The organism is Mycolicibacterium sp. CBM1 (genome assembly GCF_054073305.1).
This window is the reverse complement of record NZ_JBSXPP010000023.1, coordinates 1-57671: the sequence shown is the minus strand read 5'-3', so window position 1 is coordinate 57671 and position 57671 is coordinate 1. Positions and strand designations below refer to the sequence as shown.

The 57671-nt window shown below is 64.6% G+C and carries 52 protein-coding genes, 1 tRNA gene and 3 pseudogenes (1 of these 56 running past the window's edge); 30 read left to right on the top strand and 26 right to left on the bottom strand.

Features of this window, described 5'->3' with window-relative positions:
* Positions 1–75, bottom strand: partial view of a TetR/AcrR family transcriptional regulator gene (locus ACXDF8_RS24185; protein ID WP_457225804.1) — the 5' portion only. 546 nt of this gene lie to the left of the window's left edge; only the first 75 of its 621 coding nucleotides appear in the window; the start codon lies at positions 73–75; its stop codon lies beyond the left edge, outside the window.
* Positions 76–159: 84 nt separating this feature from the next.
* On the opposite strand from ACXDF8_RS24185, the gene ACXDF8_RS24180 reads away from it, so the two are divergent.
* A complete protein-coding gene (locus ACXDF8_RS24180; RefSeq protein ID WP_457225803.1) occupies positions 160–1062 on the top strand; it encodes an oxygenase MpaB family protein in 903 nt (300 codons plus the stop codon).
* A gap of 33 nt (positions 1063–1095) precedes the next feature.
* Positions 1096–1995 carry a class I SAM-dependent methyltransferase gene (locus tag ACXDF8_RS24175; RefSeq protein WP_457225802.1) on the top strand — a complete coding sequence of 300 codons (900 nt, stop codon included), beginning with the start codon at positions 1096–1098 and terminating at the stop codon, positions 1993–1995.
* A 9-nt stretch (positions 1996–2004) separates the two neighbouring features.
* Here the strand turns inward: ACXDF8_RS24175 and ACXDF8_RS24170 are convergent, their stop codons facing one another.
* On the bottom strand, positions 2005–3834 hold the full coding sequence (locus tag ACXDF8_RS24170; protein WP_457225801.1) for an ArnT family glycosyltransferase: 1830 nt from the start codon (positions 3832–3834) through the stop codon (positions 2005–2007).
* 121 nt (positions 3835–3955) lie between these two features.
* On the opposite strand from ACXDF8_RS24170, the gene ACXDF8_RS24165 reads away from it, so the two are divergent.
* Positions 3956–4726 carry a trans-aconitate 2-methyltransferase gene (locus ACXDF8_RS24165; protein ID WP_457225800.1) on the top strand — a complete coding sequence of 257 codons (771 nt, stop codon included), beginning with the start codon at positions 3956–3958 and terminating at the stop codon, positions 4724–4726.
* Here the strand turns inward: ACXDF8_RS24165 and stf0 are convergent.
* The 3 genes from stf0 to ACXDF8_RS24150 form a co-directional block, all read right to left on the bottom strand.
* On the bottom strand, positions 4708–5511 hold the full coding sequence (stf0, locus tag ACXDF8_RS24160) for a trehalose 2-sulfotransferase (protein ID WP_457225799.1): 804 nt from the start codon (positions 5509–5511) through the stop codon (positions 4708–4710). The two genes, ACXDF8_RS24165 and stf0, sit on opposite strands and share 19 nt — an antisense overlap.
* 67 nt (positions 5512–5578) lie before the next feature.
* Positions 5579–7075: a sulfatase family protein gene (locus tag ACXDF8_RS24155; protein ID WP_457225798.1), complete on the bottom strand. Its 1497-nt coding sequence runs from the start codon at positions 7073–7075 to the stop codon at positions 5579–5581.
* 102 nt (positions 7076–7177) lie between these two features.
* A complete protein-coding gene (locus ACXDF8_RS24150) occupies positions 7178–7660 on the bottom strand; it encodes a hypothetical protein (protein ID WP_457225797.1) in 483 nt (160 codons plus the stop codon).
* A 40-nt stretch (positions 7661–7700) separates the two neighbouring features.
* On the opposite strand from ACXDF8_RS24150, the gene ACXDF8_RS24145 reads away from it, so the two are divergent.
* On the top strand, positions 7701–8369 hold the full coding sequence (locus ACXDF8_RS24145; RefSeq protein ID WP_457225796.1) for a phosphatase PAP2 family protein: 669 nt from the start codon (positions 7701–7703) through the stop codon (positions 8367–8369).
* Here ACXDF8_RS24145 and ACXDF8_RS24140 read toward each other — a convergent pair.
* The 4 genes from ACXDF8_RS24140 to ACXDF8_RS24125 form a co-directional block, all read right to left on the bottom strand.
* A complete protein-coding gene (locus tag ACXDF8_RS24140) occupies positions 8323–9813 on the bottom strand; it encodes a bifunctional phosphatase PAP2/diacylglycerol kinase family protein (RefSeq protein ID WP_457225795.1) in 1491 nt (496 codons plus the stop codon). The genes ACXDF8_RS24145 and ACXDF8_RS24140 overlap by 47 nt on opposite strands.
* A 136-nt stretch (positions 9814–9949) precedes the next feature.
* Complete coding sequence (locus ACXDF8_RS24135; protein WP_457225794.1) at positions 9950–10906, bottom strand: hypothetical protein; 957 nt, start codon at positions 10904–10906, stop codon at positions 9950–9952.
* Entirely contained in the window at positions 10903–12204 is a 1302-nt protein-coding gene (locus ACXDF8_RS24130; protein WP_457225793.1) for a DUF5631 domain-containing protein, read from the bottom strand. Before ACXDF8_RS24130 ends, ACXDF8_RS24135 begins: the two co-directional genes overlap by 4 nt.
* Positions 12205–13136: 932 nt before the next feature.
* Positions 13137–13595, bottom strand: coding sequence for a hypothetical protein (locus tag ACXDF8_RS24125; protein WP_457225792.1), 459 nt, complete (start codon positions 13593–13595; stop codon positions 13137–13139).
* A gap of 299 nt (positions 13596–13894) precedes the next feature.
* On the opposite strand from ACXDF8_RS24125, the gene ACXDF8_RS24120 reads away from it, so the two are divergent.
* A complete protein-coding gene (locus tag ACXDF8_RS24120) occupies positions 13895–14557 on the top strand; it encodes a L,D-transpeptidase family protein (RefSeq protein ID WP_457225791.1) in 663 nt (220 codons plus the stop codon).
* A 6-nt stretch (positions 14558–14563) separates the two neighbouring features.
* On the opposite strand, the gene ACXDF8_RS24115 is transcribed toward ACXDF8_RS24120, so the two are convergent.
* The 3 genes from ACXDF8_RS24115 to ACXDF8_RS24105 all read right to left on the bottom strand — a co-directional run bounded on the left by ACXDF8_RS24115 (position 14564) and on the right by ACXDF8_RS24105 (position 16104).
* The gene (locus ACXDF8_RS24115) at positions 14564–15043 is read right to left on the bottom strand and encodes a nuclear transport factor 2 family protein (RefSeq protein WP_457225790.1); all 480 of its coding nucleotides are present in this window, start codon (positions 15041–15043) and stop codon (positions 14564–14566) included.
* 91 nt (positions 15044–15134) lie between these two features.
* Positions 15135–15278 (bottom strand): hypothetical protein, encoded by a 144-nt coding sequence (locus ACXDF8_RS24110; protein WP_457225789.1) that lies wholly within the window; start codon positions 15276–15278, stop codon positions 15135–15137.
* Between the two features lie 232 nt (positions 15279–15510).
* Positions 15511–16104 carry a TetR/AcrR family transcriptional regulator gene (locus tag ACXDF8_RS24105; protein WP_457225788.1) on the bottom strand — a complete coding sequence of 198 codons (594 nt, stop codon included), beginning with the start codon at positions 16102–16104 and terminating at the stop codon, positions 15511–15513.
* Between the two features lie 40 nt (positions 16105–16144).
* Here ACXDF8_RS24105 and ACXDF8_RS24100 point away from each other — a divergent pair, with 40 nt between their 5' ends.
* Positions 16145–17398, top strand: coding sequence for a hypothetical protein (locus tag ACXDF8_RS24100; RefSeq protein ID WP_457225787.1), 1254 nt, complete (start codon positions 16145–16147; stop codon positions 17396–17398).
* Positions 17399–17480: 82 nt separating this feature from the next.
* The gene (locus ACXDF8_RS24095; protein ID WP_457225786.1) at positions 17481–17894 is read left to right on the top strand and encodes an Rv0313 family protein; all 414 of its coding nucleotides are present in this window, start codon (positions 17481–17483) and stop codon (positions 17892–17894) included.
* On the opposite strand, the pseudogene ACXDF8_RS24090 reads toward ACXDF8_RS24095, so the two are convergent.
* Positions 17895–18840, bottom strand: a pseudogene (locus ACXDF8_RS24090) (alcohol dehydrogenase catalytic domain-containing protein).
* A gap of 124 nt (positions 18841–18964) precedes the next feature.
* Between ACXDF8_RS24090 and adhE the strand changes: the two are divergent.
* Positions 18965–21577 carry a bifunctional acetaldehyde-CoA/alcohol dehydrogenase gene (gene adhE / locus ACXDF8_RS24085; protein ID WP_457225785.1) on the top strand — a complete coding sequence of 871 codons (2613 nt, stop codon included), beginning with the start codon at positions 18965–18967 and terminating at the stop codon, positions 21575–21577.
* Here adhE and ACXDF8_RS24080 read toward each other — a convergent pair.
* From ACXDF8_RS24080 to ACXDF8_RS24065, 4 genes and pseudogenes are all read right to left on the bottom strand, one after another.
* A complete protein-coding gene (locus ACXDF8_RS24080; RefSeq protein WP_457225784.1) occupies positions 21574–21795 on the bottom strand; it encodes a hypothetical protein in 222 nt (73 codons plus the stop codon). The two genes, adhE and ACXDF8_RS24080, sit on opposite strands and share 4 nt — an antisense overlap.
* Before the next feature lie 132 nt (positions 21796–21927).
* Positions 21928–22536 (bottom strand): annotated as a pseudogene (locus ACXDF8_RS24075) (thiamine pyrophosphate-binding protein); the annotation flags it as partial.
* A gap of 27 nt (positions 22537–22563) precedes the next feature.
* Positions 22564–22818 (bottom strand): hypothetical protein, encoded by a 255-nt coding sequence (locus tag ACXDF8_RS24070; protein WP_457225783.1) that lies wholly within the window; start codon positions 22816–22818, stop codon positions 22564–22566.
* 483 nt (positions 22819–23301) lie between these two features.
* Positions 23302–24798, bottom strand: a complete 1497-nt coding sequence (locus ACXDF8_RS24065; protein ID WP_457225782.1) for a hypothetical protein — start codon at positions 24796–24798, stop codon at positions 23302–23304.
* A 540-nt stretch (positions 24799–25338) separates the two neighbouring features.
* Between ACXDF8_RS24065 and ACXDF8_RS24060 the strand changes: the two genes are divergently transcribed.
* Positions 25339–26163 carry a glycoside hydrolase family 16 protein gene (locus ACXDF8_RS24060; RefSeq protein ID WP_457225820.1) on the top strand — a complete coding sequence of 275 codons (825 nt, stop codon included), beginning with the start codon at positions 25339–25341 and terminating at the stop codon, positions 26161–26163.
* An 8-nt stretch (positions 26164–26171) separates the two neighbouring features.
* Here the strand turns inward: ACXDF8_RS24060 and ACXDF8_RS24055 are convergent, their stop codons facing one another.
* Positions 26172–27272 carry a ferritin-like domain-containing protein gene (locus ACXDF8_RS24055; RefSeq protein ID WP_457225781.1) on the bottom strand — a complete coding sequence of 367 codons (1101 nt, stop codon included), beginning with the start codon at positions 27270–27272 and terminating at the stop codon, positions 26172–26174.
* 171 nt (positions 27273–27443) lie between these two features.
* Here ACXDF8_RS24055 and ACXDF8_RS24050 point away from each other — a divergent pair, with 171 nt between their 5' ends.
* Entirely contained in the window at positions 27444–29657 is a 2214-nt protein-coding gene (locus ACXDF8_RS24050; protein WP_457225780.1) for a molybdopterin-dependent oxidoreductase, read from the top strand.
* A gap of 49 nt (positions 29658–29706) precedes the next feature.
* Here ACXDF8_RS24050 and ACXDF8_RS24045 read toward each other — a convergent pair whose 3' ends face one another.
* On the bottom strand, positions 29707–31233 hold the full coding sequence (locus tag ACXDF8_RS24045; protein WP_457225779.1) for an MFS transporter: 1527 nt from the start codon (positions 31231–31233) through the stop codon (positions 29707–29709).
* A 90-nt stretch (positions 31234–31323) separates the two neighbouring features.
* A complete protein-coding gene (locus tag ACXDF8_RS24040) occupies positions 31324–32319 on the bottom strand; it encodes a bile salt hydrolase (RefSeq protein ID WP_457225778.1) in 996 nt (331 codons plus the stop codon).
* 786 nt (positions 32320–33105) lie between these two features.
* On the opposite strand from ACXDF8_RS24040, the gene ACXDF8_RS24035 reads away from it, so the two are divergent.
* Positions 33106–34287 carry a hypothetical protein gene (locus ACXDF8_RS24035; RefSeq protein WP_457225777.1) on the top strand — a complete coding sequence of 394 codons (1182 nt, stop codon included), beginning with the start codon at positions 33106–33108 and terminating at the stop codon, positions 34285–34287.
* Positions 34288–34962: 675 nt separating this feature from the next.
* Here the strand turns inward: ACXDF8_RS24035 and ACXDF8_RS24030 are convergent.
* On the bottom strand, positions 34963–35181 hold the full coding sequence (locus ACXDF8_RS24030) for a hypothetical protein (RefSeq protein ID WP_457225776.1): 219 nt from the start codon (positions 35179–35181) through the stop codon (positions 34963–34965).
* A 447-nt stretch (positions 35182–35628) separates the two neighbouring features.
* On the opposite strand from ACXDF8_RS24030, the gene ACXDF8_RS24025 reads away from it, so the two are divergent.
* The 10 genes from ACXDF8_RS24025 (at position 35629) to ACXDF8_RS23980 (ending at position 44608) form a co-directional block, all read left to right on the top strand.
* On the top strand, positions 35629–35907 hold the full coding sequence (locus tag ACXDF8_RS24025) for a hypothetical protein (protein ID WP_457225775.1): 279 nt from the start codon (positions 35629–35631) through the stop codon (positions 35905–35907).
* The gene (locus ACXDF8_RS24020) at positions 35908–36396 is read left to right on the top strand and encodes a hypothetical protein (protein WP_457225774.1); all 489 of its coding nucleotides are present in this window, start codon (positions 35908–35910) and stop codon (positions 36394–36396) included. It begins immediately after the preceding gene.
* On the top strand, positions 36393–37097 hold the full coding sequence (locus tag ACXDF8_RS24015) for a hypothetical protein (RefSeq protein ID WP_457225773.1): 705 nt from the start codon (positions 36393–36395) through the stop codon (positions 37095–37097). Before ACXDF8_RS24020 ends, ACXDF8_RS24015 begins: the two co-directional genes overlap by 4 nt.
* Before the next feature lie 290 nt (positions 37098–37387).
* The gene (locus tag ACXDF8_RS24010; protein WP_457225772.1) at positions 37388–39391 is read left to right on the top strand and encodes an AAA family ATPase; all 2004 of its coding nucleotides are present in this window, start codon (positions 37388–37390) and stop codon (positions 39389–39391) included.
* 409 nt (positions 39392–39800) lie between these two features.
* On the top strand, positions 39801–40265 hold the full coding sequence (locus ACXDF8_RS24005) for a hypothetical protein (protein ID WP_457225771.1): 465 nt from the start codon (positions 39801–39803) through the stop codon (positions 40263–40265).
* On the top strand, positions 40262–41005 hold the full coding sequence (locus ACXDF8_RS24000; RefSeq protein WP_457225770.1) for a putative phage terminase small subunit: 744 nt from the start codon (positions 40262–40264) through the stop codon (positions 41003–41005). The genes ACXDF8_RS24005 and ACXDF8_RS24000 overlap by 4 nt, the downstream gene beginning before the upstream one ends.
* Before the next feature lie 142 nt (positions 41006–41147).
* Entirely contained in the window at positions 41148–41750 is a 603-nt protein-coding gene (locus ACXDF8_RS23995) for a recombinase family protein (RefSeq protein WP_457225769.1), read from the top strand.
* Positions 41750–42238 carry a hypothetical protein gene (locus ACXDF8_RS23990; protein WP_457225768.1) on the top strand — a complete coding sequence of 163 codons (489 nt, stop codon included), beginning with the start codon at positions 41750–41752 and terminating at the stop codon, positions 42236–42238. Before ACXDF8_RS23995 ends, ACXDF8_RS23990 begins: the two co-directional genes overlap by 1 nt.
* Positions 42239–42291: 53 nt before the next feature.
* Positions 42292–43671, top strand: coding sequence for a tyrosine-type recombinase/integrase (locus ACXDF8_RS23985; RefSeq protein WP_457225767.1), 1380 nt, complete (start codon positions 42292–42294; stop codon positions 43669–43671).
* Between the two features lie 58 nt (positions 43672–43729).
* Positions 43730–44608: a DUF6602 domain-containing protein gene (locus ACXDF8_RS23980; RefSeq protein ID WP_457225766.1), complete on the top strand. Its 879-nt coding sequence runs from the start codon at positions 43730–43732 to the stop codon at positions 44606–44608.
* Here the strand turns inward: ACXDF8_RS23980 and ACXDF8_RS23975 are convergent.
* The 3 genes from ACXDF8_RS23975 to ACXDF8_RS23965 all read right to left on the bottom strand — a co-directional run bounded on the left by ACXDF8_RS23975 (position 44597) and on the right by ACXDF8_RS23965 (position 46560).
* Positions 44597–45058 carry a hypothetical protein gene (locus ACXDF8_RS23975; RefSeq protein WP_457225765.1) on the bottom strand — a complete coding sequence of 154 codons (462 nt, stop codon included), beginning with the start codon at positions 45056–45058 and terminating at the stop codon, positions 44597–44599. The genes ACXDF8_RS23980 and ACXDF8_RS23975 overlap by 12 nt on opposite strands.
* 44 nt (positions 45059–45102) lie before the next feature.
* On the bottom strand, positions 45103–46254 hold the full coding sequence (locus ACXDF8_RS23970; RefSeq protein WP_457225764.1) for an ImmA/IrrE family metallo-endopeptidase: 1152 nt from the start codon (positions 46252–46254) through the stop codon (positions 45103–45105).
* A 232-nt stretch (positions 46255–46486) separates the two neighbouring features.
* Positions 46487–46560 (bottom strand) — tRNA-Gly (locus tag ACXDF8_RS23965).
* Between the two features lie 270 nt (positions 46561–46830).
* On the opposite strand from ACXDF8_RS23965, the gene ACXDF8_RS23960 reads away from it, so the two are divergent.
* The 7 genes and pseudogenes from ACXDF8_RS23960 to ACXDF8_RS23930 form a co-directional block, all read left to right on the top strand.
* On the top strand, positions 46831–48690 hold the full coding sequence (locus tag ACXDF8_RS23960) for a glycoside hydrolase family 64 protein (protein WP_457225763.1): 1860 nt from the start codon (positions 46831–46833) through the stop codon (positions 48688–48690).
* 20 nt (positions 48691–48710) lie between these two features.
* The gene (dcd, locus tag ACXDF8_RS23955; protein WP_457225762.1) at positions 48711–49292 is read left to right on the top strand and encodes a dCTP deaminase; all 582 of its coding nucleotides are present in this window, start codon (positions 48711–48713) and stop codon (positions 49290–49292) included.
* Positions 49293–49448: 156 nt separating this feature from the next.
* Positions 49449–51272 (top strand): DUF7159 family protein, encoded by a 1824-nt coding sequence (locus tag ACXDF8_RS23950; protein ID WP_457225761.1) that lies wholly within the window; start codon positions 49449–49451, stop codon positions 51270–51272.
* 80 nt (positions 51273–51352) lie between these two features.
* Positions 51353–52681 carry a UDP-glucose dehydrogenase family protein gene (locus ACXDF8_RS23945; protein WP_457225760.1) on the top strand — a complete coding sequence of 443 codons (1329 nt, stop codon included), beginning with the start codon at positions 51353–51355 and terminating at the stop codon, positions 52679–52681.
* Between the two features lie 10 nt (positions 52682–52691).
* On the top strand, positions 52692–53456 hold the full coding sequence (locus ACXDF8_RS23940; protein WP_457225759.1) for a maleylpyruvate isomerase N-terminal domain-containing protein: 765 nt from the start codon (positions 52692–52694) through the stop codon (positions 53454–53456).
* 20 nt (positions 53457–53476) lie between these two features.
* A complete protein-coding gene (locus ACXDF8_RS23935; RefSeq protein ID WP_457225758.1) occupies positions 53477–53851 on the top strand; it encodes a nuclear transport factor 2 family protein in 375 nt (124 codons plus the stop codon).
* Positions 53852–53866: 15 nt separating this feature from the next.
* Positions 53867–53977: pseudogene (locus tag ACXDF8_RS23930) on the top strand (glucose-1-phosphate thymidylyltransferase); the annotation flags it as partial.
* Here the strand turns inward: ACXDF8_RS23930 and ACXDF8_RS23925 are convergent.
* Both ACXDF8_RS23925 and ACXDF8_RS23920 read right to left on the bottom strand, forming a co-directional pair.
* A complete protein-coding gene (locus tag ACXDF8_RS23925; protein ID WP_457225757.1) occupies positions 53925–55181 on the bottom strand; it encodes a YibE/F family protein in 1257 nt (418 codons plus the stop codon). The pseudogene ACXDF8_RS23930 and the gene ACXDF8_RS23925 sit on opposite strands and share 53 nt — an antisense overlap.
* 31 nt (positions 55182–55212) lie before the next feature.
* Complete coding sequence (locus tag ACXDF8_RS23920; RefSeq protein WP_457225756.1) at positions 55213–56478, bottom strand: pyridoxal phosphate-dependent aminotransferase; 1266 nt, start codon at positions 56476–56478, stop codon at positions 55213–55215.
* Between the two features lie 134 nt (positions 56479–56612).
* On the opposite strand from ACXDF8_RS23920, the gene ACXDF8_RS23915 reads away from it, so the two are divergent.
* Entirely contained in the window at positions 56613–57050 is a 438-nt protein-coding gene (locus ACXDF8_RS23915) for a hypothetical protein (RefSeq protein ID WP_457225755.1), read from the top strand.
* Between the two features lie 74 nt (positions 57051–57124).
* Positions 57125–57671 (top strand): DUF222 domain-containing protein (locus tag ACXDF8_RS23910; protein ID WP_457225754.1); only part of this gene is annotated, 547 nt, incomplete at its 3' end.

Genomic DNA, 57671 nt, shown 5'->3' with positions numbered 1-57671 from the left:
CTCCAGCAACCGGGACCGCCGCCGCTCCAGCCGGTCCGCGGCGTCCACGCCGCCGTAGGGTCTGGCCTGCGTCATCGACCCATCTTGACATTGCCGGGGCGGCGGCGGATATTAGGAAACCATCGTTGTCAGATTGTCCGAGGCGACAGGTGGCCCGTCGTGTCGATCAGTGAACCCGTCAGCCATGTCGAACGTGGAGTGAGCTCGGCACCCGCCGAGGGGAACGCCGTGCCGGGGCGGCGCCGGGGCGCCGGCATCGACGACGGACTCATGGGTGTGGCGTTGCTGGCCGGACCGGCCAACGTGATCATGCAACTGGCCCTGCCGGGAGTCGGCTACGGCGTGATGGAAAGCCGCGTGGAAAGCGGCCGGGTCGATCGCCACCCGATCAAGCGGGCCCGAACGACATTCACCTACCTCGCGGTGGCCACCAGGGGTAGCGACGAGCAGAAGAAGGCCTTCCGTCGCGCGGTGAACACCTCGCACGCGCAGGTGTACTCGACGGACGACAGCCCGGTGGAGTACACGGCCTTCGACAAGCAGCTCCAGCTGTGGGTCGCTGCCTGCCTCTACAAGGGTGCCGTCGACGTCTACCGGATCTTCGTGGGGGAGATGGACGAGCAGACGGCGGACCAGCACTACCGCGACGGTGCGGCGCTGGGCACCACACTGCAGGTGCCGGCGCAGATGTGGCCGCCCGACCGGACCGCGTTCGACCGCTACTGGCAGGAATCGCTGGACAAGGTGCACATCGATGACGCCGTCCGCGAGTACCTCTACCCGATCGCGGTGTCGCGGCTGCGCGGGCTGCGCCTGCCCGGACCCGTGCAGCGGGCCTACGAAGAGCTGGCGCTGCTGATCACCACCGGGTTCCTGCCGCAACGGTTCCGCGACGAGATGCGCTTCGAATGGGATACCGCCAAACAGCGCCGCTTCGACCGGCTGATGGCGGGGCTGCGGTTCGCCAACAACCTCGCCCCCCGGTTCGTCCGGGCGTTTCCGTTCAATGTGCTTCTCTACGACCTAGATTGGCGCGTTCATACCGGCCGGCCGCTGGTCTGATCCCCGTCAGGATCCGGGCGTACGCTCGCCGATGTGCGTACTGACAACGACAGCTGGGACATCACCACGAGTGTCGGTTCGACGGCTTTGTTCGTCGCCGCCGCCCGAGCGCTGGAGGCGCAAAAGCCCGATCCGCTCGCGGTCGACCCGTATGCGGAGGTGTTCTGCCGCGCGGTGGGCGGTCCGTGGGCCGAGCTGCTGGACGGCGGGGTGCCTGACCATCCACTGAAGTCCGAAGAGTTCGGTGAGCAGTTCGTGACGTTCCAGGCCGCGCGGACCCGATACTTCGACGCCTACTTCCGGCGGGCTGCGCAGGCCGGAGTGCGCCAGGTCGTGCTGTTGGCCGCGGGGCTGGACTCGCGGGCCTACCGCCTGGAGTGGGCCGCGGGCACCACGGTCTTCGAACTCGACCAGCCGCAGGTGCTCGAGTTCAAGCGCGACGCGATGGCCGCCCACGGCGCCGAACCCAGGGCCCAGCGCCGGGAGATTGCCGTGGACCTTCGTGACGATTGGCCCAAGGCGCTGCTGGACAGCGGTTTTCATGCCGACGAGCCGTCGGCCTGGATTGCCGAGGGGCTGCTGATCTACCTGCCCGCGACCGCGCAGGAGCAGCTCTTCACGGGCATCGACGCACTGACCTGCCCGGGTAGCCACCTTGCCGTCGAGGAGGGCAGGCCGATGGACCGCGACGCCTTCCACGCCAAGGTCGCCGAGGCCAAATCCGTCGACGACGAACGCGGCCAGTGGTGGCAGCTGGTGTACAACGAGCAGCATGCGCCGGCGGCGCAGTGGCTCGCCGAGCGTGGCTGGGACGCCGAAGCCACCACGCTGCTCGACTACCTGCAGACCGTCGGCCGGTCGGTCGACTCCGCGGACGCCGAGGCGGCCAACATGCTGGCCAGCGTCACCCTGGTGAGCGCCGTCAAGAAGTAGTGCCGAACCTCAGATGAGGTGGTACACGGTCGCAGCGCCCACCTTCATCGGCGGGTAATGGTGGGCGACCCAGTCGGCGATCTGCTCACTGGTGCGGTCGTGGGCCCGCATCCGTCCGCTCTCCACGTAGTAGGCGATCCGACCGGCGTGCACGGCGTCGACGAACTGCTGCAGCGTGGGGACGGGGTCGTTGCTCCACCCGCCGATTGCCATCACGGCGGTGCCGGAGGCGATCTCCAGCGCGGCTGCGGCCTGCGAACCGGGGGTGGCCGCTGACCAGGTGGTCTTGGTGGCGCACAGCAGTTCCGCCAGGTGCGGGTCGACGTGATTGGAACCGGCGCCCAGCATCATTGTCTTGGCGAAGCGGCCGCCGACGGTCGGCCAGACGTCGGCGGTGTGCGCCGCGTTGGGGATCGACCCGTTGTGCGGCGTCGCCGCCGTCGCCACCGCGAACGTGGCGGTGCCACCCAGGCCGGCCAAAGTGCACAGCAGCGCCGCGACCGGCGTCAGCCGATGCCAGCGGGCCGCGGCCACCAGCAAGGCCAGTCCGGCCGCTGCGCCGAGCCCGATCGTCCACTGCAGCGACGAGGGCCCCAGCCCCGCGCGGTGCAGCAGCCCGATGCCCCACCCGGCGGCGAGCACGACCATCACGACCGCCGCGGCCCTGCTGCGCACCGCGACCAGACCGATCAGCGCGCCGACCGCCGGCGCGAGCGCGACGGTGTAGTAGGGATGGACCATTCCGCTCATGTAACTGAACACACCCGCACTGACGACGAACCAGGCGGTCCACATGGTGACGCCGGCCGATTCGAGCCGGCTGATGCGCCGGCGTAGCACCAGGTACGCACCGGCGACGATCGCGACCACCACGCTGGGAAGCAGCCACGAAATCTCGTAGCCCATCTCGCCGGCCAGCATTCTGAACGCCCCGGCGTGGATGCCCCAGCTGCCGAGATGCCCGTGCGACACGTCGTTGCCACCGCCTGCGATTCGGTCGACACCGTTGTAACCCAGAGCGAGATTGAGCACGCTGTTGTCGGTCGAACCGCCGATGTAGGGACGTGACGCCGCCGGCCATAGGTCGACGACGGCGACCCACCATCCGCTCGACACAATCAGAGCGGCCGCGGCGCCCAACAGATGCACCAGGCGTCTGCGCCACGTGGTCGGCGCGAACAGCAGATACGCCAGAGCGAACGCCGGGAGTACCAGCAACCCGGCCAGCATCTTCGTCAAGAACGCGAAACCCAATGTGACGCCGACGAATACAAGCCAGGACCACGACGCGGTCGCCGTAGCGCGGATCAGGCCGTAGGCGGCGGCGACGATGAGCAGCACCATGAGTGCGTCGGGATTGTTGTACCGGAACATCAGGGTCGCCGCGGGGGTCAGGGCCATGACGGCGGCGGCGATCAGGGCCGCGACCGCGCCCCGGCGCGGATCGGCGACGGTGCGGCGCATCGTGGCGTAGAGCAGCGCGACGGCCAGCACACCCATCACCGCCTGTGGCACCAGAATGGCCCAGCTGGTCATCCCGAAGAATCGCACCGATAGCCCGGTCACCCACAGTGACGCCGGCGGCTTGTCGACGGTGATGAAGTTGTTGGGGTCCAGAGAACCGAAGAACCACGCCTTCCAGTTCTTGGCACCCGACTGTGCTGCCGCCGCGTAGAACGCGTTGCCGTCGCCGTTGATCGGCAGGTTGAACAAGTAGAGCGCCGCGGTCGCGCCCAGCAAAGCGATCAGAGCCGGCGAAGACCAGCGCGGCGCGGGCGGGACCTCGGCGTCGGCTGCCGCTGGGGCGGCGAGGTCCAGGCGGTCGGCGATCGCGGTCACGGCCACTACGGTGCACGACGGCGCTGGGCCGCGGCGGTCGTGCCGGCTGGGAACTGGCTGTGTATTTCATGATCGGCGGCGCTGTGGTGAAGGTCGGCGGCGCTGTGGTGAAGTGGGCAGGATGTGGAATCCGCAGAACTATCTGGCGTTCGCCGATCAACGCGGCCGCCCCTTCTTCGACCTGTTGGCGCGCGTCGGCGCCGAGTCGCCGCGCCGGGTGGCAGACCTCGGTTGCGGACCCGGAAACCTCACCGAGCAGCTGATCCGCCGCTGGCCGTCGGCCACCGTCGAGGCGGTGGACAGCTCTCCGGAGATGGTCGCCGCGGCTCGCGAGCGCGGCCTAGCCGCTCAACTCGGCGACATCAGCGCCTGGGCGCCGCAATCTGGAACCGATGTGGTCCTGAGCAATGCTGCGCTGCACTGGATTCCCGGACATGCCAAATTGATGCTGCGGTGGGCGCAGCTGCTGGAACCAGGTGCGTGGATCGCGGTTCAGGTGCCCGGCAACTTCGATGCGCCGTCGCATGCCGCGGTGCGCCGGCTGGCTGCCCAGAACCCGTGGTCGGAAATATTGGGCGACTTCGGCTTTCGCACCGCAAGGGTGGTGCAGACCCCGTCGGAGTATGCCGGGCTGCTGACCGACGCCGGCTGCAGCGTCGACGCCTGGGAGACCACCTACATCCACGAGCTCACCGGCGAGCACGCGGTGCTCAACTGGATCACCGGCACGGCGCTGACGCCAATCCGCGATCAGTTGGACGACGAGCAGTGGGAACGGTTCCGCGGCGAATTGATTCCCATGCTCGACGAGGCCTACCCACCCCGCCCGGACGGGCGCATACACTTCCCGTTCCGCCGGATTTTCGTCGTCGCTCAGGTCGGCAGGCCCTGACGTTCGGCGTCGGCGCGGTAGCGGTCCACCCATTCGTCTGAGCGTTGATCGGCCTGGCGCTCGAGCACGGGGGCCGGGGCGAGGCGTGGATCCTGGCCGACGGCTTCGAGAACCTGGGCCACCACGTCGGTGAGATTGCGCCACAACACCGGGTAGGGCACATCTATCGGGTGGACGTCCTCTTCGGCGAACCAGGTTCGCCACCCCTCCTCCTGGGCCCGCAGCATGGCGACGACGTGGGCGATCGCCCCGGCGTGGTATTCGGCTCGGGCGTCGCGCACCGGGTCCGGGCGGCCGCGCCACACCCGGGTCTGCACGGCCCGCCAGAACGACACCGCCTGCGAGATGACGTCGGGCCGATACACGTGGATCAGTACCGGGTCGCTGCCGACGACGTCCCGGATCGCCGACAGCAGACCCGTTCCCGAGCGCTCGGGCAGGTCCTTGGCGCGGCTGAGCAACATCGAGGTCTGGTTCCACATCAGCTTGCCGCCCCAGATGCCGTTGGGTGTGCGCCCGACGGTACGAATGTAGTCCCGCCAGATCTCGGCCGGGGCGAGGTCGGGCTTGCCCTCGATCAAGGGATCGAGCAGTCGCAGGATCGACTGGTCGTCGGTGTCGGCGAACCACTCCCGTGGTTGCGGCGACATGCTGGTGTTGGGCAAGTACTGGAAGAACTCCTGCGGCTCACCCGCGACGCCCGTGGCGCGCAACGACTCGACCAAAAGGGTGCTGCCGCTGCGCTGCGAGGCGAGCACGAGATAGGCCGTCGGGTGATCGGGCATGGGCAGAGCCTAACGGCAGATCCCTCGGGTGGTGGGATCGGCGAAATTTAACTTCGCGTGACGAAAACTATTGCTGCGAACCAACTTCGTCCTCGATACCACGTTCGGTGGCGGTGGCGGTGGCGGTGGCGGTGGCGGTGGCGGTGGCGGTGGCGGCGCGGCTGGTCAGTGTCAAGCCGTGGATCTCGAAGTAGGTCTCGGTGTAGCGCGCCGCGATGCGGGTGCCCACGAACTCCGAAGGGATGACGTCGCCGGTTTCTTCGCGCCATTGGTTGAGGCGCACCGCCAGTTCTTCGGCGACGGCCAGCGACTCGTCGGTGGCCTCGCCGTCGAGAAGGTTCCTCGACTCGTCGGGGTCGGCGTCGAGGTCGTACAACTCCTGCGGTGGGCGCGGTGCGTGGATGAAGGGATCCACCGCCTGCCCCGACGGGCTCTCCTCGATGTCCAGCGGAAGGTCCAACAGGGGCCGCTGCGCGTAGTTCTCGATGTAGCTGTAGTTCTTGGTGCGGATCGCACGAATCGGGTCGTAGGAGTCGTGGTAGGTCTTCTCGGTGTAGACGTGGTCGCGGATCTGCGCCGGAGAGCCTTGTGCGGTGAGCAGATTGCCTGCGTGCGAGAGGCCTTCGACGTCGTCGCCGGGGGTGATGCCGACCAGTTCCAGCAGGGTGGGCAGCAGGTCGACGCCGCTGAACAACTCGTCGTAGACCTGCGGAGTGACCGCGAGCCGGCGGGGCGGGCGGATGATCATGGCGATACCGGTGCCGGCGTCGTACAGGGTGGATTTGGCGCGCGGAAAAGCCGGGCCGTGGTCGGTGAGAAACACCACCCAGGTGTCGGCGTCCAGGCCGGTTTCCTGCAGGGTGTCCAGCAGCCGGCCGACGGCGGCGTCGGCGACCGCGATCGAGCCGTAGAACTCTGCGAGGTCTCCGCGCACCTCGGGGGTGTCGGGCAGGAAGTCGGGAACTTCGACGGCGGCGGCGTCGGCGGGTTCGTACCGATCGCGTGGATACGGGCGGTGCGTTTCGAAGAAGCCGGCGGTCAGCAGGAACGGCGTGCCCTGTTCGATCGGAGCGCTTTCGGTGAGCCACTCCTGGGCACGTCCCACGACGTAGTCACAGTAGGAGTTGGACACGTCGAACTCGTCGTAACCCAGCCGCGTCGGGAATGACGTCTCGTGCTGCATCCCGAAAAGTGCTGAGTACCAACCATGCTCGTGCAGGATGTGGGGCAGGGTTCGCACTCCGGGGCGATATTCGAAGCCGTGATGTGCCAGGCCGACAAGGCCGTTGCTGTGTGGGTAGCGGCCGGTGAACAGCGACCCCCGCGACGGTGAGCACAGCGGGGCGGTGGCGTGAGCGCGGGTGAGCAGAATGCCCTCGGCGGCCAGCCGGTCCAGCCGTGGACTGGGCACCCCGGGGTGCCCGTAGACGCCCAAGCAGCGGCCTAGGTCGTGCCAGTGGACGATCAGCAGGTTGTCGCGTTGGCGCTGGCTCACGCGGGATGCCTCCGTTCGGTTCGGTAGGTCTAGCTTGCCCCGCCGAGTGACGGTGCCCGCATCCGGCATGCGGTGCAAGGTTAGTGCCGGGTCGGATTCTTGGCGCCCGCGCCACATTCGCCGCATCGGCCCGAGAGGTATCGGTCTGGAAGTGATTGACCTCGGAAGCGGTCAGGGGTTGTGCGGTACGCCGACCGCGCGGAACACGTACTCGGGCGGCACGTCGAACGCCAGATGCGTGGTGGGCAGCCGCACCAGTACGTCGTCGGGGATCTCGGTCTTGTACTTCAGGGACAGGCTGCCGCTGAACCGCGGGTCGACCGCGTCGACGTCGACGTCCAGAGTGATTCCGCTGCTGGATATTTCGGCGGCGACAGCGCCACCGGCGGTGGCATCCCACCGGACATCGAGGGTGCGTCCGGCCACCTTGGGCACGCTCGACAGGGTGGCGACGGCGCGCTGGGAGGTCAAGACGACCGAGCCCACGTAACTGGCGACGCTTCCGCTGGCGCGTAGACCCGGGATCCTGCCAGTGAAACGACGCGTCACCGGCACGTACTCGGCCAGATAGACGATGCCTTCGCTGTCGAACTGCGCACGCATCTCGGGCGGTAGCTTGCCGATACCGAACAAGCGGCGCAGGAAGACGGCCACATCCACGATCGTGCCAGAACGTCGTGGTAGGGAAGAAGAGATGGGATCACGGAAAGCCTGGCTGATCGGCTCCGCCCTGGCCGCCGCGATGGTCTACGCGGCCATGTGGGTGGGATTCGTGCAGCACTGGGGATGGCTGGCCGCCGTCGACACCGTATTGCTGCGCGAGTTCCGTGACATCGGCGCCGCGCGCCCGGGCTGGGTGAAGTTCTGGGTGGTGTTCTGCTTCGTGTTCGGCCCGATCGGCTTTCGGGTGATCGCGCTGGTGATGATCATTGCGGCGCTGACGCGCAGACACCTTCAGACGGCACTCTTTCTGGTGATCAGCGTCGAATTGATGGGACTGGTGACCGAGGCTGCCAAGCTCCTGGCCAATCGGCAGCGCCCCGATACGGCGCTGTCCCATGCCACGTCCACGTCGTTCCCCTCCGGTCATGCCCTGGGCGTGATGGTGGGGGTGCTCGCCGTGCTCACCGTGATCTGGCCACGGCTGGCTCGGGCGGCGCGACTTCCGCTGGCGGTGCTGGGAGCGGCGCTCATCGTTGTGGTCGGCTCGGCGCGCGTGGTGCTCAACGTTCACCACCCGTCCGACGTGGTGGCGGGATGGGCCCTCGGCTACCTGTACTACCTGTTGTGTATGCGGCTGCTGCCACCGCGGCAGGTCACCGCAGCGGCCGGAAAACCGGCAGAACTCGATAGCGTGCACTGAAACTGGCCCGGTCGTAGGTGTCGCCGACTTCGCCGTCGCGGGCCAGAGGAGTCGGCCCGTCCACCGCCTCGAAGGAGAACTCCGGCGCCTGGATCTCGTGGTAGAGCGGGCTGCGCTCCAGCCGGCCGAGAGCCAAGGCGGTCAGGATGCGCAGGCGGCTCAGCCGGCGGCCGGTCTCGAGGATCCGGACGTCGATGAGCCCGTCGTCCATCCGGGTGCGCCGGGCGGGGGCGAAGCCCGACGGCAGGTACACCGAGTTGCCGAGGAAGAACAGTGACGTCTGCAGGGTCTTGTTGTCGTAGCGGATGCGCACCGGCTGCTCCCGGCGCAGCGTGTGGAGCATGGCGTACATGCCGGCCAGCGGCTTGCCGATCTTGTGCTCGAGCTTCTCGCGGGTCCGGACGAACTGCGGGTAGGCCCCGATGCTGGCGGTGTTGATCACCGTCTGGTCTTCGTTGAGGCAGACCAGGTCGACGCACGACACGCTGCCCGCCTTGATGGCCGCGACGGTGCGTTCGACGGTGTCGCAACCGATGTCCTTGGCGAAGTGGTTGAAGGTGCCCGCGGGGAACACCGCGAGCGGCAGCCCGGCCGCTAGCGCCACCCCGGCTGCGCACGCAACGGTGCCGTCACCGCCCCCTACACCGAGTACCTCGGCGCGTTCGGCTGCTTCGCGCAGCGCGGTCGCGGCGTCGTCGCCCGCCGCGAGTTGGACGATCTCGGCCTTGGGCAGCTTCTGGCGGACCTCGTCGATGACCCGTGCCCCATTGCCGCTACCGGAGGCGGGATTGACCACGAGGACGACGCCCTCGCCGTCGGGCCGTGCCGGTGCCTCGATGATCAGCGGCTCGTTCGAGGGCAGCTTGGCGGGCACGATCGGCGGGATGAGCCGGCCGCCGAGCACAGCGATCGCGGCGCCGATACCGAAGCCGGCGAACACGTCACCCGGGTAGTGCGCGCCCGTGGCGACTCGGGACAGGCCGACGAGGCCGGCGAGCAAGGCCAGCCCGAGACCGAGCGGCGGGCTCTCCAGGCCGACGCCGACGGCGAATGCCGCCGCGCTCGCGGAATGACCTGATGGCAGCGAGTTCGACGTGGGCATCCGACGAGCGCGCCGCACCAGCGGCACCAGGCTCCCGTTGGGCCGTTGGCGCTTCCAGGCGCGTTTGGCGAGCTGATTGGTGACCATGCTGGTGACCGCCAAGGTGGCCACCCCGCGGCCCGCGCCGCGGCGCGCCGCCGGTGAACCCGTTGCGGTGAGCACCGCGGCGATTGCGAACCACAGCTTGGAATGGTCGGCGGCGCGGGTCAGCACCGGCATCGCCTTGTCCAGCAGCACGCTCGGCGATTCGGCGACCGCCTCGAACACTTCGCGGTCCAACGTTCCCAGCCCGCTCGTGATCTGACGGATGCCCTGACCTTCAAGCAAGATTCGCGGTGTCATCAACCCAACGTAGCCGGGGGTTAAGTCGACGGTGTCGTCAATTCCGCGTCCGGCTCATCCAGAGCCGTCGGGAGCGCGGAGCCGGCTGGCGCCGAGGGCTACAGACCCGCATTGCGGCGCACGTCCTTGACTTGGCTCAGGACTTCGGCTCTGGTGCTTCGTCGGCGGGTTTGGTGTTGGGCAGGATGATTCGCTTGGTGGCCACCGGCTTGCCGTCGACCTTCTTAGTGACCTGCGGCTCCGGTGGGGGGGTGGCGATGCGGCCCTGAACGGGCGCACCGTTCTTGACGGTCGGGACCGACACGCGTTTGGTGTCAGCCTTGGTGTCCTTCTCCGAGCCGCCTCCACCGTGCATGGCACCGGGCGGCATCATCGGCATGCCGCCCATGCCGGCGGTCGGAGTGGTGCCAGGCGCGGCCATCTTCGCCGGTGGCGTGGTCATGGCCGGCGCCGATGACGGCGAGGTGCCGGCGGCGGGAACCGGTGGCGGACCCAGCATGGACATCGGGGTGGTTCCGCCGAGGCCGCCGCCGCCAGCTCCACCGCCGCCACCGCCTGCCCCCAATTCGCCTGCGGTTTCGCCGAGTTCGTCGAGCGGAGCGTCAGTGAGGCCGGCTTTGTCCAGGGTTGCTCCGCCCGCCTGCTGCATCATGCCCATACCGGCCTGCATGGCCTGCTGTGCGCCCTGGGCGAGCTGCTGGGGCATTTGGGTAAGAGGTTGCAGCATTCCGCCCATCGCCCCGGCGAGCGCACCTGCGATACCCGAGGCCATCTGTGGAAGCTGTTGGGCCATCTGGGAGGCGTCACCCTGCCCGGCGACGCCCTTCATCTCGGCGGCTGCCTGTTCGTCCTGGGCCGGGAACTTGGCCGCTGCATCGGCGGTCTTGGCATCGCGCTTGGCGTGTTCTTCGGCGCTCTCCGCGTTGTCCTTCGGGTCGCCGAGGTTAGCGGCGAGACCGAGAATGCGAAGAAGCTGCTCGATGGGCACCGCACCGGCAACGAGCGGGTCGGAAGCGATGGGCGGCGGCGGCACGTTCATGCCATTGGCGGCCAGGTACTGGCCGGCGCTTGCGCTGATCTGACCGGAGGTCATCGGCGTTCCTCCCCCTTCAATGCCAGGCTGAGCGCCTGGAACCACGCGAAGTGGTAGTTGGCGGCGGTCTTCTCGTCGTTGATGAGTGCATCGATGGTCGCCAGCAGCTGCCAGTTGCCGATGTCGGCGGGGTTGCTATCTGGGTAGCCGGCGATGACCTGCTTGGCGACAGCGCTGAGGTTTTCGTGCAGCAGTTCGATTTCGGAGTCCAGGTAGCCGGTCCCCGTCGTGGCGGCTTTGGCCAGGGTGTGGGCCAGACGTGGTAGGCCGTCGCGCCATTTGGTGGCTTGGGAGAGTTCCCAGCCGAGGTCGTCGACGTCGTCGGTGCTGCGGGGGCGGATCGACATCGAGACGGGTTCGGTGTCGGCGGCGGGCGGGATGTACTGGCCTGGGGTGTAGGCGGCGGTGAGGGTGGTCTCGCCGAGTAGTGCTTCGAGGGTCCTGTTTCGGCGCCCGGGCGCGAGCAGCTTGATGCCGGTGGGGATTTCGATGTGTGGCGGAATCCAGCCGCTGGCGAGGTCTGTGGCCAGGACGGTGGTGCCGTCTTCGCGGTCGCCGATGGCCCAGCGCAACTTGGGCTCCTGCCGGGCGACGGCGTCGAGGAGGCGTTGTAGCCGCTGCTGGGCCTGGGTCTGTGCGGCGCTGGCGCCGGCCGCTGCACCGGTAGCCGTTGCGGCGACGGCATTTTCGGTGAGTCCGCTGACTGGTGGGACTGTGGGCGCAGGGGAGGGTTGTTGTCGTACGACAGCGGGCTGGCCCAGCGGGCTGGCGTTCGACGGGTGGACGGGTGCGGATCCCGGGTTGGCGGCCAAGGGAGCCGGTGGTGGGCTGGCCGGCGGGGTGATCGTCGGTGGGCGTAGGTCTGCGCCGTAGGCGGGCAGTGGTCCGGCGGGGGCGGCTGGGGCGGCGGCCGACGGCATGGCGGGTGCGGCCGATGCGGTGGGTGCGGCGACGAAGGTCTGGGGCGTCTCGGCTGGTGTGGTGGTGGGTGCGGGGGTTTCGTAAGTTGGTGCCGCGTGGGCATTTTCGAAGAGTGGTGCTCCGGCTGATGGCATGGTCGATGTCATCGGGGCGCTCATACTCTTGGGGTGGAGCGGGGTCTGCGGTTGCATCGCGTGTGCGGCGCTGTTGGACAGGGACTCGGTGCCGGCCGACATCGGGCTGCCGGTCTGCGCTCCGGCGTTGAAGTTCTGGGCGAAGCCTTCGGGGGAGAGGGCGGAGGTGGGGGTGGAGGGGGTGCCGCTACCCAAGGATGGGGGCGGGGCGAATGGCGAGCCGGGCGGTGTGACGGCTCCCATTGTCCCAGTAGCGGGCCGACCCCCGGCAGCCGTTGAACCTGGTAATGGCGATCCCTGAAAACTTCCGACGAGTGGTCCCGTTTGACCGCTCGCAAGCACCGGACCGAGCTCAGTCGGATTGTCAGGAGATGGCGTAGCCGCAGTTCCACCAACAGATTTCCCGTTGTTCGTTGCAAATGAGAAAGCCGTTGCGCTCGGTCCAGGCGCTTCGACTGGCACTTGATTTTGCGACTCGCCCGCGGACGAGGCGGATGAAAATGAATCCGAAACCGGTGAGTTTTGACTTTCGGCGGATTGGTTGGGCTGGCTTGGCGAATTCTTCAAGAATGATCGAACCTGGTCGCGAAGGGCCTCGGCTGACATTGGTCGGTTCTGACTTGAAGGGTCGAACCCGCGCTGCTCTGCGAATTTCCGCGCTGGTATGTCCTGGCCCGATCGGTCGAGTACCTGTTGGATCGCACTGAACACGTTGTCGCTGTAGGTTGCAGCCTTGCTGCTGGCGTCACGCTGAGCGGTAGAGATGACTTCAACGATCTTGTCAACCTTCATCGGTAGGGGGTCATTCGATGCGGTGATCTTTTGAATATCAGAAGTTCCGCGCTCAGCGATTGATGTGAGTTCGCTTCGAAGCTCATGCGTCGATCCATGTGCTGATTCGTAGGCGGATTTCTTGGCCGCATTCTGCTCCGAAACCTCGACTGCATGACTCCGACCTCGTTCGTAAGCTTTTCTTGCGTCATCCGCGGTCACACCCTGCTGCTCGGATAGGGGACCGTTCTGGATGGATTGCAACAAGTCCGCGTAGGAATCGTAGGAGTTTGCAATGAGCCCTCTGCTAGCAGCCGCGGTTGCGACGATAGTCAGGGACGAAGCATTCGGCCACTCATGGCCAACTAGTAAGAGGCCCCAGCCACTCAACGCTGCTTCTTCGCTCATCCGCAAGCCTGCTTAACGCTATTCGTCACCTCGTCACCAGCTTTGTATAAAGGGTCCAACTGGTCTTGAGGGGCTTCGCCAAGCTGCGCGATTGCAATGTCCTCGTAGGTATCGGCAAGCTTCTTGATCGACGCCACTAGATCGTCCGGAGTCGCTGGAGAATCTTCTAGATTCCGCAGCATGTATGAACTGCCCGCCGTCAACGCGAGGCGAACATTCGCGGCTACTGCCAAGATCGCGGTGGAATCCGTTCCCTCGTTCCTCCTGCCAGCAGCCTGCACCGCCTTGTTGGCGGCTGCAAACGCCTCACACACAGCCTTCTTCGCATCAGTGACTTCCTGCTCGCTGTACGTCTTAGCTGCGGGAGCCTCAGGCTTAGGCGCCGGCCTGAACCAGGCTCCGATGGCGACGGCGATCGCGATCACGGCGACGACGATGGCGATGACCGTCGGCAACCGCGACGGCCCCCCTGACGGCGGCGGTCCCGGCCACGGAGCTTGTGCTGTGGGCCCTGGTCCGTATGGCACGTGCGACATGTCGGAAATCGTATCCCTTGCGTTTGCCGGAGCGCTATTCACCAATACTGGCAATACCCACTCCCACCTGCCTGTACACCCAGTTCCGGGTGCTCAGAGCGGTCGCACCACTGGTTGGCCAGCGGAGTCAAGTCACCCAATCCCGTTAGCCAGCCCAGACCAAACCGTCACCCAACCTTGACTTGACCTGCCAGGAACCACCCAGACACCATGAACCGATGCGCCGAGCCGTCGTTTCGATGTGTGCTGCCGTCAGTGCGGCACTGCTGGCGCTGTCCTCCGCCCCGCCCAGTCACGCGGAGACGCCGTGGTTCCAGGCCAACGTGGGCGACGCCACCCAGGTGCTCTCCGTCGTCAGCACCGGCGGTGCCACCGCCAACATGGACGTATGGCAGCGCGGCGCCAACGGTTGGCAACCCGTCGCCACCGCCATTCCCACCCATGTCGGCGCCAATGGCATGGTCCCGCAATCCCATGACGGCGAAATGAAAACGCCCATGGGCATTTTCACCCTCGACTTCGCCTTCGGCACCCAGCCCAACCCCGGCGGCGGCCTGCAGTACGTCCAGGTGACCCCGGACTACTGGTGGGACGGCGACATGAAGAGCCCGACCTACAACACCATGCAGGTCTGTAAGAAGGCCGACTGCCCGTTCGACACCAACCCGGCCAGCGGCACCGAGAACCTCTACATCCCGCAGTACGCCCACGCCATCGTCATGGGCGTCAACAAGGCTCGGATCCCTGGCAACGGCGGCGCATTCTTCGTGCACACCACCGACGGTGGGCCCACCGCAGGTTGCGTCTCCCTCGACGACGACACGTTGGTCAAGATCATGCGCTGGCTACAGCCCGGCGCGCTGATCGCCGTCGCCAAGTAGCTGTCGCTAAGTAATGGCGATTGCGGCGCCGGGGGTTGCCTTGAAGTTCAACGCCTCGGTCGACATCGTCACCTCGTAGGTGCGGTCGTAGCCCGTCTTGGCGATCTTCCAGCCGTCCGGCGTCTTGCGGTAGCGGTCACGGTAGAACGCCGCCCCCATCAACATGAAGTTGAACTCCGGGACGATCACCCGATCCTGCAGGTACCACGTCGCCTCAGCTTCGTCGCCGTCGACGGTGATCTCCGGATGGGTCACTCGATGTTCGGTCAGGACGCCGGCGGGCATCGACTTGCGCATGAATTCCACCAGGTCCGTGCGGTTGGTGAAGTGGTGTTCCTCGCCCAACGACGACCCGTAGTCACCGATGATGTCGTCGGTGAGGGTGTCGGCGAAGTCGTCCCAATGCTTGGTGTCCAGTGCTCGCAGATAGCGGTACTTCACCTGCTTGATTGCCTCGATCGCGTCCGCATCAGCCATGCCGCACATTGCAGCACAAGAGACCGGCACGACGGGTCTGGATGTCCCGATGGATGGCGCGATGCCCGAAGGGTCGCGCCATCAGTTCATCGACGGACGGTCAGCGCTCACCGAATTCGTAGCGCTGCGCGATCGCCACGAGCTCCTCGCGCACGGTCGACTGGGGCAGCGCATTGATGCGCGCGTACAGCCGGCGGCGGCGCATGGCCCGCTTCATATCGTTGCGAAACTCCGCGATCGACATTGTGTTCTCAACTCCTCGATATCCCCCGAGTCTGCGGGGGAGTGTTTGCTGGATATGTTCCCCAGCCAGGGATCACCTGCTAGAAGAACCCCTTGATCGTCCTTGTTAATTCCATGTAAATCAAGCCAGGACGTGTGAGTTTGCCGACAGTGACGCCCTGCAGAGGGTCGATTGGCCAGTCACCTGTGATGCCTAGCACGACGAGCGAAGGCTGTGACGTGGTTCGCTGGACTTAGCTCTGGAGGTACTGCGTGACCATGTCGACGAGTAGCTGACGCTCCCGCTGCCACTCCAGGTGAGAGTTGACGATCATCTCGACGAGGACCATGCCGCGCAGCGCCGACCAGATCACCTCGGCCACGGCCGGATCCTCGGAGATCAGCCGGCCCAGTTGGTTGATGGCGGCGTTGATCTCCATCAGGTGACGGGTCGCGCTCTGCCCATGGGTGCCGCGAGTGGCCCGCAGGATCTCGAATGCCGCCAACGACGTTGGGCTGCTGTAGCACCGGAACGCGGTGTCGACGACGACCTCGATCCGATCGGGCAGCGGTAGATCGCCGACCTCGGCTGAACCCAGGCTCTCCAGCAGGCGCGCCACCCCCTCGTCGACCACGGCCATCAACAAGCCGTTGCGGTCGCCGAAGTGGTACTGGATGACGCCCCACGTGACGCCCGCGCGCTCGGCGACGTGCTTGGCGGTGGCGGCGGAGAAGCCCTCCTCGACCACGCAGCGGACGGTCTCGTCGATGATCATCGCGCGGGTGTCGTCACCGCGTTTGCGCGGCGCCTGGGTCTGCCTGGTGGGGGGTGTGCCGAGCGACTTCACATCGTTGACTTTATAACATTGAGACAACTATGTTTCGCGTATGAGCCAGCCCCTCAGCCGTTATGCCCGATTGTCCCGGGCCGAACTTGCCACCCTCGTGCCTGAATTGCTGCTGATCGGGCAGATGATCGACCGATCCGGAATGGCTTGGTGTATACAGTCTTTCGGCCGGGACGAGATGCTGCAGATCGCGATCGAGGAGTGGGCCGGCTCCAGTCCCATCTACACCCGGCGGATGCAGAAGGCCTTGAAGTACGAGGGCACCGACGTCATCACGATCTTCAAGGGGCTGCAGCTCGACATCGGTGCCCCACCACAGTTCATGGACTTCCGCTACACCGTCCACGACCGCTGGCACGGCGAATTCCACCTCGACCACTGCGGAGCCCTGCTCGACGTCGAGCCGATGGGGCCGGACTACGTCAAGGGCATGTGCCACGACATCGAGGACCCCACCTTCGACGCCACCGCCGTGGCCACCAACCCCAAGGCCCAGGTGCGGCCGATCCACCGCCCGCCGCGCACGCCCGCCGACCGCCAGCCGCACTGCGCCTGGACTGTCATCATCGACGAGTCCTACCCCGATGCCACCAGCATCCCCGCGCTCGACATCGTCGCCCAAACAAACGCCGCCACATGGCAACTCGCACCCATCGACCCCGCGGACGAAGGCTGGCCCGCATACACCGGGCCGCTGCTGTCCGACGTCGATTTCGGCGCGTTCTCCCACTCGGCCCTCGCGCGCATCGCCGACGAGGTGGTGCTGCAGATGCACCTGCTCAACCTGTCCTTCGGCATCGCGGTCCGGGCGAGGGCCACTGACAAAGGCACGGACACGGACAACACCGAACTGGCCACCCAGATCTGCACCAAGCAGCTCATCGGCATCGCGGGTGTGGCTGCTGAGCGGATTCGCAAAGCGCTGCGGTTGCCCACCGATTTCGACGGCCTCGCCCGGGTCCTCGAACTGCACCCGCTGCTCAACCCCGCCGGCTACGTGGTCGCCGAGATCGAGGGCGGCCGGCTGCACGTCCATCGGTCACCGTGCCACGACGACGGCTCCTGGATCTCGCTGTGCTCCCCGGCGTCCCCGGAACCGCTACAGGCGATCGCCACGGCGGTCGACCCGCATCTCGCGGTGCGCATCACCGGCATCGGCGACGATTGGACCGCAGAGTTCGAAAAGACCGACACCGCAGCCAAAGTCGCGCCCGAGGTGGAGGTCACGAAGTTCAGCCTCGGTGCGACGTTCGAGTTCGAGGAGCGTCGTTCTCTGCCGTTGACGGTGGTGTAGCCGATGGCTGGTCGGCGCTGGAGGCATCGCCGCCAAGGCCAGCTTGTCGACGTGACCGCAATCTGCGCGCACACTGGCAACTATGGACAACAAAGGACCGTTCGGCTTCGACCCCGACGACCTCGACCGCGTCGTGCGCGAAGCCGGTGAGGGACTGCGAGACGCCTTCGGTCGTTTCCTCACCACCTCTGGCGAGACCGCCGGGTTCGGTGTGCTGTTCGACGAGTTCACCCGCCGGTCCCGTCCCCGCCCCGAGCCCGAGACCGCGGGGGAGGCCGGCGACGGGGTGTGGGCTATCTACACCACCGACGCGGCCGGTAAGGCCCACGTCGAGCAGGTCTACCAGAACGAACTGGACGCGTTGCGGGCCAACAAACGCAACACCGACCCCAACCGCAACGTGCGGTTTCTGCCCTACGGCATCGACGTGAGCGTCCTCGACGTGCCCGAGACCGCCCATGGCGACGACAACGACAACGGCGCTGGCCAGGACTAGTTACATCGTCAGGACCATGCGGTAGCGAGCGCGGCCCTCGTCCATCGCGGCGTATGCCTCGGCCGCCTGCGCCAGCGGGCGCTCCTCGATGCGCGCCCGCACTCCGGACAGCACCGCGAAGTGCATGGTGTCCTCGATGTCGGCAGCGGATCGAACGTGGCTCCGACGATCACCAGCTCACCCTGCGGCGCCAGTCCGCCGACTGTCGCGGCCATGGCCGCCGAGTTGGCCGCCGTCGCCAGTACCACCTGCGCCCCGCCCAGCGCCTGGAGCGCTTCGGAGACGTCACCGGCGGTCGAATCGATGTAGTGATGGGCGCCGAGTTCCTTTGCGTCAGCGGCCTTCTCGGAGCCGCGCGCGATCGCGATCGTCTCGAAGCCCATCGCGCGCGCCCACTGCACCCCGAGGTGCCCGAGCCCGCCGATGCCGAGCACGGCCACCCGGTCACCGGCCACCGCACGGGTGCGGCGCAGTGCGTTGTAGGTGGTCACCCCTGCGCAGCCCATCGGCGCCGCTTCGGCGAAGGACAGCCCGTCAGGGATCCGGGCCAACGCGGTGGCCGGGGTGGTCACCGACTCGGCGTACCCGCCGGGGTAGTGCCAGCTGGGGATCTGGCCGTTGACGCACTGCATGAACTGGCCCTTGCGACACGGCAGGCAGTGGTTGCAGTTGCCACCGAACCAGCCCACCGCCACCCGGTCACCGCGGGTGAACCCCTCGACACCGGCGCCCACCTCGGCGATGGTCCCGGCGATCTCATGGCCAGGCGTGACGGGCCAGCTCAGGTTGGGAAAGCCGCCGTTGACGAAGGCGTGGTCGGTGCCGCAGACGCCGCAGGCGTTGACGGCGATCCGCACGTGGCCGAATGGGGGTGCGACGGTCGGCACCTCAACCAGTTCAAGCGACTGTCCGGCGGATTGCACGTGCCAGCGCGGTGAGTGGTCATCGTTCTCCCTGGTCCGACGAGCATCTGAGTATGGTCAGAGTAACTCAGCATAAAGGGTCTTTGATCCCTATGTTCTCGGCCAGCCTCGGACTTACGATCGCCGAATTCTTCGGGAGGTACGGCGATGACCGGGACACTGGATCACACAGCACTGTCGAACGGCGATGTCCGCACCGGCGAGATCGACGCGATCGTCGAGACCGCCGCCACCGCCGCCCGCGAATTTCGCGAACTCGACCAAGACCAGGTGGACCGAATCGTTGAGGCGATGGTCCGTGCCGGGGTCCGCGCCGCCGGCGAACTCGCCGCGCTGGCCATCGAGGAGACCGGGTTCGGGGTCTTCGAGGACAAGGTCGTCAAGAACTATGTAGCCACCGAATTCCTGCACGACTACCTGCGCGACAAGAAGTCGGTCGGTGCCATCGACGAGGACGTCGAGCACAACATCGTCTACATCGCCGAACCGATCGGTGTGGTGCTGGCGATAACGCCCGTCACCAACCCGACGTCGACGGTGCTGTTCAAAGCTATCGTCGCCGCCAAGACGCGCAACGCCATACTGTTTCGGCCTTCTCCCTACGCGGTGCGCAGCTGTGAACGCAGCGTCGCCATCCTGCGGGAGGCTGGCGAAGCGGCCGGCATGCCCCCGGGTGCGCTGCAGGTGATTCCCGACGCCGCCCACGAGGTGACGCATTACCTGTTCAAGCACGAAGGCATCGACTTCATTTGGGTGACCGGGGGCCCGCGGATCGTCGAGCTGGCCAATCAGGCCGGCAAGCCCGCCCTGAGCGTCGGACCCGGCAACGCGCCGATCTATATCCACAAGACGGCCGACGTGCGCGGCGTCGTCGTCGACATCCTGATCTCGAAAACCTTTGACTCATCGGTGATCTGCCCCGCCGAACAGACCTGTGTCATCGACGGTGAGATCTATGAGCAGATGCTTGCCGAATTCGAGAAGATGGGTGCGCATCTACTGACCGAGGGCGAAGCCGCCAAGATCGCGCAATTCGCATTCGGCTGCGGTGCCAAGATGAGCATGGACGCAGTCGGCCAGAAGGCGCCGGAGTTGGCGGCCAGGGCGGGATTTCGTGTTCCGCCAACGACCAAGATCCTGCTCGCGCCGCTGCCGGCCGACCTTGACGAGCTGGCCGCGCATCCGCTGGTCGCCGAGAAACTGATGCCGGTGCTGGGAGTGGTCCGCGCCCGCGACGTTCAGCACGCCATCGACGTCGCCGTCCTGGTCACCGAACACGGCGGCCTGGGGCATACCTCGGCCATCTACGCCGACGACCAGAGCGTCGTCGACGCCTACAGTCGCGCCGTTCGTACCGGTCGCATCCTGGTCAACGCCCCGACTGCGGTCGGCGCACTCGGCGGCGTGTACAACAACCTCACGCCGACGTTCTCCCTGGGCTGCGGCACCTGGGGTGGGTCTAGCACCACCGAGAACGTCAACTATCGACAGTTGCTCAACATCAAGACCGTCGCCCACCGTCGCACGCCACCGCAGTGGTTCCGGGTACCCGCCAACACCTACTTCAACGCCGGCGCGCTGGAGAATCTGCGCGAACTCGACTGCGAGACAGTTGTCGTCGTCACCGATGCGCTCTCCGACGAACGTGGCGTGGTGGATCTGCTGCGCAGCAAGCTGGCCACCCGCCACGTGCAGGTCTTCGCCGAAGTCACCCCCGAACCGGACGAGGACACCATTCGGCGCGGTGTCGCTCTGCTCGAGCGGGTGCAACCCGAGGTGCTGATCGCGGTCGGTGGCGGATCGGTGCTCGACGCCGGCAAGGCGATGCGGCTGTTCTACGAGCACCCCGAGAAGACGCTCGATGAGCTGACCATGCCGTTCCTCGATCCGCGTAAACGGGTGGCGGACTATCCCACCGATCGGCATCGCCTCCAATTAGTCGCGATACCAACGACATCGGGCACCGGGTCGGAGGTCTCTCCGGCGGCCGTGCTTACCGTCGCCGGTAAGAAGCAGACCTTGGTCGCCTACAGCCTGGTGCCGGAACTGGCGATCGTCGACCCACTGCTGACCTCGTCCATGCCGGCCACGCTCACCGCTGATACCGGTGTCGACGCATTGACCCACGCCCTGGAAGCCGCGGTCTCGATCTTCGCCTCGCCCTACACCGACGCGTTGTGTGCGCAGGCCGCGCGGCTCATTTTCGATGCCCTCCCGCGGGCCTACCGCAACCCCGACGACATCGAAGCCCGCACCGCGATGTCGAACGCGGCCACGCTGGCCGGTCTGGCGTTCTCCAACGCCTTTGTGGGGATCAATCATGCGCTGGCTCATGCAACCGGCGCCGCATTCGGCATCGCGCACGGTCGCGCCAACGGCATCTTCCTACCGCATGTGTTGCGTTACAACGCATCCCTACCGAGCAAGTTCATGCCGGCGCCCGGGTATTCGGCGTACATCGCACCGGAGAAGTACGCCCAGATCGGGTCGTTGATCTTCGGCGGACATGATGCCGCCGACAGCCGTGACCGCCTGTTCGCCGGCGTCGACGACCTGCTCGGCAAGCTGGACATGCCGCGCTCGCTGCGTGAATTCGGTGTCACTGAAGATATTTTCACCGAAGCGTTGCCGACGCTCGCCATGACGGCCTTCGAGGATCTGTCCAACAGGACGAACCCGCGGATGCCGTTGGTCAGCGAGATCAGCGAACTGCTGACGTTGGGCTACTACGGAAACCCGGCCGGAAATCCGGACGCTTAGTCGAAGTCGGGCCCCACGTTGCGGTTGGCCGGTTCGCCGGGCGTGTGGTTGGGTTCGGCCGATACATGGTCCCACCGCTGCGGCTGGTAGTAGTCCGACCAGCGTCCCGGGGTGGCGTAGTGCACGGCCAGCACCCCGCCGTCGAGGAAATCGTAGATGTCGCCGTCACCGCAATCGTGAGCGGTGTCCTCGTCGGCGAGCCAGATCTTGAATGCCATACGGGCAGTATGCCCGTTGATCCGGCTTGGTTTGAGCCACTCGTGTCGACAATGGCAATCCTGCGATCAGTCGAGGATGCGGTGCGCCACGTTGGTGCTCACCAGGTTCAGCAGCACCTCGCCGCGGCCGGCGAGGTGGGTGCGGTCGGCTTTCGGGGTCAACAGCGGCAGCAGGGCGTCGATCGTGTCCTTCACATCCCCGACCAGGCCTAGGCCGACGGGGATACGCCTGCGGAGGTGGGATCCGCGGATATCGACGTGGATGACGCGGGCATCCTCGGGATAGGACTGGGTGTAGGGGAAGTCGTTGCCCAGCATCGGCAGCACGTCGGCTCTCTTGATCGCCTTGTAGCCGGAGGTGAACTTGATCAGGCCGGTCATCGCGACGTCGAACGGGTTGTCGTACTCGATCCCGTTCTCCTCCACCGCGGTCCGTATGGCGATCTCGATCAGCCGCGGCGCCATTTCTGGCGTGCTGACCAGCTCGCAGTGGACACTGCATTCGCCGAACAGCTCTTGGGGATGGGGCTCCTGGAATTAGCCGGTGCCGACCTCGTTCAGCGGCATACCCGCGGCGATGGCGAGCACTGGAACCCGGGTGCGTTGCGCGTCGTCAAGACCATTGATCAGGTGGGTCTTGCCAGGGCCTCAGCTACCTGCACAGACCGCGAGCCGACCGGTCAGCGCCGCGTCCGGGGTCGCGGCGAAAGCAGCTGACTCCGCTCGACGCCAGTGCTGAAAGAATCTGTTGCGCAACGGTTATCGCCACTACACCGTGCGGGCATTCGCCGCCGTCGCGCGAGCGGGTTGGGCCGGGCTACCGTCACTGCGGACGGCGTCTATGGCGAACGACGCCAGGCTGCCCACGAAGGCGGCCACGGAGATACCGCCGATCAGGCCAGACGGTCCGGAGCCTGTGCCCAGGGTGCTCAAAAAGAGCGCGAATGCGACAACTGCGGTGAGGATGAGCAGCAGCCCAAGCGTCGGCAGTGCCTCGTTGCCAGCATCGTCTCGGCCGTTCATGGTTGTCCTTCGGTCGCAGCGGGTGTTGGGTTGTTAATCCCCACCCCGGCGACATTCGAAACGCTAGAGACGCGGATGGTGGCAGGCGGCGAAGTGCCCCGGCTCCAGCTCAGCCAGCGGCGGCTCCTCGGTGCGGCAGACGCCGGGTGGCAAAGAGGCAGCGGGTGTGGAAGCGCAGGCCGGCGGAGGGCCGATCCGGTTGGGTACGTCACCTTCGAGCGCGATGCGCTCGCGGGCCATGTCTGCCAGGGGTCCGACACCGAGGCGTGGGCGACGTACAGATACGACAGATCGAACTCGTGCGCAGCTGCTCGAGCAGGCTGACGATCTGTGCCTATACCGAAACGTCGAGCGCGGAAATTGGCTCGTCGGCAACGATGAGCTTGGGCCGACGCCACCGCGCGCAATTCCGATGAGCTGGCGTTGTCCGCCGGAGAACTCGTGCGGATAGGTGCGCGTTGGGCGCACCCCGATTTCGATGTCTCAGACGGGAATACCGGAGTGGCCCATGACGTGCAGCACGCCGTTGGGGTCGAGTTCGTCCCACACCTGGGCGTAGATCGCCGACTTGAGTGCCTGGCCCTCGGTCTCCATGTTCAGGAGGTCGGCGATCTCGTCGAAGCCGTAGTACAGCACCGACAGTGCAGTGGTGGTGAGGAGCACGCTGTTGATCGCGGCCTGGGCGGTGTCCTTGTCGCCCATCGCAGCCTGGAACAGAGCCGGCAGCAGAGTGGTGACCGGGATGATGGCGTTCAGGCCGGGAACCATCTGCGTCGCGCGCCAACTCGCTTCGTACACCTCGCGTACCAGCGGCTGGACAACCGCGGGGAACGCGGCGACCAGTGCCTTCTCGGCGGCGAGCGCCGCCGCGGGCATTCCGATCGGGTCTGGGTCATCGACCCGCAACGGGTTGGGCGTGCCCTCCGGCAGGGTGATATCGGGTCCCGAGTTGGCCTGTGTCGCTGTCGCTGTCGCTGTCGCTGTCGCTGTCGCTGCTGCGGTCGGTGTGACGGCCGCGGCCAGCGTGGTGACGGTGTCGTCCGGGTAAGGCGGCGGCGTTGTCGTCGCCAATGGCAGCCCGGATTCGCCGCGGACGTGCAGCAATGCGAACGGGTCCAAGATGTTCCACGCCGTGGCGACAGCCCAGGTCTGCAGCTGCAGTGCCGACGCCTCCAGGTTGAGCAGGTCGGCGATCTCGTTGTAGCCGTAGTAGATCATCGCCACCGGCTGGATGGTCACGATCAAATTGTTGATGACGCGCTGCGACGCGAGCTTGTCACCTTGCAGCGCGCTCGGCAGGTCGGTCACGATATTGGTCACCGGAACGATGACGTTCACCCACGGGATCATCTGAGTCAGGCGATAACCCAGCTCGAAGCCCTCGCGGGAGACCGGCTTGAGCAGGTCGGGGAAGACGTTGATGAAGGACTGCTCGAGCGTCCAGATCGGGCCGGGCATGTCCTGCGGGGCCGGCTCCGGCGGCATGGGCCGGAACGGGTTCGGGCTCCACGCCACAGAGGGCGTATCGGCGTTCGCGGTGGGAGTAGTGGTCGTCGTCGACGACGTGTCGGTGACGTCGGTGACCGCTGCGGCTTTCGGCGCGGCGTGACCGGTGCCCTTGAAGAGGGTCTCCAGCTTGTCGACCTGAGCGGCTTCGAATGCGGCCGCGGTGGGCGCGATGACACTCGCGGTTGCCGGCACCTGGGAGACGGTGCTCAGTTCTGCGGCGGCACTCTTGGTGTCGCTGCTGGCCTGCGTGACCTTGCTACCCACCTTGGATACCGGCTTGGCCCGCTTGCTGGCACCGGTCGCGGCCTTCTTGGGGCCTGCGTGGACCTTTGCCGAGTCGGAAGCGCTGGTGGAGTCGGTCTTGTCGGTGTCGGCGTTGGCTATGCCTTGGCTGGCCGCCGCGACGGCTGCACCTACCCCTACCGCGACGGCGACCCCGCCGACATACCCGACATATCTGCCTGACCCCATTTGCTACCCCTTCGCTGGCCCATGGGCATAGTAAACGACCCAGCAGGTCGGGACCACCCCAAACTGTGAATGTCGCGGTGCCAGATGCTTGCCCCGCAGCAAATCGCGGGTGACGCACAGACCACTGATGCTGGAAATCGCGGTGCTAGCGCCGCCGGTCAGGCCCAGTTCGGAGGCCATTTATGACTGCGTCGATAGTTCTCTTCTAGAGCAGCTGCCGCCGTCTCCGCATGGTGGCGAACCGACGGCTGTCCCACCACCTGGTTTCTTCGCCGACCAGGACTGTCGGGTAGCGGACGTCCCGGCCGCGCTGTGGTGCGTTTGCCAGTGTGGCCTCCGCCGACTCGCCGCAATGATTTCGTCGACCTTCCCCTCAGGTCGGCGAGCTCGCCACACCGCGTTCCTCCTGGACGCGCGGTGATGGGCGTCTGCACAGCGCAAGGAAGGTTCGGGGCGAAGGATTGAACCGAAGTTCTCGCCGAGACGACCCCGGATAAGGTCGTTGGCAGGATTCGGCTTTATGGTTTAGCGGTGCCCGATATTGATCGTCGAAGCCTGATGCTCATGGCGGGGTTCGGTGCGGTTGCAGCCGCGCTGCCCGCACCGGTGGCCGAAGCCACCCCGTCCCGTCCGCAAGCACCGGCCCCCAACGCCGCGACGCCGGCCTACCTGTTCCACGACGAGTTCGACGGCCCGGCCGGGTCGGCCCCCGACGCCTCGAAGTGGAACATCGCCAAAGCGCGCGAGACCATCAAGAACCCGGTGTTTTGGGATCGGCCCGAGAATATGGGGCAGTACCGCGACGATCGCCAGCACGTGTTTCTCGACGGCAACTCCAACCTGGTCATCCGCGCCACCCGTAACGCGAACAAGTACGTCAGCGGCAAGGTGACCGGAACCTGGTGGGGCGGTATCGGAACCACCTGGGAAGCTCGGATCAAGTTCAACTGCCTGACCGCCGGCGCCTGGCCGGCCTGGTGGCTGATGAACGACCACCCCGAGGTTGGCGGCGAGGTCGACCTTGTCGAGTGGTACGGCAACGGCGAGTGGCCGTCGGGAACCACCGTTCACGCCCGGCTGGACGGAACATCGTTCGCCACCACTCCCGTTGGTGTGGACAGCAATTGGCACACTTGGCGTGTCACGTGGAACGACTCCGGCATGTACTTCTGGCAGGACTACGTCGACGGTGCCGACCCGTACTTCACCGTGCCGTCGTTCTCGCTGGACAGCTGGCCGTTCAATCTGCCTGAGTACCGGGTGTTTCCGGTGCTGAACCTTGCGGTGAGCGGATCCGGCGGCGGTGATCCGCGTCAGGGTACCTATCCGGCCGAGATGCTCGTCGACTACGTCCGGGTCTGGTAGCGGCAGCCTCAGCTGGCGCCCGCGGCGATCACCTGGTCTACCTCCAGGGCCCGGCTCTCGATCTCGGCGTGCGCCTTGTCCAGGGCCTCGGCTTGGTCTTCGTCGGCTTTCATCAGCGCCTCGATGTCGAAGCTCGCCATCTCGTGAACACCCATGTCCCGGAACGCTTCCTGGACTTTGTCGCCCCACAGTCCGATGTCTTTGACGATCGGGACGATGCGGCTGAACAGGTGCGAGCGGAACTGGATCATCAGTGGTGAGGTGTCGACCCATTCGGCGCAGGCCTTGACGTCCATTCCGAGGGTCTCGAACACCTCCTCGCCGCGGAATCGGTCCCGCATCAGGTAGCAGGCGTCGACTACGAACTCCTCCCGCTCGGCCCGTTCGGCGTCGGTGAGGGCAGAGTAGTAGTCCTTCAACGAGATTCGGCCGAACGCGACGTGGCGGGCCTCGTCCTGCATGACGTAGGCGAGCAGTTGCTTGGCCAGCGAGTCGGGGGCCGCCATGTCACGCAGCACTCCGAACGCGGCCAGAGCGAGTCCCTCGATGAGAACCTGCATCCCGAGATAGGGCATGTCCCAACGTGAGTCGCGCAGGGTGTCCTCGAGCAGCGCAGTGAGGTTCGAGTTGATCGGGTACGCGAGCTCGACCTTGTCCTGCAGGAACCGCGAGAATGCCTCGACGTGGCGGGCTTCGTCCATCGTCTGCGTTGCGGCATAGAACTTCGCGTCCATGTCGGGGACGACTTCGACGATCTTGGCCGCGCACACCATGGCTCCCTGCTCGCCGTGCAGGAACTGCGAGAACTGCCAGGCCTGGAAGTGCTGGCGCATCTCGGCGCGCCGGGGTTCGTCGGCGGAGTCCCACATCGGACTGCCGAACAGTGGATGGAACTCGTCGGGCAGACCAACCGGGTTCATCGGGTCGACGTCCTGGGACCAATCGATGCGGGACTGCGCGTCCCACTGTTTGTCCTTGCCCTTCTGGTACAGCGACAGCAGCCGGGCTCGGCCTTCGTCGTACTCCCAGGTGAAGCGGGCGTCGCCAGCGCTGGGCACCTGCCACGAGTAAGGATCGGGGACCTTGGTGTACTTGTCTCGGGTAGTCATGGGGCCGCCTTCCTCCCGCGAAGCCATATGGCTGCTATGACGTCTCTCACACTGCGCCGTGGCGGACGGTGTCGTCAAGGACCTTCGCTGCACTCGGCGGCGCAGTGGACACCTGTCCAGTCGGCCCGTAGGTTATGTGACACCACTCACAGACAGTTTTCAAGGAGTGTCATGTCAACCGATCAGCGCGTGACCTACTGCCGCATTTGTGAGCCGATGTGTGGGTTGATCGCCACCGTCGAGGACGACCGGCTGGTCTCGCTGCGACCCGACCCCGACCACCCGCTGTCGCAGGGGCGGGCGTGCCCCAAGGGCATCGCGTTCACCGACGTCCAGAACGACCCCGACCGGGTGCTGTCGCCACTTCGGCGTCGGCCCGACGGCGAGTTCGAGGAGATCAGCTGGGACGCGGCCCTCAACGAGATCGCCGCCCGGCTCACGGCGGTGCTGCGCGAACACGGTGGCGCCGCGGTGGGCCAGTACATCGGAAACCCCGCCGCCTTCGGGTACGCCGCCGGTATCTGGATGGGCCTGTTCGGGGAGCGGATCGGAATGGGCCACCTCTATACGGCGGGCTCGCAGGACATCAACAGCCGCTGGGTGGCCAGCAAGCTGCTCTACGGGGCGGCCAGCCAGATGCCGTTCCCCGATCTGCCGCGCACCGACTTCCTGCTGATGCTAGGCGCCAATCCGCTTGTCTCCCATGGCAGTGCGTTACGGGCGCCGCGCATCAGAGACGATCTGGCCGGCATTGTCAAACGTGGTGGCCGTGTCATCGTGATCGACCCGCGTCGCACCGAGACGGCCAGGGCTTACGAACACGTTGCCGTCCGGCCGGACACCGATGCCTGGCTGCTGCTGTCGCTGCTGCAGGTGGTGTTCGATGAGAAACTGGACAGACCCGTCGCGGCGCGTCAGGCCCGTGGGCTGGACTCGTTGCGTGGGTTGTGCGCGGCGTTCCCGCCGGAGGCCACCGCGCAGTACACCGGGGTGCCTGCGGATGCGGTGCGCCAACTGGCCCGTGACTTTGCAGGCGCACCCAGCGCGACGGCGTACGGCCGCACCGGCGCGTGTCTGGGCCATTACGGGACGCTGGTCAGTTTCCTGCTCGACGCGCTGACCGTGGTGACCGGCAACCTGGACCGGCCCGGCGGCAGCCTGCTGTCGCACGCGGTATTCCCGCTGGAGGAGATGGGGGAGCGGGCCGGCAAGCTCAGCTACGCCACCAAACACTCCCGTATCGGTGGTTTCCCCGAGGTGTTTGGCGCTTTCCCCGCGGCGGTGCTGGCCGACGAGATCACCACCGCGGGTGTCGGTCAGCTTCGTGCGCTGTTCGTGACGGCCGGCAACCCGGTGCTCTCGGTGCCTAACAGCGCCGAGTTGGAGGCCGCGATCGGTCAGCTGGATCTGCTTGTGTCCCTGGACTTCTACGTCAATGAGACGAATCGCCACGCCGACTACATCCTGCCGTGCACGACGATGCTGGAGCGTGACGATCTGCCGATCATCTTCGCCGCATGCAGCCCGTCGGTGTTCGTGCAGACCACCGAGGCGGTGGTGGCGCCCTATGGTCAGGCGCGCCAGGAGTGGCAGATCTACGACGAGCTGGCACGTCGAATGGGGTTGTCGCTGTTGGCTTCCGGTGCGATGGAGCGGCTCAATCCGGTGCTCGCGTGGCTGGACCGCCGCGGGCTGAGGCTGACCCCGCGGATGGTGATGTCGTTGCTGCTGCGGACCGGACGCTACGGGGACCGGTTCGGGCTCCGGCGCGGCGGTCTGAATCTGCGGCGCCTGGCCGGCCATCCGCATGGACTGGTGCTGGCTGAGCACGCCCCGACAGGTGTGCTGTCTGAGGTGGTGCGGCACGTGGACGGCAAGGTGGACCTGGCGCCGCCGGAGATCGTCGCCGAGGTGGGCCGGCTGCGCTACCGCGCGCCGGATCCCGACTTCCCACTGTTGGCGATCGGGCTGCGGGAGCTGCGGTCGCAGAACAGCTGGATGCACAACAGCCCCACGCTGATGAAGGGCGGGCGCCGGCAGCGCGCCCGGATCAACCCCGTCGACGCACAGGCGGCTGGTGTCGCCGACGGCGAGCAGATCCGCGTCGTCTCCGCGCAGGGCGCCATCGAGACCGAGGCGTTGGTGACCGACGAGATGGCGCCCGGCACCATCGCGATCCCGGCGGGGTGGGGCCATCGCGGCGGCTGGCACCTGGCCAATTCCGTTGCGGGCGCCAACGTCAACGAGCTGACCTCCAGCCACGTCGACGAGATCGAGGTGCTGGCGGGCATGTCGGTGCTGAACGGCTTCGCCGTGCGGGTGGAGCCGGTGGGGGTGGTGGACCGGCAGGAACTTGCGGAGGTACGTTCGGTGGGATCTGACTAGGGTGGTCGGACGTCGGCACCGGCCTGGGTTGGGTCAGATGGCCCCGGGTTCAAACCCTGTCCGATACCGGTCGCGTATCTCGCTTGGGCCGAAACAGCGCCAGCGTGATGGCGATTGCCGTCAACGGTATGACGGCCATCATCACATTCAGTGTGTCTGCGGCGTCAAGCATGCTCGAGGTCGCCTGGGAGATCACCCACGCCGTGCGGTCCGGATCGAGCGTGACACCACCCGTCGCGTTGCCCGTTGCCCCCAGGATGTCGCCCGCTTGTCGGGCACTAATGCCGGAACCGGCCAACTTGGGCTCGGCGTCGCGAATGAACAACAGGATGCCGAACATCGAGAAAAGTGCCGAACCCATTCCGTAGAAGGTCCCGCCCACTGACGCCTTCACCGCCGATACCACACCGCCGAGATTCGTTGGCGCACTGGACATCATGACCGTTGTCTGCGGCGTCTGCACAATCGCGCCGCCAATTGTCGTCAACGCGACCACGGCCCCGACAACGAGCATCGGAGTGTCGATCGTGAAGGACGTTCGCACCAGCAGGCTCACCGCCAACACCGCCAGACCCGCCACGACCACGGCACGACTGCCGAAACGGGTGGTGGCCCGCCCCGCGACGAGGGCGGCCAGTGCGGACAACAGCGTGGCAGGAATGAGCAACAACGCGAACGCCCACGTCGACTGGCCACGAATCAGGACGGAGTAGAAGGTGATCATGACCATCGAGCCGCCTTGCACCAGATTGCTGGCAGCTCCCGCAGTCACTACCGCGTTGAAGCGAGGCGAGCGAAAGATTCGCAGATCCAGCGCCGGATCGCTACAACGCAATTCCCACCATACGAACGCGGCGGCAGCGAGGATCCCGGCCAGGATCGGTGCCAGCGTCGCGACGGTCAGGCCGTTCTGCAGCACGGAGATGCCGTAGGTCACGCCGATGAGCGCGGTGGCCACCAACAGCAGGCCAGGAATGTCGGTGCGGCGGTGCGATCGTCGCGTCTCGGGAACATATCGCAGGGTGAGTACCAGAACGAGGCCAGCAAGGACAGGGGTGACGAGAAAGCCGCTACGCCAACCGATGTGCTCCGCGAGCAGGCTGCCAACCGTCGCCGGCACCACTCCGAAGGCGTAGACGGCAGCGAGATAACTGGCGATCGCGCCCGCCCGGCGCTCGGGAGGAAAAACCGCATTCATGATCGCCAACGACAAACCGGTCAGGAATGCGAACGCCACCCCGATGCAGGCTCTGGCGATCATCAGTACCGCGACGTTGGGGGCCGCCGCCCCGACGAGCCCGAACACGACCGCAGCACAAGCACCGGCGACGAACATCCGCCTCATCCCGTACTTGTCGCCCAGGACACCGGCTGCCAACACCGAGGCGGCCAGGGTCAACGTCGCCAGAGACGACACGAAAATGGTGGTGCCCGGTGAGAACTGGAGGCCATTGCGAACAATGGAGATGTTGGCCGCCAGGATTCTGAGATCCCCAACGGCGACGGCGCTGCCCAGCGCCATGGCCACCGTCGTCATGGCGGCCGCAAGCCCGGTGACCTGCGCCTGCTGTTTCACCAGGCGATGCTAGACCGGCTGGCGAGTCCCCGTTGTGGACCAACAATACGGGTACAGATCAGCTGGACTCGTTCACCGGGAACACGCCACTCAGACCTGACCCTGCATCGGAGGTGCCAGGAACGGGAACGGCTCGGCTGGGGTAAACCTTGCGGAGACGTCGCCGCTGAGGGTGTCGGATCCAGGGAGCTCGAGTTTCATCGGCTTCGCGCCGGGGCTCAGGTCGACTTTGTTGAGGTCAACCCAGATCACCGAGGGGTCGAGTACCGAGTCAAAGTAGTAGCGCCTTGCTTCTTGGTCGCTCACGGTGCGCCAGAGCGTCGATGAGATGTTGGGCTTGTCGGGATCGCTCATGCCGAGCGGTACGCCGATGGATCTCATCTGCGAGAACACCGCGGCGACTGCTTCGTGCCGGTCCTCGAACTTCGGCGAGGTGTCGAGGTTGTAGCTGGCGCGGACGTAGCGGTCTGCCGCGCTGATGGTGCCGGGCAGCATGTTCTTTCCGCCGATCAACTTCCAGTAAGCGTTGATCGCGATCTGCTGGTCGTACACGGGCGAGTTCGTCATTACTTTGTGCTCGGGTCCGTGGTGGATCCGAAGACTGCCGCCGATGTATTCGAAGATCGCCGAATCGCCCGTGGGGTCGGACAGGCAGATGTGGACGCTGGCCGGTTTCCCGTTCGGAGCGTCGGCGGCGACAATCGCGAAGGGTTCAGACCGCAGCGCCTCGACCGCCTCCAGGACGGACCCGTAGTTGTCGAGCGCATACTGTAGCCACGCTCCGACAGAGATCGTCGGTTTCTGGGTATCGGTGGGGTCCCCGTAGTCCGCCTCAGCCAGATACAGCAGGTTGCCGACCATCCCCGTTTCGTTCATGCCGTCGGAAGTCGCCAGATCATAGAAGCTGGTGACCAGCGAGCCGTACTTCGATGTCCAGGTGATCGAGTCCTGGCCTACGCCACCGTCTCTCGTCATTCCCGCCGGGAAAGCCCAGAGGGCCGTTTTCGCAGTTCGGTCGCTCCAATCCATGCTGCGCCCGGTGATGTAGCTTGCGGTTCCGGTTTCGTACAGAACCCTTGTGCACATAGCTGTCTCCCGAGTTTGCGAAGTCTCTTGGCGTCGCCTTCAACCTATCCTCCGCGGGGCGATTGCCGGCGGATGACCAGGCAAGGCAGAGGTCACCGCGGTGATGGACCCCTTCTGCGTCGTCGCCTTCGCCGGCGCCAACACCAACTCGACATTCGCATCATCAACGCCGCCACTGGCGAACTGATCCGCGAGCTCACCAGGGACTATCAAGCCCGAGGAGCGCCCTGCGGCCGCCCACGAAAATAGCTCTGAACCCCCAACGAGGGTTCAGAGCTATTCCGATGTCCTGAGACATCACATGGAGCCGATGACGGGAATCGAACCCGCGTATTCAGCTTGGGAAGCTGCTCTAGCTAATTTTGGCCACGCTCCTGACCTGCGGCGATAGGCCCAATTTCATAGCGAAATCACCTGTGGGACAACGCTAGAGGCGTACTGGAAGATCGCTCCGGTAAAACTCTGGGCTGACTCGAATCTGACCACAGCAACGAACAAAATCCGAACGAATAGCAAACTTGCATCGCGAGTCGAACGGGTGTTTGCCGACGCGACCGAAGTCGTAGCGGCCACCATGTCGCCTGGGATGACGCCGCCGCTTATGGGCAGCTCTGCCGCCGAACTACCCGAATCAAATCGCAGCTCTACCGCAGGCGTACCTATTCAAAATTGATTGGCCCATAAAGCCCGCACGCTGCAACAAATCAGCGAATTTGCGCGTAGAGTGAGCCGCACTTAATTACACCGGCCACGGCGGGCCACACAATGAGAAATGGATCTACACTCATGCGCTCGCGACTGCTTATGACCGCCGAATACCCGCTCATCGACGGTATCCCCGTGTTTCCGATTTTTGGTAGTGATCCGGCTGGCGGTTACCACACTCAAGGCGACGTTTTGGTTAGCCATACGTCGGACGGTGTACCACTCGATACGCTCTGGGATACGCTGCGCGATCTGCTCTCAATTTGGCGTGAACGCCAGGACGCTCTGCTGAGCCTTTTGGCATTCGATACCACTGACGTGGCCGAAGCTGTGCCGCAGAGCCTTTCGCATTTCCAGTTTGAGGAAGCTAGCGAGTTCGGCGAGCCCAAGGCCCATCAGGGTGGCGATAGCCTGATCCTTGGCTACGGATTCTCTGACTACGATCTGGCCACGCGCTATACGTGGAAGTACCTGCGCGATGCGACCGCGCGTCAGATCGAATTCGATATGAATGCCGCACTTGAGGCCGACCAGCGTTTGCGTACGGGGAAGGCGCTCGGTCGTCTGTTTTCGCCGGCTCAGCGGATCACGCCTGAGGGTAATCCCGAATTTGGTCTGTGGAATGGCACCGATTCGATTGCGCCGATTGAGTATCTGGGCAAGACGTTCGCTACCGATCACAATCACTACCTGGTGTCGGGTGCTGCGACAATTGACTCCGGTGACGTAGAGGACTCCATCGGCCTCATTACCGAGCATGGTTACGGCACGACGCAAGGCAGCCGGATTCTGGTGTTCGCCAGCCAAACGCTGTGCGATCAGATCGCCAGTTGGCGCAAGGGAGAGGAATCACGCTCTGGCGGCCCGGTGGCCAAGTTCGATTTCATCCCGAGTTCGGATGCACCGGCCTACCTGTCGACTGAGTTCATCGTCGGTCAGACACCGCCCGCCGAGTACAACAACCTCAAGGTGATGGGCAGCTACGGCCATGCGCTGATCGTGCCCCACATTTTGGTACCGAACGGCTACCTGCTCACGGTTGCAACGTCGGGCCGGAACTCGCCTCAGAACGTCGTCGGTATCCGCCAACATTCCAACCCGGCATATCGCGGGTTGCGCCAGATTCCGGGCAAGGGTCAATACCCACTGATCGATAGCTATTTCCAGCGGTCGTTTGGTGTCGGTGTCCGTCACCGTGGCGCTGCGGTCGTGACTCAAGTCAAGGCCAGTGGTTCCTACGAAACTCCGACCATCTCGGCCTAGGCCGTAGAGCCGTTTTAGCGACCGAAAGGTGAGCTGATGGCACGTCCACCGCTAGGCGGGTGGTCGCCGCTGTGGCGTGATGACGCTGCCCAACGGCAGATGGAACAAGACAACTCCGGTTCCGAATTCACAACGCCACCCCGTTACAGCGACCCCGACCAATACACCGGGACAGCGGCCAGCCAATCACTGCCGCACGCACTACCCGAAGGGAACCCCAATGGCTAAGGGCAAGGGGAAGCACCGAACGCGCGCGAAGTCTGGCCGCTTCAAGAAGAAGCGGTGATTGTGATGGCACGCGGACGCCGCAAGTACAAACGGGACGCAAAGGGTAGGTTCGCGAAGACCGCGAGCGCTGCCAAATCGCTGGCGCGTAAGGCTCAAGTGGGCCGCGTTGGTCCTGGTGGTCGGTTTCGTGGTGTATCGGTCGCGGGCACGCGAACAGTGAAACGCCGCAACGTCAAAGTGGCGGTCTACGGCAGTGCCACTGTCGGCGTTAGGCGGATTGCCTAACCCATAGACCCTCTGGCGAGTCCGCCCGCTTCAACCGATTCGCCAGCCACCAGACCCCAGTTCGGAGCTGGGAAGGCGCGGCTTAACCGAAGGGCTGCGCGTGACCCCCGTATTTGTCGACTTGTCCAACTACGGGGGTCACACCATTCCATTCCCCAACGGTTACGGAATGATCCGGCGCACCCAATCGCTCAGATGTAGATCAAGCACGCCGCGACCAGCCTCACCGGAAATCAGGACGCGATCGAGCTTGGTCGGATGACGAGTCACGTCAAGCACCGGCCAACGGGTCACGGTGCCATCAGCGGCGGCTATTGCTAGGCAGTCACCGGCAGTGACGGCGTGGCCAAGCACCGGTTGTGTAGGTAATACCTCTGTCATGGTGGCGACGGTAGACCGCTGCGCTTTGGTTCGCACGCAAGCCTTTTGTCCGCAGGTGATCGACCCGGTTTCCCTAGCGATTGTGTGGCGCAATTTTGGCCACTGTCGCCGCAACCCAACCCGCCCTGGTGGTCGTTCGAAAACAGCCGCCGCACTCTGGAATTGACCACAAAAGGTGTTAGCTGTCGAAGTCTTAGCGCAAATGGAATAAGCCTATTCGGGCTGTTCAGGGATATCGCTGCCGCCGCGCTTCGGTGCTTGTCCGGTTCGCTACGATCGTGCTAAAGTCGTCAACAGGTACAGCCAGCACCCGTGACGGCACCGGGTAAGACGAGCCAGGCCAATTCGCACAGTAGTTCCCCCCCGAGCGAACTTCGGGGATATCCGTAAACGGAAGCTGGAAAGCCTATGTCTCGAAACGTAGTTCAACCGTCGAAACGACCCGCCATGCCATACGCCGACACCGACATTCCCGAGGAATTGAAGACTGAACGGCTCAGGTACTCGGCCACGCCAAACATCAAGGGCATGGACGCCGCTGCGGCGAGAATCTGTGAGCTGTTCGGCATCGCTGTCACAGCGTCGTTCATCAAATTGCATACCGAGCAGACGCGAAAACTCGCCTACCACAAGATTTCTGGGAACCGCTACTACAGTGATCGTGGCCTTTTCGATTTGATGCACATCGGCACGCTGCCTCACGTTGACGGCCAGGTGAGCGCGTAAGTGGACGACGACGATTTCGCGAGCTTTGTTGAATGCCAACAAGTGCGCGACATGGAAGGTGTAACGCTGCGCGAGGACGGCTCGTTTGAGCGCGAGTCAATCTCATTCATCATCGTAGAGAACGCGGTCGCCGAAGACGGCACCCACATCACGAATATCCGGCCCGCGTCGTTCGTGCCGTTGTCGTTCGGAATCGAACCGAATCACCGCCTGTTCGATTTCCTAGACCGGTACGCCGCCAAGGCACGTTACGACGCAGCGCGATGGGACATCAGAGACCTCACGCACCGCGTAGTACCCGACGACGAGAACTCTGGCGAACTCACCGTAGAGACGACGTTCGACCTCATCGTGACCATAGGCGACGTAGAGACCGCCATCGAGGGTTGCGAGTACGACAGCGAAATCCTCCCGCTCCAAGTGCAGTTCGCCATCGCGGACGGCCGCGCCAGAGCGCTAGCCGAATACCAGAGGGAGATTGAACGGTGAGCGAACACGACCGCGCCAGAGAACTAGTAGACGAAGTGAACGCGACATGGCGACGCGATGACTTCGACATCGCGAGCCCATTGGCCGACGACGCCAGGACCGATGTGACCCACATTCTGGCGAGCAACGTCGAAGACGTACGACTAGCCGTCGAGCGCTTCAACCAGCTGTTCAACCTGGGCGCTGGCGTCGACGGGCATTTAACTGGCCACGGCTTCAGCGCGGCTCTGACGGGAGATTTCGATGATCGAATCAGAAACTTGAGTGGAATCGTCTTGAGCCGTCATCGGGCAACTTCCAGTGAAAAGCTCTGGGTGGTCGACCACCAAACTGCAGACGACGGACTGTCGCTCCTGCCGCTCTGGGACCGAGATAATCCTTTGCAGTCCAATGTCATTCGTGGCTTGGTGGCGACCCATCCCGCAATGGTGCACGTACTGCGCGGTGGCTACACTGCCGATGCTCTCGCTAGGGCGATATGGCTAGGGATCATCCCCACCGTCTGCAATCTCGCTGTGGCACCGAATTGCGATTTCGAGGCACGCCCGCCGCGAGACTGCCGCGACGGTAGGAAAGTCTGGGGCCTGTTCACTACGCAGCGTGGTGAGTATCTGACTTTCCATACAGTCTGTGAGCCTTGCTTTTTCACGTTCTGGCCGATGTCCAGGCTCGGTAAGAGCGCTAACTATCGGAGCGGCTAGGAAATGGTGCCGCTAGTTGCTCAAACCGCAATTGGCGTGCGATCGTGCCGACGGAAATTTCCGGTCGCTATTCGGAAACTCGCCGTTGTTGGCTAGTCGAGCGAGCAGCGAATTCGATTGTAGCGTAGACGATTACGACAAAGGAAACCCCCGCCCACTGGCCGGTCAAGCTAAGGGCGGGGGTCATCGAACGAGGTGATGTGGATACTGTACCAAGCGGAGCCGACAATTCTGAGGCTGACGCGCTCTTGACGACAAGAGTCCAGCCGGTAATTCCTGACGTAACCGGTTTGAGCCCGTTCAAGGCCGCCCAGCGCCTTGCCGAGGGCAATTGCTACGTCCTGCCGATCGACCCGGCAACACCGAAAAACCCAGGTTCAATTGTCGGTAGGGGCTGGCCGAAGCGATCCACCCGCGATGCCGACACAATCGAGGCCTACTGGGACAACGACGATCCACCGTCAATCGCTATCCATACGGGCCGCAGTGGCCTCGTTGCATTTGATCTCGATATCGACACCGTGCCCGACGAACTGGCGTGGTTGCGAGCCGGCAGACACCAAGCGTCACGCGAATACGCCAGCGATCGCGGGCACTATGTCTTTGCAAGCACCGAGACATTCATCTCAGGAGATTTCAAACTCAGCAACGGCACACAAGTGGGCGAGATTCGTAGCGGTAACACCGTGATCGTGGTCGAACCCTCCACGCACGCCAAAGCCTCTCAAGGCGGGCGCTACCGGTGGGTTACGACCGGCCTGGTGCCCGACCTGCCCGAGGTCGCTCGCGCGTACTTGACCGCCAAGGCGGATGGAGTCGGTTCCGCGACTCAAACAGCCTCACGCGAGCAGGTGTCCGCCTTCATCGAATCCACGGCCAATAGTGACGACCGGCCCAATGCCCTAACCGCCCTGGTGGCCAGCGTCGCCAAACAAAGCAGCGGCACCCGCAATTGCGTACGCAATGCGCTTCGGATCGCAGCCGGTGAGTCACGGCTCGGCTACTACCCGTTCGCTCGCGCGATTGATCAGATAGAACGCGCGGCGCGCGAGTCTTACGCCAAACGCGGTGAGAGCTACGAGGCGCAGGTAGGTGCCAATGAATTTGGGCGCCTGGTGGCTAACGCCGTGGGGTACGCATTGGGTCGCGATCTCGACGACATACGTGCAGAGGCCAACCGCGATTACGGCAGTGATCCCCGCGAGTTCGCCGGTTTGGCCGATGGGGTGCGATTTCGCATCCAAATGGGGAGCCCTGAGCCGGCCAAAATCCTCCGCAATGCACCGCTGGATTTACGGCAGTTGCGAACTCGACCGCCACAGCCGATTTCGTGGCTATTGCCCGACGTACTGGCGCGCGACAGCTACGTCTCGCTGTCGGCTGCACCCGGCACCGGCAAGTCAGTGCTTACACGAGCGATTGCAGTGGCGGCATCGCTGGGCCGATCGGCGTTCGACCCCACGTACGAGATGGAACCGGCCAAGGTGATCTATCTCGACGCCGAAAACGGTCAGGACTGGTGGCGTAGCGGGCTCGATTCGATGGGCGCACCGCTGGACCTGCCGAACCTGTCAGTGCTCTGCTATCCCGACGTTGGCGGGCTGGACACGGCCAAGGGAGCGCGCGAATTCCTGGCGCTGATTCAATCGGTGGCCGCAGGCATGGACGACCAGGTTGACCTGGTGGTACTCGATACGGTGAGCAGGTTCATCGATGGTGGCGAAAACGACGCCGATACGTGGAGTCAGTTCTACCGATTGTCTATCCAACCCTTGCGCGATCAACAGGTGGCCGTGCTGCGGTTGGACCACCTGGGCAAGGATGCCGACAGAGGCCCGCGTGGTAGCTCGCACAAGCTATCCGATGTGGATGCTGATTTCCGTATGACAGCGGCGCGCGCTGGTAGCGATGATTTGACGCTGACTCTAGGCAAGCGACGCCGACAGCACTTCGCGCAGGTAGTGAGTGTGCGACGGCGCGACGACCCATTGCGTCACGAATTGGGCCCTGGCGCCGCCTCGTTCATCGTGCGTACTGCCGATGGAATCGCGACTGTGCTCGATCCTGACACGAGCGCACTGGTATCCGAGCTGGACCGGCTCGACGTCGATCCCGCGTTGGGTAGAGATAGGGCCAAGGCCGCGTATCTGCAAGCTGGCGGCCAAATGTCAGCCGACAACAGGTTCTGGGCCGCAGCGGTGCGATTCCGTAAGCAACATGCCAAGCAACCGAAATCATCGGAAATACAGAATGATTCGGCCGTTAGCGGGAGCGCCGACGATGACAGCAAATAGGTTGTGCCGCGTTTGCGCTGGTCAGTCTGTCTGCAATTGTCTGGAGCTATTCGCGCTGGTCAACTGGTATTTCGTGCTGACCTGTCTGCGGTTGTCCCAGACAGGTCACAATCGCTTTGAACAGCGGATATACCGATTTGTCGGCTCATATCGCCCGGTACCTGTCTACCTGCGGAAATGCCGATCCGAACTGTCTGGGACAGGTGCAGACAGAACCGCATATCCGCTGGTCAAACTGTCTGGGACAGGTTCAGACAGGTTTTGCCCCGGCTCTAGAGGCTCTGTGTCCCTCCCCCTCCCTATAGGGGAGGGGACAGGCCGAGCCCAGCGGAAGGCTACAGAAGTTACCGAGAATGCGATCAGGACTGTGGCAGAACACAATTCGAAAACGAATGAAGGGAGGTGAGCCGTGTCAGCGGTACAACATTCCAACGGGAAACCGGTGCGAGTATCAAAGGGCAATCTGGTACTGATCTGTGAGGTATGCGGCCATCCGGTCGTCAACGGGTCAGGGTTCCTGACCATCCGAGAGCGCAAATGGCTGTTATTTCATAGTGATTGCGCCGAGCGTGAGCACGTCGAATGTGGTGTGCTGCCCGGTGCCAGTGGTAACCGGCCATGCCGGATCAATGTATCGCTGATTGCCACCGCTGAGCTGTTGCTGACCACCCTGGCCACGCTGGCTATAGACCTCAAAGCGACCAACTGGCTGCAATTGATACAGAAAGTGGTGTGGGACAGCGAGTTCTACTTTGACCCCGAAGGTCTCAACGGCGGCAAACGGACCGCCAAGCAACTAGTTGAGGCCAACTACGCCGCCTACGAACGGGCCGGATTCGGTACGAAATTTAATGTGAAAGCAGGGCAGCGATGACGACGGACTCATCGGAGAAATCACCTATCGAAAAGAAGCAACACGGCCTCGCAGGGCCGCGAGACTGGTCGAAACGACCTGATTCCTCCCGGCGCTGTCATGCCCACAAAAAGAACGGCGACCAGTGCAAGAACGCCGCTCTGGCCGGTCAATCGGTATGCAAGTATCACGGTGGCGGTAGTCCGCAGGCTATAACGAAAGCTCGCGAAAGGCTCTCAGCCGCAGCCGATCGCATGGCAGAGCGACTGCTAGGCATTGCCGAGAGTGAGAAGGTTCCGGCCTACGTCGCGTTGCAGGCCGTGAATTCGGTACTCGATCGCGTCGGCATTACTGAGCCGAAACAGGTTGAGGTGACGGTCAAGCCAATCGATCAGATATTTGAGTCCATCGAGTCGGGCAGCCGCAGCGACTACCGACGTGCGCGCGGGATACCTGACCCCGAGCCGCAATCGCCAGCGATTGAATCTCACGACACATACCGCCCTGGCGGGACATTGGCGCTGGGACCGGGCTACGTCATAGAGGGCGAGGTCGAAACCAAGGCTGACGACGACCAGGACGGCCTAGACACCTACCCCGAGGATGACTACCGGCTTGAGGTCCACCGACGCGCCACAGAAACGTTGGCGAATCGCCCTCTGCCGATGCCGCCCACCGATGGCTACTTGCCTACCGATATCGCAATGGAGCGCGTTGCCGAAGCGAACCGTGCTCATCGTGGGCAATTGAGGCGTAGGTGACTGTCTCAATTCCAAGGTTCTGCAACTGGTGATCTGCTGACGTTATTGGTTCGCAAAATCCCTGCTGAGCACGTCTCAAAAGTTGTTTCATAAAAGATTCGCAAAATAGACGCAGCGCGTGATTCTGAGATAGGGTCGGGCCATGACGACGATCGCAACCGGCCAGGTGCTCGGTTACGCCAGGGTGAGCACCGGCCACCAGTCACTTGACGCGCAGACCGACGCGCTGACCGCTGCCGGTGTTGATCCGGCCCGCATCTATGCCGACCAGCTTTCCGGCTCGCTACGGCGCGCGCAGCGGCCACAGATGGCCGCGCTGCTCGACTACGCGCGACCCGGTGACGTGATCGTGGTTGTGGGCATTGACCGGCTAGGCCGCGATGCTGCCGAAGTGATGATGACCATTCGGGAACTGACCGAGCGCGGCATAGTGTTGCGGTCCATTCGCGAGGGAATCGACACAAGCACCGCCACTGGCCGGATGATTGCGGGGGTGCTCGCGAGCCTGGCTGAGCTGGAATTAGAGCTGATTCGTGAGCGGAAAGAGGCCAGTAGCGCAGCGCGGCGCGCACGCGGGTTGAGTGTGGGCCGGCCAAAAGTACTGAGCGCATCGAAAACCCAACTAGCGCAACGGATGCGCGAGTCCGGTGAGCCGGTGCCGGTGATAGCAGATGCGCTCGGTGTGAGCCGCGCAACCGTCTATCGGGCTTTGGAATCGAAATCGACTGGTGCAGAGGGGGAGTAATGACGACGAGTTCAGTGCGTACACAGGTCATCGGCGCGGCGGGTGAGGTGTTGGTGCAATACAAGTTGCTCAAGCACAGCATCGATAGCGCTCGCATGACCACTGATGACGGAATCGACCTGGTGATGTACCTGCCCGTCACGCGCCAGGCCGCAACGGTGCAAGTCAAAGCCCAGTGGGACGCTCGACCGGCTGGCGGGAAAGGGGAGCCTACGCGCGGCTGGTCGTTCGATGTCAATTGCCCGGCGCAATGGATTGCCTGCGTTGATGTTTCGCGAGATCGTGTGTGGCTTTTCACCATCGATGAAGCGCGCGAATTAGCGCAGGAAAAGCCCGCAAGCGGCAAGTGGAAACTCTACTGGTACACCGACGATGCGAACCTAAAGGGCTCGCCGCGCCGTGAGGCTGATATGGCCGATTCCGAAATCGATACCGTCATCAGACGGCGGTTACTTGGTGAATCGGCTGCACTAGAGGGGAATTCGTAGTCATGTCTCGGGTGATCACGCGGAAGTCCGCCAAGGGTATGCGGTATACGGGCATGTACTTCGAGAGCGACGGCAGCGAGTGCAGTGCCGGGACATTCGACACCGAAAAGGCTGCGGCCAACGCCGCCCGCGACGCTGAGAAGTTGGTGACACAAGGAAGATCGCCCGTCAGCCTGCGTGATGCGGGTAAGGAAAAGTTCGCTGTTGTCGCCACCGAATGGCTTGATGCTCAACATGATTTGAAAGCCAGCACCCGTGCTGAGTACACAAACCTGTTGGCTAAGAAGACTCGCGCTCGCAAGAATGCTGACGGTACCAGCACTGCGGGCCTGTCGATTGCCGCGACGTTTGGTGTCCGCCAGATCAATTCGGTTGCGCGCAAAGACATTGCCGCGTGGGTCGGTGCGCTAGTGAAGGCAGGTAAGTCAGCGTCAACGGTGCGGCATCACTATTTTGTGGTCAAAGCGGTGCTCGATCACGCTGTGGCCGACGGGCGGGTGCTCGACAACGTCGCTGTCGGCGTCAAGCTGCCCAGCGAGCGCACGGTGGCCAATTCGTCTCCCGGTGTTGTGGACGATCCCGACATGTTCCTGTCGGCAATGCAGGTTGCCGCGCTGGTTGACGCGACGCCGTGGCCTTGCTCGGTATTGGTGCACTTGGCCGCGTGGTCGGGATTGCGTGCTGGTGAGTTGTGCGGCCTACAGGTAGGCGATATCGATTGGCCCATGAACCCCAACGGCACGGTGTGGCTGCGGGTACGCCGAACGGTGAGCGATACCGGCGGCGAGCTGACCTACGACACGACGAAAACCAAGGGAAGCAATCGGCGGGTGCCGCTGCGGTCGGCCACGGCACAATTGCTGCGCGATTACCTGGCCGAGCACCCGCGAGCCGATGAGCCGACCGCACCGCTGTTCTGTGCGGTGACGCTGTCACCGGTCAAGCCGACCGGTAAGCGTCGTGCTGACGACAACCGCGAGGAACCGGAAACCGCTGCGCAAAAGGCCGACCGGCAGGCCACCGCCTTAGCCGCGCTATCGGTGGCCGAAGCGACTGACCGCCTGGTGCTCGACTGGACGGCCAAGCTGCGTCACCAGACGTTCTATAAAGCCGTGTTCCGGCCTGCGGTATTGCGAGCCAATCGCTTGGCGCGTGAATCAAACCCAACCGCCCTGGCGGGAGACCAGGCCGACGTTCTGCCTGGGCAATTCAAGTTCCACGGGTTGCGCCACACCTACGCGAGTTTGTGCGCGGCTGCGGGTCTGCCAGTCGAGAAGGTCAGCCAGTATTTGGGACACTCGAAAACATCGACCACGCTGGACATCTACGTGCATCTGTTCCGTACCGACGACGCCAGCGACGACATGGCCGCACTGGACTCAATGGATACGCCAACGGTTTCGAACGTGGTGACGCTGCGGCAGCGCGGTTAGGTCGACAGCGCGGGGACTACCCTGCACATGTCGAGGCAGGACTCAGGGGAGAGCGGATATGAAGCTAGTTTCGCAGTATTGGCGCGGAGTTCTGCGACGTCTACAGGCTGAGGTCGAAGATTTTAATAACATCATCGGCCACCAGGGGGAAAAGGGTAGAGAAAATGAACTTTCGCTGGCTCGCATGCTCTCGAATTTGGTCCCCTCCAGATATGGGATCGGATCTGGGCTGATATTCGATTCGGAAGGAAACGAGTCATCTCAGACGGACATAATTCTATTCGATGCGGTCGATGAGCCAACAATTCTTGCGCAGACAACCCAGGTTTTGTATCCCGTCGAAAACGTTTACGGGTGTATCGAAGTAAAAACCTCTGTGGGCGGAGCCGAGATAGAGGATATCGGCGAGAAGATCGACAGTGTCCAGGCCCTTCATTCGAAAAAGGATGGCCTAGCTCTATACGCCGCGGTTGGCTACCGCGCTACCCAGACGCTGGAGACCATTGCGAAACACCTTCAAGCATTGAAGAGAACTGATGGCGACCTTAGGCCAGATTTATTTCTCCTGGTCGATCCTGGGATGATCGGGATTTCCGGCCGTGTCGCAAAGGCTCTCGGTTGGGAGATGCCAAAAGACTCGGACTACCTGTTAGGGGTGACACCACTGCAGGCAATTGGCGGCGGAGGGATCGCCGCCGGGGTTTACGAACCAGTTCCGGCTGGGGCTGGTACTTCTGCCGTACTTCGCGGAAATACGTTCAGTATCCATTCGATTCAAGGGCTGGAATATTTAGCAGAGTCCGCTCGCGCACTCTTACTATTTTCTGAAGCATTAGTCACAACGCTTGCGACTGAGCAGGGCCGGCCTTCTCCAAGTTTCCACCATTACATTTCGCCAGAAATGAGAGACATTCGAATCATTTCGCTAAGTCAGTAGGTCGGCCAGCCCTAGGTGTTCAAGTGCCGTGGCAGCATCGATTCGCGTCCAGCCTACATGATTCGCGATTTGCTCCATGGTTGGACGTAGCGGTGTTTCGCCGGTATCTTCCGTCGCTAGAACGAATTCCCGCTCTTCGGCTTGCAGATGAAAGCACAGTCGGCAGACCGGTCCGAAACCATTTTCGCCCTTCTCCAGACTTTCGAAGCCGTCTTCGAACCCTAGCTCGACTGCATTCGCCATTAGCGTACGCATATAGACGATGTCGGCTGCGAACGGGTCGAGCTTGCTTGTCAGCCCGTTCGCCCAGGCCCAGATGGGCTCCTCTCGCGCGATTATCTCTAGTTCCGAACATACCTCGCGCGGAAAGCCCAGTTCCGCACGATCTACTAACTTGGAGAGGCCCGTCAGTAAGTCAGGATGTTTGGGCTGCGCGACTATTCGGCACATTTGGTGCAGTGCGCTGGCGTCTGCGACGCAAAGTGTTTGGCCGCTCACCCAACCCCGCTGGAGGCAAGTTCGCGAGCGCGATCCAGTTCGCGATCAGATAGGTGAAGCAGATCCAGCACTTGAGTCCGCTTGAGATATCCGGATTCTTCAGCTTCTACAAGTGAGTTTACGAAGCCCGAGCCATATTGATCGACCCGCACTCGCGGTCGGGTACGTTCGTTTCCTGGTATATACGTGCCCCCGCTACTCTTAGGTTCGGGGTCGGGTACAACCTGCGCGTACAGAGTCTCTGAAGCAAGCCCCAGGTTTTCGGCTCGAATTGCTGCGGCCTGAAGGCTGACCTTGAAATAATTCCGTATGGTGATGACTTGGTCGCGCGTACTGACGTGGCCTTTGAAGCGATCGTTGACGAATGATCTAAACGCATCGGCGGGCATTAGAATTGCTCCGGCGACACGATTGCAAAACCGCTCGGTGTTGCTTGAGTCATTGCGAGTCAGGCAAACGGAATCATCACGGAGCGCGAGATGTGCTAGTTCGTGAGCGTACGAAAAATAGCGCGCTCGGATGTGGTCTCGGGTGTTGACGGCAATTACAGACGCAGGACCGTCGTGAAGGCTGAAGCCCCGAGTCACCCCTTCGTCCATCGTTAGGTGCAGAACAACGATCCGGTTATTTTGGAGTGCACTCCGCATGGCTTTGGCTGCGCTGCTGTCAGTGGCGTTTGGACCCGAATGCTTTTCGGCGGACCAGTCAAGCCAGGCGCGAAGGCGTAACGCCACACTTTCTGGGTCTTCTTTTACCGTCGCCAACGGAACAACTGGCCAATCGGCGTCTTCTTCCTCGGCTTTGACGGCAAGCCATTTTGCAACTTTTAAGACAATCTGTGCGGCTCGCATAGCGCTAGCTGTTTCGTCGGGGATTCGGTTTGGCGCGTCTGCATGCCGCCGAAATTGCACATTCGATTGACGGGAGGACTGCGGAGGCTTCGGTAAGAAAAGCAAAGATTCGTTGCAGTCGAGAAGTTTGACTAATCGTTCAAACTGGCCTTTGTTGGGCTTCGCGTCTTCGTCAACCCAGCTCTGTATCAATTCTTGATCGAGCTTCAGACTCTCTGCCGCCTGGGCGAGGGTGAGCCCTTTGTCGGCCAATGCCCAAGCGAGCACGCTGCCTGTGATCGGCATGGGCTTGGCCATCGCGTTATCCAATCAATAGTTGCGGGCGTAGGCGGGGAAGTCGTCGGGGTGTTTCGGGTTTTCTTAGACAGTACGAGGCTTGGGTGACAAGGGTGAGGGCCCATGGCTGCACCAGGCGCCACCTGCGACTATGCAGCAAATCGAACAAACGTTCCCGCCGAACAAAATCCGAACAAGACGGGTCTGGTTATAAATCTAGCGGAGCTAGATACCGCTCTGACTTGGCATTTCTTGGAGCCGATGACGGGAATCGAACCCGCGTATTCAGCTTGGGAAGCTGATGTTCTGCCATTGAACTACATCGGCGGTGGACACAGACGTTAGCACTGCCGACCTCCAACCGGGAGAACCGCGTCCCCCAACGTCGTCACCCACCTGCAGGCGTTCGGAACAACCACCCTCGCGCGAAGCGGGCAGCAAATGACGTACACCGATGACCGGCTCACACCAGGCGGTTGCGCGGCCTGAATATGAAGCGTCGATCGAAGTCTGAAATCCGCTGCTCATTGCGCTCTACCGCACGCCGATCCGCGCGTACTGTGACGACATCGGGCCACGGCGAACGGAACCCCCCAGATGGCAGTAGCAGCGCGCGTTGGGTGGATCGGGGCGTTGGCCGTGGCCGGCGGCATCGGTGCCGCACTGCTGGCCCACCCCGCGACCAGCTCTGCAGAGCCGTCGAGCGCCAACTCGTCTAGCAAATCGTCAGCCGCCCAAGCGGACGCACCCAAGCCGCACCAGGGCGCCAAGAGTGCGCGCAAGGCGACAGGTACCAGTGCCCGCATCGCCGGGCGCGGGAATTCGATCGCACCGAGGATCCGTCCATCGGTAGTTGTTCGGACAAGATCGGTATCCACCGCCCCTGCGGTCGCTGCGGCCGGTCCGCTGCGCTCGGCGGGGGACGCCGTGCGCGACTGGTTTCAGCGGACCTTCGAGGCCGCAACGCCGACATTTCCGGCTCAGACCCGCTCCGAGGCACTCGATCCCGGCGAGACGAGCACCCCGTTCACCCTGGGTGGCCTCGACGCCGACAACCGGCATCTGGTCTACGGCATCCGCGGCAAGGACGCCGGGACCGGCACGGCTGGCGGCACTCTGCGCATCTCCGGCGCCAACGCCACCTACACCCCACCGGGCAGCTGGGACGGCGGCGCTCCCTATACCGACACCTTCCAGGTCACCACCTCGGATTTCTGGAGCGGTCCGCACATCCACGGCCTGTCCGGCCTGGTGAACCTGTTGACGTTCGGCTTGCTCGGTTCCAGCGGCCACACCGCCACGGGCACGCTCACGGTCGCAGTTGAGCCGCACGAAGCGGCGACATTCCCGGTCGACTTCGTCAACAACTCGTCGTATGAGAGCAACCAGCTCTACGTCTTCGCGATCGGCCAGACCTCCAAGAACCAGTGGGCCTGGGTCGACCGGAACGGCACAGCGCACCCGATCAATCATGACGATGCCAACACCCCAGGACATCTGGTCAAGGACGGCGTCAACTACGCCAACATGTCGTACACGCTCGACGACGCCGGGAACCTGAGGGTTCCTCCCGAACTGCAGGGCGCCAGGATCTATGTCTCGGTGGGCCAACCGCTCTACATCGCCATCAGTGCAGACAACACCGGCTGGACGGTGCCCGACCCGGTCGGCATGGGCGACCCCAACTACGACACCGTCTACGACTGGTACGAGCTCAGCTACCAATACGGCGCTGTGCCCTTCGGCGGCAACACCACTCAGGTCGACCAGTTCGGGCTGCCATTGAGCTTCACCGTGGTGCAGGATTCCAGCGGCTTCTCGGCCACTCGCGGCACGGCCGTCACCCGGAACCAGGTGTTTACCACCTACCAGAATTCGGTCCCTACCGAATTCCAGCAACTCGTCATCAACGACGGTCAGGGCAATCCGCTGCGCATCGCGTCGCCGCGCTCGACGCAACCCGGGGGACTGGCCAGCTATCTCGACGACCCGATCGACGCCTTCTGGACGAAGTACCGGACGCAGACATTCACGTTCACCTCTCCCGGCACCTACACGGTGACCGGGCAGGTCGATGCGAACGACCAGTTCGCCTACACGGTCACCGCGCTGAACCCCGCCGGTGTCTCCGGCAGCTATGTCATGGACAAGCCAACGACCGCAGAGGTTTTCGCCGGCGACGGACCGTTTGTCGGCACCCACGAACAGGGGGCGTTCCTCGCGCAACTCGATGCCGCGTTCAACCGTGGGGTGGCCGTCTCGCCGGACCAGTGGGGCAACGTCGCCGCCTACTATCCAGCCGGCACCAAACACAACTCCTATGCACAGGTCTTTCACGAACTCGGGTTGGACGGAAAGAACTACGGCTTCCCCTACGACGACGTGAACAACCAGAGTTCGGTCCTGATCCTCAACAATTCGCAGCCACCGGACACGCTCACCATCACGATCAACTGACGCGGCTATACGCTCGTCGCGTGCTGCTCTCCGATCGTGATATCCGCGCCGCAATCGCCGACGGCCGACTGGGCATCGATCCCTTCGACGACGCCCTGGTGCAGCCGTCGAGCGTGGACGTTCGGCTGGACAACCTGTTCCGGGTGTTCAACAACACCCGCTACACCCATATCGACCCCGCCAAGCAGCAGGACGAGCTGACCAGCCTGGTCCAGCCCGACGAGGGCGAGCCGTTCGTGCTGCATCCCGGCGAGTTCGTCCTCGGGTCCACCTTGGAGTGCTGCAGCCTGCCCGACGACCTTGCCGGCCGCCTGGAAGGCAAGTCCTCGCTGGGCCGCCTGGGCCTGCTGACGCACTCCACCGCCGGCTTCATCGACCCGGGCTTCTCCGGCCACATCACCCTGGAACTGTCGAACGTCGCCAACCTGCCGATCACGCTGTGGCCGGGTATGAAGATCGGCCAGCTGTGCCTGCTGCGCCTGACCAGCCCGGCCGAACACCCGTACGGCAGCGCCAGCGTCGGCTCCAAATACCAGGGCCAGCGCGGCCCTACGCCGTCGCGCTCATATCAGAACTTCATCCAGTCCAAGCCGGGCGGGTAACCTCGGAACTCCAGGGTCAGGCGCGAGTCACCAGCTAACCCGTTCGGCTGTAACAGAGCTGCCACCTGCGGCGATGCTTTTAATAGTCGAGCGGCTCCCGCAGGGTGGAGCGCGTCAGCGGGTCGGGGTGAGCCAGCAAACAACCTTGGAGGCGTAGTGGACATCGTACTTGGTGTGTCGATGACACCAACGACGGTGCGCATGGTGCTGGTCGAAGGGGAGAAGGCCGACGGCGTGACCGTCGACCACGACACCTTCGACATCGCCACCGGCGAAGGCACGGCAACCGCAGCCGAGCAAGTGGTCGCCGCCATCCTCGGTACTCGGGAGAGCGCTGTCGAGGGCGGTCACCGACTGGTGTCGACAGGTGTCACGTGGACCGACCATGGCGCCGCGGCCGAGCTGCGTGACGCGCTGTCCGCCCGCAAGATCGACGACGTCGCCCTGATCTCCGAACTACACGCCGCCGGCGCGCTGGCCCAGACCGTCGGAAACGCCGTGGGCTACGAGCGCACCGCGCTGCTGTTCCTCGAGCGCGACACCGCAACCCTCTCAGTGGTCGAAACGGCCTCCGGAGCCGTCGTCAAGGTCCAGACCGAAAGCCTGCACGCCCAGGACGCCGTGGCCGAACTGCAGCACATGGTCGCCGGCCTGGAAACCGTCGAGCAGCCGCCGCAGGGCCTGTTCGTGCTCGGTTCCGGCGTCGACGTCGCCGCTATGAAGGCGCAACTGGCGCTGGGCACCACCCTGCCCGTGCACGCCCCCGACGACGCCGAGCTGGCCCTGGCCCGCGGCGCCGGTCTGGCCTCGGCGAATGCTCCCCGCTACGAAGCCTCGACGGTCGGCCTGGCCTACGCCGGGGATCGCGACGGCACCACCGCCGGTGCGGTGTACCCGGCCGGTGCCGACACCGAAATGGCCGCCGCCGGCACCCAGATGGCCGCCGCCGGGTACATGGCGCCGCTGGGCTACAGCGAGGTGCCCGACGACCCTGACTTCGACTCCTCCCTGGCCTACGACCCGTCACTGGCCTACGACGACGTGCCCGCCGAGCTCGACTTCAGCCGCGACTCCGAGCGCAAGCCGTTCCTGCTGGTCGGCAGCGCCCTGACGTCGATCTTCGTGGTCGGCGTGGTGGCCTTGGTGCTCTCACTCGCGGTCAGCATCCGACCGACCGTGGACCAACGGCCAAGCCCCGGCCAGAGCGCCATCGTGCCGAGCAAGCAGGCGCCTGCCTCCGCCGCCCCGGAAGCGGCCGCGCCACCGCCGCCGTCGACCCCGTCGGTGCCCGACACCATCCAGGAGCCGATGCCGGTCGTCCAGCAGGCCCCGCGCACCGTCTACGTCACCCCCGCGCCGCGGGCCCCCGCGTCGGTGGCACCGGCGCCCGCCGCTCCTGCTCCCGCGCCGGCACCCGAGGCTCCCGCGCCCGCCCCCGCCGCACCGGCACCGGCTCCGGTCGCGCCGGTGATCCCTGCCCCGGTGCTCACGCCTCCGGTGATCGTGGTGCCCCGCCAGCTGCTTCCGCCGTTCCTGCGGCCGCCGCGGCATCAGGAGCCGGAATATCCGTCGTATCCCTCGTCGCCGAACTACCCGTCGTATCCGTCGTCCCCGTCGTATCCGTCGTCCCCGTCGTATCCGTCGTCCCCGAACTATCCGTCCGAGCCTTCACAGCCTTCGCAGCCGTCCGAGCCTTCACAGCCTTCGCAGCCGTCGGTGCCGTCGGTGACTGAGGCCCCGAGCGCGCCTGCTCCCGCCAGCGGGTCGGGTGGCTATGGATCGGGTGGCTACGGTTCCGGTGGCTACGGGTCCGGTGGCGAGGGGTCGGGCGGTTACGGGTCCGATGGTGGTGGTGATTACGGTTCCGGTGGATCGAGTTCGGGCTCGGGTGGCTCGAGCTCCGGCGGCACCGGCAGTTCGCGCGGCTCCGGTGGCGGTTCCCAGAGCCCGCTGTGGCCGTGGCCCAGTTTCGGCCACTGACGTCTGAGTTCACCAAGCGTTAGCCTCGCGCTCAGTGTCGCGACGCGGTTAGCTCATAGCGGCTGCCTATAGAGGGCAGTATGCGATGCACCGTGTTCGGCACTGGCTACCTCGGCGCCACCCATGCCGCCGGAATGGCCGAATTGGGTCACGAGGTCGTGGGGGTGGATATCGACCCCGGCAAGATCGCCAAGCTGTCCGCCGGTGACATCCCGTTCTACGAACCCGGGCTGGCAAAGGTGTTGCGCGACAACCTCGCTGCCGGCAGGCTGCGCTTCACCACCGACTACGACGTGGCCGCCGACTTCGCCGACGTGCACTTCCTCGGGGTCGGTACTCCGCAGAAGAAGGGCGAGTACGGCGCCGACCTGCGTCATGTCAACGCGGTGATCGACGAGCTGGTGCCGCGGCTCACCCGGTCCGCGGTGATCGTCGGCAAGTCGACGGTCCCGGTGGGAACCGCCGCCGCGCTCGCCGGCCGCGCCCGCAGCCTGGCCGGTCACGGGGTCGACGTCGAGATCGCCTGGAACCCCGAGTTCCTGCGGGAGGGCTTCGCCGTCCAGGACACCCTGCATCCCGACCGCATCGTGGTTGGCGTGCAACCGGATTCGACGAGAGCCGAGGCGGTGCTGCGCGAGCTCTACGCGCCACTGCTAGGTGAGGGCATCCCGTTCCTGGTCACCGACCTGCAGACCGCGGAGCTGGTCAAGGTGTCGGCGAACGCCTTTCTTGCCACCAAGATCTCGTTCATCAACGCCATCTCCGAGGTGTGCGAGGCCGCCGGCGCCGATGTGCGAGTACTGGCCGACGCGCTGGGCTACGACCCGCGTATCGGGCGGCGATTCCTCAACGCCGGCTTGGGTTTCGGTGGTGGCTGCCTGCCCAAGGACATCCGAGCTTTCATGGCGCGTGCGGGCGAGCTCGGCGCCAACCACGCATTGACCTTCCTGCGCGAGGTGGACAGCATCAACATGCGCCGGCGGACCCGAATGGTCGAGCTGGCCACCACGGCCTGCGGAGGCTCACTGCTGGGCGCCAACATCGCCGTGCTCGGCGCCGCCTTCAAACCCGAATCCGACGACGTGCGGGACTCGCCCGCCCTCAACGTCGCCGGCATGCTCCAGCTCAACGGTGCCACCGTCAACGTCTACGACCCCAAGGCAATGGACAACTCGCAGCGGCTGTTCCCGACACTGAACTACTCGACGTCGGCCGAGGACGCCTGCGAGCGCGCCGACGCGGTGCTGGTACTCACCGAATGGCAGGAGTTCGTCGACCTCGACCCCCACCAACTGGCACAGACGGTGCGGGCCAGAGTCATTGTCGACGGCCGCAATTGCCTTGACGCGCAGCGGTGGGTGGACGCGGGATGGCAGGTTTACGCATTGGGCCGCGCGTCGGTGACGTAGGTTTTCCTCCGTGGACTACGCAACCGCCCTCGTCGCCGAGAATGCCGCCCTCGGCGACCTTCTGCGCGACGCCGATCTGTCGATCCCGGTGCCGACCTGCCCGGAGTGGACCCTCGGACAGCTGATGCGCCACGTCGGGCGAGGGGACCGGTGGTGCGCCGAGATCGTCGCCGAACAGTCCATGGACGCTATCGACCCGCGCACCGTTGCCGGCGGCAAGCCGCCCGCCGGACGTGACAACGAGATCGACTGGCTACACGGTGGTGTGCACCAGCTTCTCGATGCCGTCGGTAAGACCGGTGCCGACACCCGGGTGTGGACATTCCTGGGCCCTCGACCGGCGTCCTGGTGGATCAGGCGGCGGTTGCACGAAGCCGTCGTGCACCGGGCGGACGCCGCCCTAGCCCTCGGTATCGACTTCGAGGTCGACCCGGCCGTGGCCGCCGACGCCATTACCGAGTGGTTGGAGCGTGTCGTCGTCCAGGCCGACGAGGAGGGACCCGCAGGTGGTGACCGGCCGGTCGGCGACGGTCAATCGGTGCATCTGCACGCCACCGACCCCGGACTCGGGGAGGCCGGCGAGTGGACGATCCTCGGCCGCCTGGACGGCATTGCGCTGGACCACGAACACGGAAAGGCCACCGTGGCGCTGCGCGGACCGGCCCGCAGCCTGCTGCTCGTCGTCGTGCGGCGCCGCACCGCCGCCGAGGAAGGGCTGGAGATCTTCGGTGACCCGGAGGTCTGGGAGACCTGGCTGGCACGCACGCCGTTCTAGAGCGGGTAATTTGGGCGTTCATGAGTACTTCGGAGATCGCCACCGTTCTCGCCTGGCATGACGCGCTGAACACCTCGGACATCGACACCCTGGTTTCGCTGTCCAGCGACGACATCGAGATCGGAGACAGCGACGGCGCTGCCCAGGGCCACGCCGCGCTGCGGGAATGGGCCCTGCGCCTGCCCGCCACGATCGAGGTGGGCGAGATCTACTACCACGACGGTGTCGTCGTGGTCGAAGAGAACATGACGTCGAAGACCGATCCCGCCGACACCCGCGTCGCGGCTTCGGCGTTTCGCGTGGTGCACGACCACGTCACTTCCGCGTTCCGCCACGACGATCTGGCCACCGCGCTGGCAGCCACCGAGATGTCCGACGAAGACCTGCAAGCCTGATCGACATGCGGGGGAGTGGCCTGGCGGATGGGCTTCATCGACGAGATACTCGCCCGCCGCGCCGCCCAGCTGATCAAGTCAGGCTATGGCGGCTACCTGATGGGGCTGGTGGACCGTCGCCAGTAGCGGGTGTGGCGAGCACCGCGGCGATCGCGGTGGTCAAGGGCACCGACAGGGCCAGTGCGATACCGCCTACGGCGGAGCGTGCGATCTCGATGGCAACGCTCTCGCTGGTCAGCACATCGCCCAGCGAGCGGTTGGCCACGCTGAACAACAACAGCAGCGGCAGCGAACTGCCGGCATACGCCAGCACCAGCGTGTAGACGGTGCTGGCGATGTGATCGCTGCCGATTCGCATGGCACGCAAGAAGATCTGCCGACGCGTCCCATGCGCGACGTGCGCCAGTTCGAAGACCGCCGAGGCCTGGGTGATCGTCACGTCGTTGAGCACACCCAGCGATCCGATGATGAACCCCGCCAGCAGTAGACCCTGGATGGACACATGTCCCAGATACGCGGCCACCTCGTTGTTCTGATCCTCCGAGAGCCCGGTCAGGTGTGCGAGTTCGATTGCGCCCCAAGACAAGAATCCGGCCAGCAGCATGGAGGTGAGGGTGCCGAGCAGGGCGGCGCTGGTGCGCAGGCTGACGCCATGGGCGAGATAGATGACCGCGTACAGGATCGCCGCGGAGGCGACCAGCGCGACGGGAACCGCCGGGGCGCCGTCTCGCAGTGCGGGCAGCAGGAATATCACCAGCACTCCGAATGCGACGACGATGCCGATCAGTGCCCGCAGGCCGCGCCAGCGAGCGACCGCCACGATAACGATGGCGAACAACGCCGCCATGGCGATCAACGGCCAGGTGCGTTCGTAGTCGTAGAACGCGTAACTGGTAGCGCCCTGCCGGTCGACCTGCCGGGAAACACGAATGCTGTCGCCCGCCAACAGGTTTGGCTGGCCCGGACCCTGGCTGAACTCCAGCATGGTGGTGGCGCCTCGGTTGGGCCCGGTGTCGATGGCCACCACCGACTGCACACAGGTGCCGCTGCCGGACACGCCGGGGGCAGGGGCTGCGGTGAGAACTTGGCCTGCCGACGGACTTCCGCAGTCAGCCAGAGTGCTGGATCGCACGTGGCCGGCCTCGGTGGTGACCGCGCCGCCCGCTCCGTTCTGGAACGGCAGGGGAATGTCGGCCTTGGCGCCGTTCGGCCACAACAGGACCGCTCCGATGACCACCGCGAGGCCGATGACGGCCAACGCGACGACGACCACTCGGGCGGCCAGCGGGCCAAGCGGGGCCGGCCCGGAGTGCGAATGGGAGTGCGTCACCCCGACAGGGTAGAGGCGCCGCCCTGGGCTCTTACTGGCGGTAGCTGGCCAGGAAGTTGCCCAGCCGCTCGATCGCGTTGGCCAGGTCCCGTGCCCACGGCAGCGTCACGATCCGCAGGTGGTCGGGGGCCGGCCAGTTGAAGCCCGTGCCCTGGGTGACCAGGATCTTCTCCTGCAACAGCAGATCGAGTACCAGCTGCTCGTCGTCGTGGATGTCGTGCACCTCGGGGTCCAGGCGCGGGAAGGCGTACAGCGCACCGGTGGGCTTCACACAGGAGACACCAGGGATCTCGTTGAGCCTGTTCCACGCGACGTCGCGCTGCTCGAGCAGACGCCCGCCCGGCAGTACCAGGTCCTCGATGCTCTGGTGTCCACCCAACGCCACCTGAATCGCGTGCTGGGCGGGCACATTCGGGCACAGGCGCATGTTGGCCAGGAGGCTGATGCCCTCGATGAAGCTGGAGGCGTGCTCTTTGGGGCCGGTGATCACCAGCCAGCCCGAGCGGTAGCCGGCCACTCGGTAGGCCTTGGACAGTCCGTTGAACGTCAGCGTCAGCAGATCCGGCGCCAGCGAGGCCAAGCTGATGTGCTTGGCGTCGTCGTAGAGGATCTTGTCGTAGATCTCATCGGCAAGCAGCAGCAGCTGGTGCTTGCGCGCCAACTCGACCATCTGCTGCAGGATCTCGCGGCTGTAGACCGCCCCGGTCGGGTTGTTCGGGTTGATCACGACCAGCGCCTTGGTGCGGTCGGTGATCTTAGATTCAAGGTCGGCGATGTCGGGCATCCAGCCCTGCGTCTCGTCGCACAGGTAGTGCACCGGGGTGCCGCCGGCCAGCGCCGTCGACGCCGTCCACAGCGGGTAGTCCGGCGCCGGGATGAGCACCTGGTCGCCATTGTCGAGTAGCGCCTGCAACGTCATCGTGATGAGTTCGGATACGCCGTTGCCGAGGTAGACGTCGTCGATGTCGAACCGGGGGAAGCCCTCGACCAGCTCGTAGCGGGTGAACACCGCCCGTCGGGCACTGACGATGCCCTTGGAGTCGGAGTAACCCTGCGCATTGGGCAGGGCGGCGATCATGTCGCGCATGATGACGTCGGGCGCCTCGAAGCCGAATGGCGCCGGGTTGCCGATGTTGAGCTTGAGGATGCGGTGACCCTCGTTCTCCAGGCGGGTGGCGTGCTCGTGGATCGGCCCACGGATCTCGTAGAGAACGTCCTGCAGCTTGGTCGACTGCGTGAACGTACGTTGCCGCGGGTGCTGGCTCGTGCCGTGCCACGGCAGCTGGTGAGTGCTCACGACACGATTCTCCCACCCCGGTGCAAATCCATTTCGCTTCCTAACCACTGACACGAATCGTGCTTGAGCTGCAACCTCCCGGGTTCCTGTCACAAACGCTGTTAATTTGCTGCAAAGACTTGGAGGGGCGCCGAATGAAGCGAATGTTGACCAGCATCCTGGCTACAGCGGCTGTGGTGGCTGGGGGTGCGGCCGTGGCAGCGTTGGTCGCGCCGGCCGCGGCCAATGCCGACCCGTCGCCCATCAATGGCACGTTCGCCGTGATCGGCGGTGACGACGGGGCCATGGTGACCGCGGCATCGAACTGCCCCGTCCTCGTCGATGGCTGCACGGCCAACCTGGTCAGCACGGTCGGGTGGACCAGCGTCGCCACCCTGTCCAACGGTCGCTGGAACTTCACGGTGACGAAGCCGGACGGCGTCGTGTGCGACGACGGCAGCTACGCCCCGGTCCGGATCGCCTATGCGATCGACGCGGCGACATTGACCGGGACGGTCACCGCCGACTCCAACGGTGACTGCCCGGGCGGGCAGATCACTCAGGCGCCGCTGCAACTCAAAAGGGTCAGCTGACCCGTTGGTTTCCCGGCGGTCTTACTTGTCGTAGGACCGGGGTACCGTTTCGAACATGCGTTCGATTCGACGTGATGTTGGACGATCTCGACACCGTCCTCGGGGAGATCGGCGCGGTCGATGTCGAGGCGTTGGCGGCGCCGGAACGGTTCGCGGTGCTGGAGCGGTTGGAGACCGCACGGCGACGACAGGCCGCGGTCGCCTTGTCCTGGGTGGGCACGCTCGAGCAGTTCCAGGGGTGTCCGCCGGTGGGCATTGCGGTGGCGGATGTGTTGCGGATCAGCCCGCGCGAGGCCAAACGCCGGATCCGTGATGCCGAGCAGCTGGCCCCCCGGCGGACCTTGACCGGGGAGCCGGTGGCGCCGTTGTTGCCGCAGACCTCGAAGGCCTGGCATGACGGGCAGTTGGATGGCGAGCATCTGCGAGTGATCCAGCAGTTCTTCCGCGACCTGCCCGACCATGTCCCGCTCGCGGAGCGGGACAAGGCCGAACGGTCGCTAGCCGAGCATGCGGTGAGTCTGCGGCCGGATCAGTTGGCCACGGTCGCCCACCAACTGTCGCTGCTGCTCAACCCCGACGGGAAGTTCTCTGAGGAGGACCGGGCCCGCAAACGCGGGTTCG

Excerpts from the sequence above, each read along its gene's own strand:
- ACXDF8_RS24165 (WP_457225800.1), top strand. The coding sequence starts at position 3,956 with ATGTGGAATCCGCAGAACTATCTGGCGTTCGCCGATCAACGCGGCCGC.
- stf0 (WP_457225799.1), bottom strand. The coding sequence starts at position 5,511 with ATGCCCGATCACCCGACGGCCTATCTCGTGCTCGCCTCGCAGCGCAGC.
- ACXDF8_RS24155 (WP_457225798.1), bottom strand. The coding sequence starts at position 7,075 with ATGCCGGATGCGGGCACCGTCACTCGGCGGGGCAAGCTAGACCTACCG.
- ACXDF8_RS24145 (WP_457225796.1), top strand. The coding sequence starts at position 7,701 with ATGGGATCACGGAAAGCCTGGCTGATCGGCTCCGCCCTGGCCGCCGCG.
- ACXDF8_RS24140 (WP_457225795.1), bottom strand. The coding sequence starts at position 9,813 with ATGACACCGCGAATCTTGCTTGAAGGTCAGGGCATCCGTCAGATCACG.
- ACXDF8_RS24135 (WP_457225794.1), bottom strand. The coding sequence starts at position 10,906 with ATGACCTCCGGTCAGATCAGCGCAAGCGCCGGCCAGTACCTGGCCGCC.
- ACXDF8_RS24130 (WP_457225793.1), bottom strand. The coding sequence starts at position 12,204 with ATGGGAGCCGTCACACCGCCCGGCTCGCCATTCGCCCCGCCCCCATCC.
- ACXDF8_RS24120 (WP_457225791.1), top strand. The coding sequence starts at position 13,895 with ATGCGCCGAGCCGTCGTTTCGATGTGTGCTGCCGTCAGTGCGGCACTG.
- ACXDF8_RS24115 (WP_457225790.1), bottom strand. The coding sequence starts at position 15,043 with ATGTGCGGCATGGCTGATGCGGACGCGATCGAGGCAATCAAGCAGGTG.
- ACXDF8_RS24110 (WP_457225789.1), bottom strand. The coding sequence starts at position 15,278 with ATGTCGATCGCGGAGTTTCGCAACGATATGAAGCGGGCCATGCGCCGC.
- ACXDF8_RS24100 (WP_457225787.1), top strand. The coding sequence starts at position 16,145 with ATGAGCCAGCCCCTCAGCCGTTATGCCCGATTGTCCCGGGCCGAACTT.
- ACXDF8_RS24095 (WP_457225786.1), top strand. The coding sequence starts at position 17,481 with ATGGACAACAAAGGACCGTTCGGCTTCGACCCCGACGACCTCGACCGC.
- adhE (WP_457225785.1), top strand. The coding sequence starts at position 18,965 with ATGACCGGGACACTGGATCACACAGCACTGTCGAACGGCGATGTCCGC.
- ACXDF8_RS24080 (WP_457225784.1), bottom strand. The coding sequence starts at position 21,795 with ATGGCATTCAAGATCTGGCTCGCCGACGAGGACACCGCTCACGATTGC.
- ACXDF8_RS24070 (WP_457225783.1), bottom strand. The coding sequence starts at position 22,818 with ATGAACGGCCGAGACGATGCTGGCAACGAGGCACTGCCGACGCTTGGG.
- ACXDF8_RS24065 (WP_457225782.1), bottom strand. The coding sequence starts at position 24,798 with ATGGGGTCAGGCAGATATGTCGGGTATGTCGGCGGGGTCGCCGTCGCG.
- ACXDF8_RS24055 (WP_457225781.1), bottom strand. The coding sequence starts at position 27,272 with ATGACTACCCGAGACAAGTACACCAAGGTCCCCGATCCTTACTCGTGG.
- ACXDF8_RS24050 (WP_457225780.1), top strand. The coding sequence starts at position 27,444 with ATGTCAACCGATCAGCGCGTGACCTACTGCCGCATTTGTGAGCCGATG.
- ACXDF8_RS24040 (WP_457225778.1), bottom strand. The coding sequence starts at position 32,319 with ATGTGCACAAGGGTTCTGTACGAAACCGGAACCGCAAGCTACATCACC.
- ACXDF8_RS24035 (WP_457225777.1), top strand. The coding sequence starts at position 33,106 with ATGCGCTCGCGACTGCTTATGACCGCCGAATACCCGCTCATCGACGGT.
- ACXDF8_RS24030 (WP_457225776.1), bottom strand. The coding sequence starts at position 35,181 with ATGACAGAGGTATTACCTACACAACCGGTGCTTGGCCACGCCGTCACT.
- ACXDF8_RS24025 (WP_457225775.1), top strand. The coding sequence starts at position 35,629 with ATGCCATACGCCGACACCGACATTCCCGAGGAATTGAAGACTGAACGG.
- ACXDF8_RS24000 (WP_457225770.1), top strand. The coding sequence starts at position 40,262 with ATGACGACGGACTCATCGGAGAAATCACCTATCGAAAAGAAGCAACAC.
- ACXDF8_RS23995 (WP_457225769.1), top strand. The coding sequence starts at position 41,148 with ATGACGACGATCGCAACCGGCCAGGTGCTCGGTTACGCCAGGGTGAGC.
- ACXDF8_RS23990 (WP_457225768.1), top strand. The coding sequence starts at position 41,750 with ATGACGACGAGTTCAGTGCGTACACAGGTCATCGGCGCGGCGGGTGAG.
- ACXDF8_RS23985 (WP_457225767.1), top strand. The coding sequence starts at position 42,292 with ATGTACTTCGAGAGCGACGGCAGCGAGTGCAGTGCCGGGACATTCGAC.
- ACXDF8_RS23980 (WP_457225766.1), top strand. The coding sequence starts at position 43,730 with ATGAAGCTAGTTTCGCAGTATTGGCGCGGAGTTCTGCGACGTCTACAG.
- ACXDF8_RS23975 (WP_457225765.1), bottom strand. The coding sequence starts at position 45,058 with ATGTGCCGAATAGTCGCGCAGCCCAAACATCCTGACTTACTGACGGGC.
- ACXDF8_RS23970 (WP_457225764.1), bottom strand. The coding sequence starts at position 46,254 with ATGGCCAAGCCCATGCCGATCACAGGCAGCGTGCTCGCTTGGGCATTG.
- ACXDF8_RS23960 (WP_457225763.1), top strand. The coding sequence starts at position 46,831 with ATGGCAGTAGCAGCGCGCGTTGGGTGGATCGGGGCGTTGGCCGTGGCC.
- ACXDF8_RS23945 (WP_457225760.1), top strand. The coding sequence starts at position 51,353 with ATGCGATGCACCGTGTTCGGCACTGGCTACCTCGGCGCCACCCATGCC.
- ACXDF8_RS23935 (WP_457225758.1), top strand. The coding sequence starts at position 53,477 with ATGAGTACTTCGGAGATCGCCACCGTTCTCGCCTGGCATGACGCGCTG.
- ACXDF8_RS23915 (WP_457225755.1), top strand. The coding sequence starts at position 56,613 with ATGAAGCGAATGTTGACCAGCATCCTGGCTACAGCGGCTGTGGTGGCT.